This window comes from Campylobacter gastrosuis (genome assembly GCF_030249845.1).
Taxonomy (GTDB): domain Bacteria; phylum Campylobacterota; class Campylobacteria; order Campylobacterales; family Campylobacteraceae; genus Campylobacter_A; species Campylobacter_A gastrosuis.
In genome coordinates, this window is the sequence record NZ_JANURM010000015.1 from 1 (window position 1) to 41,943 (window position 41,943).

At 36.6% G+C, this 41,943-nt stretch carries 42 protein-coding genes and 1 tRNA gene; 29 read left to right on the top strand and 14 right to left on the bottom strand.

The window, feature by feature from the left end:
- From NYG85_RS09245 to NYG85_RS09260, 4 genes are all read right to left on the bottom strand, one after another.
- Positions 1-1,523: cache domain-containing protein (locus NYG85_RS09245; RefSeq protein ID WP_284938228.1), on the bottom strand; the 1,523-nt coding region annotated here is incomplete at its 3' end.
- 95 nt (positions 1,524-1,618) lie between these two features.
- Positions 1,619-2,791, bottom strand: a complete 1,173-nt coding sequence (locus NYG85_RS09250) for a replication-associated recombination protein A (protein ID WP_284938230.1) — start codon at positions 2,789-2,791, stop codon at positions 1,619-1,621.
- Positions 2,792-2,823: 32 nt separating this feature from the next.
- Positions 2,824-3,915: a hypothetical protein gene (locus tag NYG85_RS09255; protein WP_284938232.1), complete on the bottom strand. Its 1,092-nt coding sequence runs from the start codon at positions 3,913-3,915 to the stop codon at positions 2,824-2,826.
- 52 nt (positions 3,916-3,967) lie between these two features.
- On the bottom strand, positions 3,968-4,381 hold the full coding sequence (locus tag NYG85_RS09260; RefSeq protein ID WP_284938233.1) for a helix-turn-helix domain-containing protein: 414 nt from the start codon (positions 4,379-4,381) through the stop codon (positions 3,968-3,970).
- A 113-nt stretch (positions 4,382-4,494) separates the two neighbouring features.
- Between NYG85_RS09260 and NYG85_RS09265 the strand changes: the two genes are divergently transcribed.
- The 4 genes from NYG85_RS09265 to NYG85_RS09280 are packed head-to-tail and all read left to right on the top strand — an operon-like array spanning position 4,495 to position 7,053.
- A complete protein-coding gene (locus NYG85_RS09265; RefSeq protein WP_284938234.1) occupies positions 4,495-5,073 on the top strand; it encodes a TerD family protein in 579 nt (192 codons plus the stop codon).
- Between the two features lie 9 nt (positions 5,074-5,082).
- Positions 5,083-5,685 carry a TerD family protein gene (locus NYG85_RS09270; protein ID WP_284938235.1) on the top strand — a complete coding sequence of 201 codons (603 nt, stop codon included), beginning with the start codon at positions 5,083-5,085 and terminating at the stop codon, positions 5,683-5,685.
- An 8-nt stretch (positions 5,686-5,693) separates the two neighbouring features.
- The gene (locus tag NYG85_RS09275; protein ID WP_284938237.1) at positions 5,694-6,056 is read left to right on the top strand and encodes a stress protein, tellurium resistance protein TerZ; all 363 of its coding nucleotides are present in this window, start codon (positions 5,694-5,696) and stop codon (positions 6,054-6,056) included.
- A gap of 10 nt (positions 6,057-6,066) precedes the next feature.
- A complete protein-coding gene (locus NYG85_RS09280; RefSeq protein ID WP_284938238.1) occupies positions 6,067-7,053 on the top strand; it encodes a TerC/Alx family metal homeostasis membrane protein in 987 nt (328 codons plus the stop codon).
- Between the two features lie 189 nt (positions 7,054-7,242).
- On the opposite strand, the gene NYG85_RS09285 is transcribed toward NYG85_RS09280, so the two are convergent.
- Positions 7,243-7,710, bottom strand: a complete 468-nt coding sequence (locus tag NYG85_RS09285; protein ID WP_284938240.1) for a GNAT family N-acetyltransferase — start codon at positions 7,708-7,710, stop codon at positions 7,243-7,245.
- A 63-nt stretch (positions 7,711-7,773) separates the two neighbouring features.
- On the bottom strand, positions 7,774-8,076 hold the full coding sequence (locus NYG85_RS09290; protein ID WP_284938241.1) for a ComEA family DNA-binding protein: 303 nt from the start codon (positions 8,074-8,076) through the stop codon (positions 7,774-7,776).
- Between the two features lie 159 nt (positions 8,077-8,235).
- On the opposite strand from NYG85_RS09290, the gene rpmI reads away from it, so the two are divergent.
- The gene (rpmI, locus tag NYG85_RS09295) at positions 8,236-8,427 is read left to right on the top strand and encodes a 50S ribosomal protein L35 (RefSeq protein WP_284938243.1); all 192 of its coding nucleotides are present in this window, start codon (positions 8,236-8,238) and stop codon (positions 8,425-8,427) included.
- Between the two features lie 86 nt (positions 8,428-8,513).
- The gene (gene rplT / locus NYG85_RS09300) at positions 8,514-8,870 is read left to right on the top strand and encodes a 50S ribosomal protein L20 (RefSeq protein WP_034969941.1); all 357 of its coding nucleotides are present in this window, start codon (positions 8,514-8,516) and stop codon (positions 8,868-8,870) included.
- A gap of 20 nt (positions 8,871-8,890) precedes the next feature.
- Here rplT and NYG85_RS09305 read toward each other — a convergent pair whose 3' ends face one another.
- Positions 8,891-9,097 (bottom strand): hypothetical protein, encoded by a 207-nt coding sequence (locus NYG85_RS09305; protein WP_284938244.1) that lies wholly within the window; start codon positions 9,095-9,097, stop codon positions 8,891-8,893.
- A 233-nt stretch (positions 9,098-9,330) separates the two neighbouring features.
- On the opposite strand from NYG85_RS09305, the gene caiT reads away from it, so the two are divergent.
- The 9 genes from caiT to NYG85_RS09350 all read left to right on the top strand — a co-directional run bounded on the left by caiT (position 9,331) and on the right by NYG85_RS09350 (position 18,810).
- Entirely contained in the window at positions 9,331-10,845 is a 1,515-nt protein-coding gene (caiT, locus tag NYG85_RS09310; RefSeq protein ID WP_284938245.1) for an L-carnitine/gamma-butyrobetaine antiporter, read from the top strand.
- Positions 10,846-10,868: 23 nt separating this feature from the next.
- Positions 10,869-12,002 (top strand): crotonobetainyl-CoA dehydrogenase, encoded by a 1,134-nt coding sequence (caiA, locus tag NYG85_RS09315; RefSeq protein WP_284938246.1) that lies wholly within the window; start codon positions 10,869-10,871, stop codon positions 12,000-12,002.
- A 157-nt stretch (positions 12,003-12,159) separates the two neighbouring features.
- Positions 12,160-13,371 (top strand): L-carnitine CoA-transferase, encoded by a 1,212-nt coding sequence (caiB, locus tag NYG85_RS09320; RefSeq protein WP_284938247.1) that lies wholly within the window; start codon positions 12,160-12,162, stop codon positions 13,369-13,371.
- Between the two features lies 1 nt (position 13,372).
- Complete coding sequence (locus tag NYG85_RS09325; RefSeq protein ID WP_284938248.1) at positions 13,373-14,902, top strand: AMP-binding protein; 1,530 nt, start codon at positions 13,373-13,375, stop codon at positions 14,900-14,902.
- Positions 14,903-14,905: 3 nt separating this feature from the next.
- The gene (locus tag NYG85_RS09330) at positions 14,906-16,177 is read left to right on the top strand and encodes an FAD-dependent oxidoreductase (protein ID WP_284938249.1); all 1,272 of its coding nucleotides are present in this window, start codon (positions 14,906-14,908) and stop codon (positions 16,175-16,177) included.
- A complete protein-coding gene (locus NYG85_RS09335) occupies positions 16,174-16,458 on the top strand; it encodes a 4Fe-4S dicluster domain-containing protein (protein WP_284938250.1) in 285 nt (94 codons plus the stop codon). The genes NYG85_RS09330 and NYG85_RS09335 overlap by 4 nt, the downstream gene beginning before the upstream one ends.
- A 19-nt stretch (positions 16,459-16,477) precedes the next feature.
- The gene (locus NYG85_RS09340) at positions 16,478-17,629 is read left to right on the top strand and encodes an Opr family porin (protein WP_284938251.1); all 1,152 of its coding nucleotides are present in this window, start codon (positions 16,478-16,480) and stop codon (positions 17,627-17,629) included.
- 79 nt (positions 17,630-17,708) lie between these two features.
- On the top strand, positions 17,709-18,443 hold the full coding sequence (locus NYG85_RS09345) for a TetR/AcrR family transcriptional regulator (protein WP_284938252.1): 735 nt from the start codon (positions 17,709-17,711) through the stop codon (positions 18,441-18,443).
- 211 nt (positions 18,444-18,654) lie between these two features.
- The gene (locus NYG85_RS09350) at positions 18,655-18,810 is read left to right on the top strand and encodes a hypothetical protein (protein WP_284938253.1); all 156 of its coding nucleotides are present in this window, start codon (positions 18,655-18,657) and stop codon (positions 18,808-18,810) included.
- Between the two features lie 112 nt (positions 18,811-18,922).
- Here the strand turns inward: NYG85_RS09350 and tpx are convergent, their stop codons facing one another.
- Positions 18,923-19,438: a thiol peroxidase gene (gene tpx, locus NYG85_RS09355; RefSeq protein ID WP_284938255.1), complete on the bottom strand. Its 516-nt coding sequence runs from the start codon at positions 19,436-19,438 to the stop codon at positions 18,923-18,925.
- A gap of 51 nt (positions 19,439-19,489) precedes the next feature.
- Positions 19,490-20,473: a phosphoribosylformylglycinamidine cyclo-ligase gene (gene purM, locus NYG85_RS09360; protein WP_284938257.1), complete on the bottom strand. Its 984-nt coding sequence runs from the start codon at positions 20,471-20,473 to the stop codon at positions 19,490-19,492.
- 72 nt (positions 20,474-20,545) lie between these two features.
- On the opposite strand from purM, the gene coaE reads away from it, so the two are divergent.
- Entirely contained in the window at positions 20,546-21,133 is a 588-nt protein-coding gene (coaE, locus tag NYG85_RS09365; protein WP_284938258.1) for a dephospho-CoA kinase, read from the top strand.
- Here the strand turns inward: coaE and gpmI are convergent.
- Positions 21,125-22,591, bottom strand: a complete 1,467-nt coding sequence (gene gpmI, locus NYG85_RS09370) for a 2,3-bisphosphoglycerate-independent phosphoglycerate mutase (RefSeq protein WP_284938259.1) — start codon at positions 22,589-22,591, stop codon at positions 21,125-21,127. The genes coaE and gpmI overlap by 9 nt on opposite strands.
- Before the next feature lie 73 nt (positions 22,592-22,664).
- On the opposite strand from gpmI, the gene mraY reads away from it, so the two are divergent.
- The 7 genes from mraY (at position 22,665) to NYG85_RS09405 (ending at position 30,524) form a co-directional block, all read left to right on the top strand.
- A complete protein-coding gene (gene mraY, locus NYG85_RS09375; protein WP_284938261.1) occupies positions 22,665-23,732 on the top strand; it encodes a phospho-N-acetylmuramoyl-pentapeptide-transferase in 1,068 nt (355 codons plus the stop codon).
- A gap of 27 nt (positions 23,733-23,759) precedes the next feature.
- Positions 23,760-24,953, top strand: coding sequence for a UDP-N-acetylmuramoyl-L-alanine--D-glutamate ligase (gene murD, locus NYG85_RS09380; protein ID WP_284938262.1), 1,194 nt, complete (start codon positions 23,760-23,762; stop codon positions 24,951-24,953).
- 62 nt (positions 24,954-25,015) lie between these two features.
- Positions 25,016-25,091, top strand: a tRNA-Phe gene (locus NYG85_RS09385).
- 300 nt (positions 25,092-25,391) lie between these two features.
- Positions 25,392-26,387 carry a phosphoadenosine phosphosulfate reductase domain-containing protein gene (locus tag NYG85_RS09390; RefSeq protein ID WP_284938263.1) on the top strand — a complete coding sequence of 332 codons (996 nt, stop codon included), beginning with the start codon at positions 25,392-25,394 and terminating at the stop codon, positions 26,385-26,387.
- A 127-nt stretch (positions 26,388-26,514) separates the two neighbouring features.
- On the top strand, positions 26,515-27,033 hold the full coding sequence (locus NYG85_RS09395) for an adenine nucleotide alpha hydrolase family protein (RefSeq protein ID WP_284938264.1): 519 nt from the start codon (positions 26,515-26,517) through the stop codon (positions 27,031-27,033).
- Positions 27,020-29,008 carry a hypothetical protein gene (locus tag NYG85_RS09400; protein WP_284938265.1) on the top strand — a complete coding sequence of 663 codons (1,989 nt, stop codon included), beginning with the start codon at positions 27,020-27,022 and terminating at the stop codon, positions 29,006-29,008. The genes NYG85_RS09395 and NYG85_RS09400 overlap by 14 nt, the downstream gene beginning before the upstream one ends.
- A gap of 1 nt (position 29,009) precedes the next feature.
- Positions 29,010-30,524, top strand: coding sequence for an FtsK/SpoIIIE domain-containing protein (locus tag NYG85_RS09405; protein WP_284938266.1), 1,515 nt, complete (start codon positions 29,010-29,012; stop codon positions 30,522-30,524).
- Positions 30,525-30,747: 223 nt separating this feature from the next.
- Here NYG85_RS09405 and NYG85_RS09410 read toward each other — a convergent pair whose 3' ends face one another.
- The gene (locus NYG85_RS09410; protein ID WP_169752699.1) at positions 30,748-31,392 is read right to left on the bottom strand and encodes a ferritin family protein; all 645 of its coding nucleotides are present in this window, start codon (positions 31,390-31,392) and stop codon (positions 30,748-30,750) included.
- 130 nt (positions 31,393-31,522) lie between these two features.
- Here NYG85_RS09410 and NYG85_RS09415 point away from each other — a divergent pair, with 130 nt between their 5' ends.
- Positions 31,523-32,362, top strand: a complete 840-nt coding sequence (locus NYG85_RS09415; protein ID WP_284938268.1) for an MBL fold metallo-hydrolase — start codon at positions 31,523-31,525, stop codon at positions 32,360-32,362.
- Between the two features lies 1 nt (position 32,363).
- On the opposite strand, the gene NYG85_RS09420 is transcribed toward NYG85_RS09415, so the two are convergent.
- A complete protein-coding gene (locus NYG85_RS09420; protein WP_284938269.1) occupies positions 32,364-33,281 on the bottom strand; it encodes an RluA family pseudouridine synthase in 918 nt (305 codons plus the stop codon).
- A gap of 76 nt (positions 33,282-33,357) precedes the next feature.
- Between NYG85_RS09420 and purB the strand changes: the two genes are divergently transcribed.
- The 5 genes from purB (at position 33,358) to NYG85_RS09445 (ending at position 40,568) form a co-directional block, all read left to right on the top strand.
- On the top strand, positions 33,358-34,689 hold the full coding sequence (gene purB / locus NYG85_RS09425; protein ID WP_284938270.1) for an adenylosuccinate lyase: 1,332 nt from the start codon (positions 33,358-33,360) through the stop codon (positions 34,687-34,689).
- Position 34,690: 1 nt separating this feature from the next.
- The gene (locus tag NYG85_RS09430; protein WP_284938271.1) at positions 34,691-35,206 is read left to right on the top strand and encodes a KwaA family protein; all 516 of its coding nucleotides are present in this window, start codon (positions 34,691-34,693) and stop codon (positions 35,204-35,206) included.
- Complete coding sequence (locus NYG85_RS09435; RefSeq protein WP_284938272.1) at positions 35,199-36,005, top strand: hypothetical protein; 807 nt, start codon at positions 35,199-35,201, stop codon at positions 36,003-36,005. The genes NYG85_RS09430 and NYG85_RS09435 overlap by 8 nt, the downstream gene beginning before the upstream one ends.
- Entirely contained in the window at positions 35,965-38,112 is a 2,148-nt protein-coding gene (locus NYG85_RS09440; protein WP_284938273.1) for a pentapeptide repeat-containing protein, read from the top strand. The genes NYG85_RS09435 and NYG85_RS09440 overlap by 41 nt, the downstream gene beginning before the upstream one ends.
- A gap of 83 nt (positions 38,113-38,195) precedes the next feature.
- A complete protein-coding gene (locus tag NYG85_RS09445) occupies positions 38,196-40,568 on the top strand; it encodes a ribonucleoside-diphosphate reductase subunit alpha (protein WP_284938274.1) in 2,373 nt (790 codons plus the stop codon).
- A 57-nt stretch (positions 40,569-40,625) separates the two neighbouring features.
- On the opposite strand, the gene NYG85_RS09450 is transcribed toward NYG85_RS09445, so the two are convergent.
- Complete coding sequence (locus NYG85_RS09450) at positions 40,626-41,534, bottom strand: bile acid:sodium symporter family protein (protein ID WP_284938275.1); 909 nt, start codon at positions 41,532-41,534, stop codon at positions 40,626-40,628.
- A 7-nt stretch (positions 41,535-41,541) separates the two neighbouring features.
- The gene (locus NYG85_RS09455; protein ID WP_284938276.1) at positions 41,542-41,760 is read right to left on the bottom strand and encodes a M24 family metallopeptidase; all 219 of its coding nucleotides are present in this window, start codon (positions 41,758-41,760) and stop codon (positions 41,542-41,544) included.
- Positions 41,761-41,943: the final 183 nt, after the last annotated feature.

Below are 41,943 nucleotides of genomic sequence, written 5' to 3' on the forward strand. Positions count from 1 at the left end.
GAGCTTGACATTTGCTCCACTGCTGCTGCACTTTCTTGAAGTGAATTTGCTTGTGAATTTGCACCATCGGTTAGCTCTTTCATACTATCATTTAGGATTTTTGCCTTTTGCTCTAAAATTTCAGCCTGATTTAGGTTATCGCTTAGCATTTTTGCCACTTCTTTACCCATATTTTGCACGCCTAAAATCATATCTTTTAACTCGCCCTCAGCGCCCTTTGGCATTTGCAGAGTCGCCGTGTAGTCGTTTTTGGTGTAGGAATTTAGCACATTTACGACGTCCATTAGATTTTTTGAGATTGAGTTAAAAAACGTGTTTAAAAGCTCTTTTAGCTGGGCTAGGGCTGGGTTGTTTGGGTCTGATGAGATTTTGACGCCAAGGTTGCCCTTTATCATTAAATTTGCGGCGTTGTTTAGCTCTGAAATCATCGTGTTATCAAGCTTGACGCCCTGCGTAACCTTGTCAATATTTAGGTTGATATTGTCGCTCATTTGCGAAAATTCGTCGTTTGTGTGAAGCTCTAATTTGCTTGGAGCCTTGGCTTCGTGGGTTACGAATGCGAAAACTTCGTTTAGTTTTGTTTGGATTATGCCAATTGGGCGGAGCGATTTTTTAAGCAAGAAAAACACAAACGCGCACAAAATCACGATAAATAGCACGGCAAGTGAAAGCTGGGTCTTTAAAAGTGGCATTGTGTTTGATGAGAATGTGTTTGCACCAAGCGCCGTAACGATAAGCCAACCTTGCTCGTTTGCAGGGATTATTTTTGCAAAAACATTCTCGCCACGTGTGTTTGTGTATGAGATTAGCCCGTTTTCATCAAAGTCTTTTTTGTTATATTTCTCTATGAGTTGTTGCGTTGCTGGGACGATTTTACCGACATTGTCTTGGTTTTCGTGGATTAGAATTTTACCATCTTTATTCATTATATAAACGTAGCCGTATTTGGTTTTGCCGATTGATAAAATTTTATCGCTTAGCTCCTTAACAAAGGCATTTACGCCCACTCCGCCTATAAATGCACTGTCATTTGCGATAGGCGCCGCAAACGCCACGACTAGCTCATTTTTACTAACAGGCATATATGGTTCGCTATAAACTGGCTTGTTGTGGGCTTTGACTAGCTCATACCAGTCGCGTTTTCGCGGGTCGTAGCCATCTTTTGGCATTTGGTGCTTGCCGTTTGAGCGATACATCGCACCGTCAGCTTCGTATCCAGCGTAAATAAGATCTATCGTATCAGCTGACCAAGCCTTTGAGCTTTTTAATTTTTGCTCTATTTCATAAGCGTCTCTTTCTTGGTTTGAGAGCGATTTGGCAATTTTTTCCGCTAGGCTTAAACGATCGTTAAAAAACGAATCTAGCGTGATTTTGACGTCTTGCAAGATCTTGTCTTGCGTTTGGCTAACTAGCTCCACGACCTTATCTTGCGAGGTGTAGTAGCTAACAGCCGACATAGCCGAAAACGACACGACTAGGGCGATGATGAGCATTAGGGCGATTTTGTTTGTGATTGATCTCATTCTTATCCTTTTTAAAAAAATTCTGTAATTATAAAATTTTATTTTAAAAAAAGAGTTGATTTAAAATAACATTTCTATGAGTTTTTTACAAAAAGTTACTTTTTTATTTTATCCACCCACTCATCAAGCGTTTTTTCAAAGCCAATTTGTTTGCTTTCATAAAATTTGAGCGGTTTTTCTAGGTATTTTTGCCCCACAAAGCCGCCAAAATCGTGCGGATATTTGTAGAATTTTTTCTCTGGCGAATTGTTGATTAGATATTTTGGAATTTCAAGCTTTGGCTCGGTTTTAACGTAACTTATCGCCTTATTTATTGCCTCGTAGCTTGAATTTGACTTTGGTGAACTGGCTAGATAAACCACGCATTGAGATAGGATTATCCTAGCTTCTGGAAAGCCGATTTTACCGACTGAAACGAGCGTATTCGTGGCTAGATTTAGCGCATTTGGGTTGGCATTACCCACATCTTCACTTGCAAAAATCACAAGCCTTCTAGCGATAAAATCAGCACTCTCGCCCGCTTCAATCAGCCTTGCAAGATAGTAAAGAGAGGCGTTAATATCCGTGCCACGAAGGCTTTTAATGAGTGCCGAGGCTAGCTCATAATGCGTATCATCGCTACTTATGCCCTCACTTACGGCGTTTGCTCTTAAAATTTTAAGGTTTTCTAGCGTAATATTCGTGTCAATTGCAAGCGCAAATTCAAGCAAATTTAAAAAGCTTCTGGCATCTCCGCCACTGCTTTTAAAAAGATACTCTTTTGCGTCATCTTCAATGCTAAATTTCACATTTTTTTGCACGTTTAAGAGCAGTTTTTCAAAATCGGCGGAATTTAAGGGCTTAAACTCAAAGAGCATTGACCTGCTTCTAATGCCTGAACTTAGCGTAAAAAAGGGATTTTCGGTGCTTGCTCCGATGATGATGGCAGCGTAGTTCTCCATCGGCACGAGCAGGGCTTCTTGTTGCGTTTTGCTAAGGCGATGAATCTCGTCAATGAAAAAAAGTGGCTTATTTAGGGCATTTTTGTAGTTGTTTAGGATTTTTCTAAACTCATCAACCTTTAAATTCCCGCCGTCAAACTCGTAAAAATCATAGCTCATCGCCCTAGCCACCGCACGTGCAAAGCTAGTTTTACCGCACCCAGCAAGTCCGTAAAATATGCTGTGTGGGATTTTGTTATTTTGCACGAATTTTTTAAAAACAGCGACGACTTCGCTTTGACCGCAAATCTCATCAAGTGTTTTTGGACGAAAATTTAGAGCGAACATTTAAGACCTTTTTTAGGGCGATTATATCAAATTTATTTTGTAAGCTCATCTAAATTTTTTTGGACAAGCTCGTTTAAATTTATGGCGTTTATGTGGGCATTTTGCTCTAAAAGCACCTTTTGATAAAGCCTTGTAAAGTTGGTTTTTGTGAAATTTTTAGCTAGCTCGTTTGAAAGCTCCTTAAATCTTGGATGAAAGTCGCTATTAGCCGTGTTTGTGCCAAAACAAATGAGCCTGTCAATGCGTCCGTAAAGGTTTCTTTGCGATTTTAGCTCGGCGAAATTTTCGTTTAAAAACTCGCTATTTTGCATTTTGTTAAACAGCAAATTAGCCCCAGCTTCGCCCCTATTTATGGCGTTTGAGATTGCATTTAAGCGGTAGCTGTAAAGCTTTTTGTAAGCCTTTTCTAGCTCATTTTTTAACGCCTCTTTGTTTGTTCTGTTTTCATCGTATGTCTTTTTTAAGGCGTTGATATTGGCGTTAAACGAACGCTCTGCCACTCTTAATTCTGGATTTACAGGTAAAATTTCAGCTCCACTACATATAAAACTAGCTATAATTTCAGCCAAAGCGTCGTTTAAACTGGTGCTATTTTGCCCTAAAATTTGGCGTTTTGGGTTAAAATTTTTGCTGGTAAAATACTCCAAACTCTGTTTTATTCTCTCATCTTTTAGCTCTTTTGTTTGTTTAATATGAATTTGCTGTTCGTTTAAAAATGCGTCGTAATAATCGCTAAGTGCTTCTTTTAAAATTGCTTCATTTTTTGGATTTTTTTGGTATTGACTGATTGCATTTTTTATCTTTTCTCGCTCTTTGTTATTAGAATTGTCAAGCTTCATAAAAGGCAAATCTTTGCCAAATTTTACCGAATTTAGCCACTTTTGTATAGTTTTATCCCTTTGGGCTATGTATGAGTTTAGTTTTTGCTCTTTTCTTAAAATCACGCTTTCATAACTCTTATTTAGCGTGTTTAAAAGTGCATTTTTGTTCGTTTCGTTTGGATTTTGTTTATAGATTGCTATGGCTTTTTTGGTGCTTTCTGAAAGTGGTGGGTGTTCATTTTCTGTTTGAAAAGCATTTAAATTTATAGCCAAAACCAGCACAAAAAGTAGTAATTTTTTCATATTTTATCCTTTAAAATTTTTGCAATTTTAAGGACTTTTTGTTAATTAAAAGTTAGATTTGCCTAATTATCAAGTTTAGTTTTTCTACGTTTTGCTTGTTTTGTTCTAGCGAAATTTTTAAAATTTCAAGGCTTTTTGGGGATAGATATTCAAGAAGTTCTATAATATTTTTATATTTGAAATTTAGCTCATCGTTGCTAAAAATGCGGTTTAAAATCTTATCATTTTGCTTTGTATTGTTTGAAAATAGCTCTTGTTCAAATACGCCAAGCGCGTCTGCAATAAACGGGAGCATATCGGCTTTAATCTCTATGTTGCCGTTTAGATAGGCGTATATGCTTGATTCTGTCGGAGTTTCGCCAGTTTTTGACGCTCTCATATCTAGGTTTATAAGACGCTTTGCAAGCTCTCTTTTGCTGATATTTTTCTCTTTTAAAATTTCGTTTATTCTATCTACTACTCTCATTTTTTAGCTTTTTATAGTTTTGGTAGAATTATATGTATAAAAATTATTGATTAAATATAAATTAAGTATTGATAATCTATAATTTCATAAATTTTATACCGCAAAGGAGAAAAATGTCAGTAGATCTTTTAAGAGGGGCAAGAGTTTCATTAAGTAAAGGGGCTCCTGGTCTTAGTAAAATCTTAGTTGGATTAGGCTGGGATGCAAATAGTAGCGATAGCGGTACAAGTTTTGACCTTGATGCATCGGCATTTTTACTTGACCAAAATGAGAAGGTTTTAGATGAAAAGAATTTTGTTTTCTTTAATAACCTATCAAGCAAAGATGGCTCTGTAATACACACTGGGGATAATTTAACTGGTAATGGAGATGGCGATGATGAGACAATTAAAGTTGATTTAACAAAAGTTTCATCGGATGTAAAAGAGATAGTATTTGTTGTAACAATATACGAAGCCAAATCAAGAAAACAAAATTTTGGCATGGTTAGAAATGCATTTATAAGATTGGTTGATGAAAACAGCCAAAAAGAGATAGCTAGATACGACCTTGAAGAGGACTTTTCTACTGAAACAGCAATACTTTTTGGCAGATTATATTTAAAGGATGGCGGTTGGAATTTTAATGCTGTTGGGACTGGTTTTAATGACGGACTCGCAGGTTTTTGTAACAAATATGGCATTAATATTTAAGGATAAAAAATGTCAATTAGTTTGGTAAAAGGGCAAAAAATATCTTTAAAAAAAGATGATGGGTCTTGTCTTAATAGTTTTTGTGCTGGTGTTAATTGGGGTGCAATTACTGAAAAAGGCTTTTTTAGAGATAGCATAAAACCGGTTGATTTGGATTTAAGTCTTGTTTTGTGTGATAAAAATAAACAAATTATAGATATTGTATATTTTGGCAAAAAAGAAGCACCAGGCGTATTTCATAGCGGAGATGACTTAACTGGCGATACTAGCGGAGATGATGGGCTTGATAATGAGATAATTAGCATAGATTTATCAAGAGTGTCACAAAATGTAGAACAAATGGTATTTGTTTTAAATTCATACAATATTATTGAATTTGACAAAATACCATTTGTCAGCATAAGACTATATGAGGGCACACCAAAAAGAGTAAATCGTGTTTTTGCTATGTTTAATTTAACAAACGATCACTCTTTTGCTTATAAATTTTCAGTGATTTTAGCAAAGCTTTATAAAAAAGATGGAAATTGGAAATTTTCAGCAATTGGCGAACCATCAAGAGATGCTAGGTTAGAAGAGATTTTGCAAAATTCTATTGCCAAATTTTTATAGGAATAAATATGCACAAATTAATTATATTACCAGCCATTGCTTTTATTTTGTCGTTTTGCAACCAAACATATAAAATTCCACCTACATCTTCAACCAGTGGTTATGTGCCTGTTATAAGCGATAAACAAATGAAAGAGTGTGTAAAGATATATAATAAAATTGAACGGCTAGGGCAGTATCTAAATACTGCCTATGTCAATCAATACTCTTTAAATGAAGTAAATACTTACAACAATAATTTACAAAGTTATAACAAAATGGTTGATTGGTATAACTTAAATTGTGCTGACAAACAGTCAAAATCTGCTTGTGAAGCAGCAAAGAAACTAAATCAAGAAAATGGATTGCCATATCAAGAGTGTGGCTATTAAAGGATATTTTATGCAACATTTCACTTTTTATACCGATATATTTATAGTCTTTATTTTACTTGCTATTGTGGCGTTTGGTGTGGATATTTTTGCACACCGTAAAGATGAAAAAATTAAGCTTAAATCAGCCATATTATGGTCATTTTTTTATTTTTTTATTGCACTTATTTTTGGTTTTTATGTCTATTATTCACAAGGCAAAGATATGGCTTCGCTATATTTTACAGGATACGCTCTTGAAAAAGCCCTTAGTGTTGATAATCTTTTTGTTATGATGGCTATATTTGCTTGGTTTAAAATTCCAGAAATTTATCGCCACAGAGTGCTTTACTATGGAATTTTAGGTGCAATTGTTTTTCGTTTAATATTTGTTGCCATTGGCTCTGGATTGTTGCTTTTAAGCGTTTGGGTTGAAATTTTATTTGCACTTATAGTTGCCTATACTGGCTATGTTATGCTTACAAAAGATGAAAACAATGCTGATATAGAGGATTATTCTAACCATTTTGCATATAAAATGGTATATAAAATTTTCCCAGTTTTTCCGAAGCTTGTGGGGCATAATTTTTTTGTGTCAAAAGATGAAGTGGATAAAAATTTTAGCATCAAAAATAGCATACTACCAATTGCTACGCCATTATTTTTATGTCTTTGTGTGATAGAGATAAGCGATGTTATGTTTGCTTTTGATAGTGTCCCTGCTATAATTGCTGTATCTCGTGAGCCACTTATTGTTTATTCGGCTATGATATTTGCCATACTTGGGCTTAGATCGCTATATTTTGTGCTTGAAGCTTTAAAGGGTTATTTGGTGCATCTAGAAAAAGCAGTTATTATATTGCTATTTTTTATATCATTTAAATTAGCTTTAAGCTCAACCAATCACATATTTCATCACGGATATGAGATTTCAGCTACAAATAGTCTGTATGTGGTCTTAATTGTATTGTTGTTTGGTGTTTTATCTAGCTTTATTTTTAAGCCAAAAACCACGTAAATGTATTTTTGGCATTACAAAATTTGTTTTTTGCTTTAAATTATGTTAAAAGTATCATTATTTTGGTGTGAAATTTGATTTAAATTTTAACACACACTCATCATTTATGATTTTGCAAACTTTATTTTTTCTAAGCTAAGCACGGCACCTAGTCTAGCTATCGTGTCGCTAGGCACTTTGCGTATATCATTATTTTATCAGCTCCTTAATCTCATCTTTTGTCATTCTAAATTTTATCCAGCCGTTTTGGCGTTTTGCGCCTAGATTTTCATAAAATTTAATGCTTGGCTCATTCCAGTCAAGGCACTCCCATTCAAGTCGCCCAAGCCCTTCATTCTCGCAAATTTTAGCTAGTTCTTTGATGAAATTTAGCCCTATGCCACGCCCACGAAACTCCTTTTTGACATACAAATCTTCAAGATAAATTCCAGAACGCCCTAAAAACGTTGAAAACGAGTAGAAAAACAGCGCGTAGCCAACAACCTTTTCATCGCTAACGGCAACTAAAACGTGAGCCAATTCACGCTTAAAAATATGCGAGATAAAGACATTTTCATCAATATCCACCGCCTCGCTTAAATTCTCATACTCCGCTAACTCTTTAATCAGAGCGATTATCGCCTTTGCATCATCAATTGTCGCTTTTCGTATCTGCATTTTTGCTCCTATGAATTATTTAAAAGGTTTAATACAAATAAACCTTTTAAAATCCATTTTTCATTATTTCGTAGCATTTTTATCGGCTTTTTTTGCCTTTTTTGTAGCGGTTTTTACTTCGGTTTTGCCATTTATTGTAAGCTCGTTTTTGATTTTTTCAAAATTTGCATTGCCGATGCCTTTTACGTTTTTTAGCTCATCAAGGCTTTTAAATTCGTTTGTTTTACGATATTCAATTATTGCATTTGCCTTCGTTTCGCCAATACCCTTAACGCTCATTAGCTCATCTTTTGTAGCTGTGTTGATATTTACAGCCGCAAACAAAGCACTGGCTAAAACAAATCCGGTAAATAAAAATTTTCTCATTTTAGATCCTTTTACGTGAAATTCGCACGATTTTATAAAAGTAGAGTTAATTAAAAATAAATGTTTGATAAATTTTAACGACTTAAAAATCTTTAAAGAAAATTTTGAGTATAATCCCCAACTTACGTCTATTTCGTAAAATACCAAAAAAGGATTAGTATGCCCAAAATGAAGACCGTTCGCGGCGCTACTAAACGTTTTAAAGTGGGTAAAAATAAGATTAAAAGAGGCTCTGCTTTTAGAAGCCACATTTTAACCAAAAAATCTCGCAATAGAAAAAGAGATTTAAGAACCGCTAAATACGTTGATAGCACGAATGTTGCAAGCGTTAAAGCAATGCTTGGAATTTAATTTAGTTTTTGACAAAAGTCATTCAAACTCCCCCGAATTTAGGGGCAAGATCCGCCTAGCGGACGCCGATTTGTGAAAGGATAAATATGGCAAGAGTAAAAACGGGCGTAGTTAGAAGAAGACGCCATAAAAAGGTTTTAAAACTTGCACGTGGTTTTTATAGTGCAAGACATAAACATTTTAGAAAAGCAAAAGAACAGCTTGAAAGAAGCTTAGTCTATGCATACCGCGACAGACGCCAGAAAAAACGCGATTTCCGCCGTTTATGGATAGTGCGTATAAATGCGGCTTGCAGACTAAATGACATAAGCTACTCACGCTTTATCGCTGGTCTTAAAAAGGCTGGTATTGAGCTTGATAGAAAAATTTTAGCTGACTTAGCTATGAATGACGCGAACGCATTTGCGGCACTTGCAAAATCTGCAAAAGACTCTTTAAAATAATCTTAGCCCCATTTTGGGGCTTATCTTTTTAAAATTTCATCAAGTTTTTCTAAAAATATCAAAACTTTCTCATCATCATAAAAACAATCAAACTCACTTGCTCTAAGCTCATCTGTTGCATTTGGATATAGTTCGTAAGATATGTTAAAAACGGCTTGTCCGTAGCGAATGTGCGGATTTTGCTTGATATGTTTTTGTGCTAGGGATTTTATTTTATTTAGGCTCAAAATTTGCTCCTTTGTGCGAAATTTCTGTTATTGTAATCAGATTGTGCTTAATAAAATAAATTTAGTTTTTACGCAATGCTTATTTAAAAATAAAATATAAAAATTATATTTTTTTCATAAAAAATTCTTGACAAGTTATCAAAAATTAATATATAATCACGATTATAAAAAATATTTAGGTTATAAAAAAACTTAGATTATTTGAAATAAAATTCCCTACAAAGGAGCAAAAAATGTCGGTAAAAAAGGTTGGGATTGAGCCAAAGGTATTCTTTCCTTCGCTTATTGCGGTTGCGATTTTAAGCTATCTAGTCGTTCGTGATTTAGACGCTGCAAATCGCGTAATAAACGCCACTTTCTCGTATGTTACGAATTCTTGGGGTTGGGCGTTTGAGTGGTATATGGTGATTATGGTTATTGGCTGGTTTTGGCTAGTTTTTGGTCCGATGAAGGATAAAAAACTAGGCGATGAGGACGATAAGCCAGAGTTTAGCACGATTAGCTGGATATTTATGATGTTTGCATCTTGCACATCGGCGGCTGTTTTATACTGGGGCAGTTTAGAAATTTACTACTACGTTACGTATCCGCCGTTTGGTTTTGAGCCACTTAGCACTCAGGCAAAAGAGCTTGGACTTGCGTATAGCCTCTTTCACTGGGGACCGCTACCTTGGGCGACTTATAGTTTGCTTTCTGTTGCATTTGGATACTTTTTATTTGTTAAAAAGATAAATGTCGTTCGCCCTAGTGGCACGATTGAGGCAGCAGTTGGCGAGAAGCTTGCAAAAGGTTGGCTTGGCACACTTATAGATAATGTCTATATCGTAGCCTTAATCCTTGCTATGGGCACTAGTCTTGGACTTGCTACTCCGCTTGTGACAGAGTGCATTGAGTGGCTTTTTGGGATTAAAAGGACATTAGAGCTTGATACGATGATTATTACTTGCTGGGTCGTATTTAACGCCATTTGCGTTGCTTTTGGACTAAATAAAGGCATAAAAATCGCAAGTGATGTAAGAAGCTATCTTATGATAGTTATGCTTGGTTGGGTGTTTATTGTTGGTGCATCAACATTTACTATAAACTATTTTACCGATAGCGTTGGTGTGATGTTTAGCTATCTTGGCAGAATGTTATTTTATACAGATGCTATTGGCAAAGGTGGCTTTCCACAAGGCTGGACGGTGTTTTACTGGGCTTGGTGGGTTGTTTATGGTATTCAAATGTGTATCTTCTTAGCAAGAATTTCACGTGGCAGAAGCGTTAGAGAGCTTTGTGTTGGTATGGTTGCTGGGCTAACGGCTACGACTTGGATACTTTGGACGATTTTAGGCTCAAATACAATGGACGTTATGATAAGCGGCGTTGTGAATATGCAAGAGATTGTTAAAAATCAAGGTATGGCAAGGGCGATTATAGAGACTTGGGCAGCACTGCCACTCTCTACGATTACGATTTGGGGATTTTTTATTTTGTGCTTTATTGCCACCATTACGCTTATAAATGCTTGTTCTTACACGCTTGCGATGAGCACTTGCAAAGAGGCATCAGGCTATGATGAGCCACCACTTTGGGTTAGGGTCGGCTGGTCTGTTTTGGTTGGTATCATTGGCGTTACACTTCTTGCACTTGGTGGATTAAAGCCTATACAAACAGCAATTATCGCTGGTGGTTGTCCGCTATTTTTTGTCAATATCTTGATTTTAATATCATTTTTTAAAGATGCCAAAAAGAGCAATTGGTATTAATTAAAAATTTTAAGGAGAATAATATGGATTTTAATTTAACAGATGAGCAGGAGCTATTTGTATCTGCTGTAAGAGAGCTTATGCAAAGAGAGAACTGGGAGGCGTATTTTGCAAAGTGTGATGACGCACACGAGTATCCGATAAAATGGGTCAAAGCACTTGCAGAGCTTGGCGTAGATACTATGCTTTTGCCAGAAGAGCAAGGCGGAATGGGTGCTAGTTTTATTACATTAACAGCCATTTGGGAGGAGTTAGGCAGGTGCGGGGCACCTACATATGTGCTTTATCAGTTGCCAGGATTTAGCACCATTTTAAGATATGGCACACAAGAGCAAATAGATAAAATTTTTGCATATCGTGGCACTGGCGAGCAGATGTTTAACTCTGCAATTACTGAGCCAAGTGCAGGTTCAGATGTTGGCAGTTTAAAAACAACATATACAAAAAAAGATGGCAAAGTTTATCTAAATGGGCAAAAGTGCTTTATCACTTCAAGTGCCAAAACTCCGTATCTAATCGTAATGGCAAGAGATAGCCAAAGCGAAAAGCCAGTATTTACTGAGTGGTTTGTGGATATGAAAAAGCCGGGCATTAAGCTAACAGAGCTTAATAAGCTTGGTCTTAGAATGGATAGTTGTTGTGAGATTGTTTTTGATAACGTTGAGCTTGATGAAAAGGATATGTTTGGCACAGAAGGAAACGGCTTTAATAGAGTTAAAGAGGAATTTGACGCCGAGAGATTTTTAGTGGCTTGCACAAATTACGGCATTGCATATTGCGCCTTTGAGGACGCCGCAAAATATGCAAACGAGCGTGTGCAATTTGGCGAAACGATCGGCAGAACTCAGCTAATCCAAGAGAAATTTGCCCATATGGCAATGAAGCTAAACGCTATGAAATATATGGTTTATAGCACGGCTTTTAAAATGGATAGAGGCGAAAATGTAACAGGCGAAAGCGCTATGTGTAAGTATTATTGTGCAAATACCGCTTTTGAAGTGGTAGATGAGGCTATGCAGGTGCTTGGAGGTATTGGTGTAACTGGTCATAGAGTTAGTAGATTTTGGCGTGATTTAAGGGTTGATAGGCTTTCAGGTGGCTCTGATGAGATGCAAATTTTAACTCTTGGTCGCGCAGTGCTTAAAAAATATAGATAGAAATTATGAACGTTTAAAGATTGGGCGGAAGTATCGCAAAGTTAGGCGAGGCGGTTTAAAATTTTATGAAGGGAGTTACCGCTTTGGTAATGACCGAATAAAATTTTAAACCAACAAAGCATAACAAAGCGAGACAACGCCTTTTGAAAGGATTAAAATGAAATTTAACACTCCTAAATTTGGTCCGTTAAACGGAGTAAAAGTAGTTTTTTCAGCAATGGAAATCGCAGGTCCATTTTCAGCTCAAATGCTTGCAGAGTGGGGTGCAGAGGTTATTTGGATAGAAAACTCAAAATATCCAGACACCATAAGAGTTCAGCAAAACTACAAAGAGCTAAGCCGTAGAAATTTATACGCACTCTCGCTAAATATTTTTAGCGATGAGGGCAAAGAGATTTTTTACAAACTCATAAAAGAAGCAGATATTTTTATTGAAGCTAGCAAAGGTCCAGCATTTGCTAAAAAGGGCATAACAGATGAGGTTTTATGGTCGCATAATCCAAAATTAGTCATCGCTCATCTCTCTGGATTTGGTCAGGTTGGCGATCCTAATTATACGAGTTTAGCTGCTTATAACACCATAGCACAGGCATTTAGCGGATATTTAATCCAAAATGGCGACACAAACCAGCCAATGCCAGCCTTTCCATACACTGCTGATTATATGTGTGGACTTAGCGTTACTAGCTCGGTTTTAGCAGCACTTTATAACGCACAAAAGACAGGCAAGGGCGAGAGTATAGATGTTGCAATGTATGAAGTAATGTTAAGAGTTGGGCAATATTATATGATGGACTACCTAAATGGTGGCGAGATGTGTCCTAGAATGATAAAGGGCAAAGATCCGCTATATGCTGGTTGTGGGCTTTACTCTTGCAAGGACGGCTATATTGTATTTGAGATAGTTGGTGGCGAGCAGGTTAAAAAGATGTTTGAGCTAATTGGTATATCTAGTCTTTATGGCAGTGATGATGTGCCTGTTGGCACACAGCTAATTAGCCGTAAAATGCAGGTAAATGACGCATTTGAAACAGCTTTGGATAAATTCTTTGGCGAGAAAAACATTGATGAGGCGTTAGAAATTCTAGCTAGTTTAAATGTCGCTGGTGCAAAGGTGCTTGAAGTAAGCGAACTTCAAAGCAATCCACAATACATAGCAAGACAGAGCTTTACAACGTGGCAAAACAATAAAGGCAAGGAATTTACAGGCCCAAATATAATGCCTAAATTTAAAAACAACCCTTGCAAAATCTGGCGTGCAATGCCAGAATATGGCGAAGACACGGCAGATATTATGGCTCATCTTGGATACACACAAGATGAAATTTCAAAGCTAAATGAAGCAAAAATCATAAAAACAAGAGGCTAAAATGGATATGATAGGCGATTTGACACTTGGTGCGTATTTTGATGAGTTAGCTGCCACACACGGCAATAAAACAGCCATAATCCACGAAGACGCAGAGGGTAAAATTTCAAGCCTATCATATAAAATTTTAAACGAAAAGATAAATCAAAGTGCAAATTTTTTAGTATCTCTTGGCGTTAAGAGTGGCGATAGGGTAGCCATTCATATGTTAAATAGCATTGAGTATGTTATAAATTTTTTTGCAGTAGCAAAAATAGGTGCAATCATCGTGCCTATAAATGCAAATTTTATCCACGCCGACGCTCTTTTTATCGTTAAAAAAACCAAGCCAGTTTTAATCTTAACACAGGCAAAATTTATGCAAATTTACGCCTTAATTAATAAAACACGCAAGATTAAATTCTTAGACATCAACAGCCATAAAACCGAGCTAGAAAATCAAAGCACGATTTATGAAACGCCAAAATTTTCAAATCTAAATTTAGCCCAAATCATCTTTACCTCAGGCACTTCATCAACTCCAAAAGGCGTGATGATAACGCACTATAATCTAATCTTTGCTGGATTTTACAGCTCGTGGCAGATAAGCTTAAACAAAGATGACAGATATCTAACAGCTATGCCACTTTGGCACATAGACGCACAATGCACAGCGATGATGCCTACATTTTCTCGTGGTGCTACGTTTATTTTGTTAGAGCGTTACTCAGCACATAAATTTTGGGAGCAAGTCATAAAACACAAAGCGACAATAACAGAAACTATTCCAAAGATGATTTGCACGTTAATGGCTCAAAGAGTAGCGTTAAATGAGAAAAATCACAGCCTAAAACAGATGCTTTTTTATCTAAATTTAAATGATAAAGATATGCAAAATTTCATAGATAGATTTAATATCCCAAGCATTTTAGTATCTTATGGTATGAGCGAAACAATTGTTGGGTTAATTGGCGATAGACCAAGCGAAAGGCGTAAATTTCCATCAATTGGCAGGGTTGGATTTTGCTATGAAGCAAAGATTATTGATAAAAATGGCAACGAATTAAATGCAAACGAAAAGGGCGAAATTTACATAAAAGGCGAGATAGGCAAGAGCATTTTTAAAGGCTATTACAAAGATAAAATTTCTACAAAAAAGGTCTTAAACAAAAAAGGTTGGCTTCACACTGGCGACATTGGATATTACGATGAGCAGGGCTATTTTTATTTTGTTGATAGGGGGATTAATCTTATAAAAATATCTGGCGAAAACGTTTCAAGCATTGAGGTTGAAGATTGCATTTCTAGGCTTAGTGGCGTTTTTGAAGTAGCAGTCATTGGTGTGCCAGACTGCTTTAATAACGAGCTTATTAAGGCCTGTGTCGTGCTAAAAGAGGGTTTTGCTCTTAGCGCTGATGAGATAAGAGAGTTTTGCTCTAAACATTTAGCAAAATTTAAAGTGCCAAGCATAGTTGAGTTTTATGAGAATTTGCCAAAAACTTGCACTGGCAAAGTTAGAAAAAACATTTTAAAAAATGAGCATAAAGGATAAAAAGTGGAAGAAAAATTTGATGTTATTATCGTTGGCGGTGGCATTGCTGGTTGTGTGGCTGGATATTTACTGGCAAAAAATGGTCTTGAAGTACTTTTGATTGAGCGTGGCAGTGCAATTGGTGTAAAAAACACAAGTGGTGGTAGAATTTACGCACACAGCATTGAGCCGATTTTTGAAAATTTCGCACAAATTGCACCGATTGAGCGTGCAATAACTAGCGAGCGATTATCTTTTATGACAGATAAAACAAACACAACAATAAACTACACATCAGAGTTAAGCCAAAACAAAAACGAGCTATCTTACTCGGTTTTAAGGGTAAAATTTGACGCTTGGCTTGGCAAAATGGCAGAAGAGGCTGGGGTAAATATAATTAATGGCATTAGAGTTGATGATTTAATTACAAAAGATGCCAAAATTTGCGGTGTTAAATCAGGCGATGACGAGATGTTTAGCGATGTTGTTATCTTAGCAGATGGTGCAAATTCTACGTTGTGCCAAAAGTATGGTTTAGGTTATACGCTAAATCCACACACCTGTGCAGTCGGCGTAAAAGAGATAATTGAACTTGGCGAAGACAGAGTAAATGATATATTTAACGTAAACGAGAATGAGGGCGTTGCGTGGCTATTTGCAGGGGGCGTGTCAGATAGAAAAATGGGCGGCGGCTTTTTATATACCAATAAAAGCTCAATCTCACTTGGAGTAGTCTTTGGACTTCATAGCACACCAAACACAAATGTGCCACAACTTCTTGAAAATTTTAAATCCCACCCAGCAATAAAACCACTCATAAAAAACGGCAAAACCACCGAATACTCAGCTCACATTGTGCCTGAGGGCGGACTTGGTGCTATTAAAAAGATTAGTGATAAGGGCGTGGTTGTAGTTGGCGATAGTGCCGGATTTTGTCTAAATGTCGGATACTCAGTTCGTGGTATGGATTTAGCAGTTAAGAGTGCAGAGCTTGCAGTAAAGGCGATCATAAATGCAAAACAAAGAGGCGATTTTAACGATTTAAGCGAATATGACAGACTTTTAAAAGATAGCTTTGTTTTAAAAGATTTGACACTTTATAAAAATTTACCACACTTTTTGCAAAACGAGCGAATATTTAACGAATATCCAGAGATGATAAATGGCATTTTCAGGGATTTATTTACGATAAATGGTGCAAGTGTGCCACTAAAAAATAAAGTCTTAGCACGCCTTAAAAGCGTAGGCTATCTAAATTTAGCAAAAGATCTATTTACGGGGGTAAAATCAATATGAAAGTTGTAAATGTAGATGAAAAATTGGGTTTGAATAAATTCTTTGTTGATGAGAGCAATGCTCACATAAAGTTAAACGAAAATGTAAATTTAGATGAGTTTAAAAAGCTATCACTTGTTTGTCCTGCTGGGCTTTATAAGATTGATGAAAAAAGCAATATAATCTTTGATTATGCTGGTTGTTTAGAATGCGGGACTTGTAGGGTGCTTTGTGAAGGCACGATTATTAAAAAATGGGAGTATCCAAACGGCACTTTTGGTGTTGAATACCGAGAGGGCTAGAAATTTAAAAGGAGATTTTATGAGAAGTAGTTTGGTTTTAGCACTTGTGCTATGTGGGGTGGCTAGTGGACAGACACTTGAAGAGGCGTTTAAAAACGGCAAGGCAAGTGGCGACATTTCAGCCTATTATGAGAGTAGGCACGTGGATAGTGGCAAAAAGTCGGTTTATTATAACGACACAGCGTGGGCAGTCGGCTCGGTTGGCTTAAACTATCAAACAGATGATTTTAGAAATTTCAAATTTGGTGTTGGATTTAGAGGTGCCGCGCCATTTTATGAAAAGGATAAAAACTACGACACCGGACACGGCAAGGGCGACTCAACAGAGCGATTTTATGAGCATAACAGAGCCGTTGTTTCAAATTTATACCTTCAATATAACGCCTACGATACGCTCATAAAAGTTGGTCGCCAAAATATGAGCTTTGACTGGGTGAGTAAGTTAAACGATGGCGTTAGCATCATAAATAACTCATTTGCAAATTTAACCCTTGATGCATTTTACACAAAATCACGTGGCAAAGCCCAAGTAAATGAGATGATAAAAATCAAAAAAATCAACGAAAACAGGGGCTTGTTTGGAGCTGGTGCTAGTTATAAATTTGATTCTGGTTTTGGCATTAGGGCTTATGCTATGTATGCAGATGAGCTGTTTTTTGGTAGCGGAGCAAAAATTTTATACGATAAAAATTTAAGCGATGATTTGAGCTTTGGTGGATTTTTACACTACGCAAAAAGTAGCGAGAAAAACGCCGATGATGGATTGGCTTTTGAAGCACTTAGCTACGTGAAATTTAGCGACATAAAGCTCTCATTAGGCTACGCACAAAGTGGCAAGAAAAATGGCTGGGGTAGCTTTAACATAGCTGGCGATAAAATCGTGCAGTTTGAAGAGGGCGACGTGATGTATGAAAGAGACGCTAAAACCTACTACGCTATGGTCTCTACAAAGATACAAAAGCTAGATATTTCAGCGATTTACGGCACGACAAGCTATAAAATCAAAGGTGGCGATAACACAAAATACACCCAAGATGAGGTTAGTCTTTGGCTAAACTATCCGATTTTAAAGGATTTAAGCGTTTTTGCCACATTTGATAAGACCTTTAAGGCACAGCCTTACTATCCAAGCCTAACTCAACTTAGCCTAGGGCTATCATACAGCTTTTAAATTTAGGGGCGTTTTGCCCCTTTTTAATTTAGATTTAGCCTAATTAAACTACAATTAATAAAAATTTTTAGGCAAGAATATGAACAAAGAAGATAGATTAAAACTAAAACAATCACGAATTATGAAGTATTTTATTGAGGCAACAAATCAAATCATACAAAAAGATGGCATAAGTGCCGTAAATATCAGAAACGCCTCAGCCATAGCTGGTTATTCAAGTGCCACGCTTTATAATTACTTTGATAACCTAACTCATCTTATCTTTTTAGCTACATTTAACCAGCTTGAAGAATACAACAAAGCCCTAGCAAACTGCATAGCAACGTGTAAAAATTCACTTGAAGTTTATATGCAGGTTTGTAAATGCTTTTGCGATTACGCCTATAAAAAACCAGAAATTTACGAGCTTTTATTTTTCTCACGAAACGACAACAAATTTGATGATTATATCAAACAATACTACGAACTATACCCTGAAAAAGAGTATAAAGGTCTGCCAAATTTCTTAGATAAAATGCTTCATTCAAACAACCTTCATCAACGAAGTTTTTTAATGCTTTTAAACTGCATAGAAGATGGCTTTTTAGATGAGCTAAATGCCAATGATTTTAACGATATCTGTCTTCGTTTTAATAAGACAATTTTGCAAGACGTCAAAGAGAGAATTTTAGAGCCAAAAGAGGCAACAGCAATGACGCTTAGATACTATTATCAGCTCTTTCGTTGCTATACAAACGAGCAAGGCATAAAAATTTTAGATGACTGCTACGAAAAAATCGTCTCACAAATGGGGGGGGGTAGCAAGGCTTTTTAAAGATTTAACAAAAAGGGTTAAAAATGATAAATAACATAAAGGGATTTAATATGAGAAAAAATTTTTAATTTTATTTATTGCTTCGCTTGGTTTTGGCGATGAATTAGAAAATTTAATACAAAGTTGCGACAACGGCGATAGTAGAGCTTGTGTTAAGGTTGGAGAGTATTTTTGTTTACAAAGCAATATAAATTTCAGCGATGAAAAGGCTTTGGTTTTTCATAAAAAGGCTTGTGATTTAAATGATAGCGAAGGTTGCTTGTTGGTTGCTGTTGCTAATCAAAAAAGTAATCCAAAAATAGCAAAGAGATTTTTTAAAAAGTCTTGTGAATTAGGAAATGAAGTAGCTTGTCTTAAAGCAAAATAGGCTGTTTAAAGCCACGCAAAAACTCTGATAAATTAGTGTTTTTAATACCAAATAAAGCACTATGTTTTAGCGAAAATTAAATTTAAAGCCACAGACACGCTGTGGCAAATTTTTAAGCTAGGCTTTTTACTACTTCAAGTGCTTTGTCGTAATTTGGCTCGTTTGTGATCTCGCTCACATACTCGGCGTATGCGATTTTACCGCTTTTATCAACGATTATCGTGCCACGACTTAAAAGGCGAAGCTCTTCAATTACAAAGCCATATTTTGTGCCAAAGTCAAGGTCTTTGTGATCTGAGGCAGTTACGGCATTTTCTATGCCCTTATCGCCACAAAATCTGCCTAATGCAAACGGCAAATCGGCTGAAATTGTAAGTAGCTGGACATCTTTTGAAAATGATGCTGCTTCGTGGTTAAATTTACCAAGTTGCATAGCACAAACTGGCGTATCAACCGACGGAAATACGGCGATTACGACTACTTTACCTGCAAAATCGCTAAGTTTTACTGGGCTTAAATCTGTTTTTAAAGCCGTAAAATCAGGAGCTTTATCGCCTACTTTGACCTTATCGCCAAGGATTGTTAGTGGGTTACCTGCGAATGTAACTTCGTTTGTTCTTTTTGTCATTTTTTCTCCTTTAAAAAAGTTAATATTAGCAAAAAATTCTTAAATAACTTTTTATACGATTTTTACGCCACTACCGCTTACGACCTCGCCGATGACGTAGCCGTCGCTGTTTTCTAGCACAAAATCCACATTTTCTTTTGACACGACAAGCACCAAGCCAACACCCATATTAAACGTCCTATAAAGCTCAGCCTCATCAACGACGCCGTTAAAAATTTCATAAATTTTTGGCGTTTTTATGGCTGATTTGTTGATTTTTGCGCCTAAATTTTCGCCAAAAACGCGTGGCAAGTTTTCAACCAAACCACCGCCAGTGATGTGAGCTAGGGCATTTATCTTATCTTTTAAATGCAAAAACTCATCAACGTAAATTCTAGTTGGCTCTAAAAGTAGCTCTATTAGCGATTTTTCGCCCATTTTATCATCAAATTTTAGCCCCTTTTTCTCAACCACTTTTCGTGCTAGCGAGTAGCCGTTTGAGTGAAGTCCGCTTGAAGGCAGTGCCACCAAAATATCGCCTTGTTTTACAAATTTCGTGCGGTCAATCTCATCAATTTCAGCCATACCCACAGCAAATCCAGCCAAATCAAAATCCTTGCCCTCATACATTGAAGGCATTTCAGCCGTTTCGCCACCAATTAAGGCGCATTTTGCTCTCACGCAACCCTGCGCAATGCCCTTAACTACGACCTCGGCGGATTTTATATCAAGCTTTGCCGTTGCGTAATAATCAAGAAAAAACAGCGGAGTTGCAAAGTTGCAAATCAAGTCATTTACGCACATTGCGACCAAATCAATGCCGACGTTTTCAAGGCGATTTGCGTCAATTGCAAGTCTTAGCTTTGTCCCAACGCCGTCAGTCGCGCCCAAAATCGCTGGATTTTTATATCCGCTTGGCAGTCTAATCGCCCCTGAAAACGAGCCGATCCCGCCTAAAACAAGTGGCGTAAAGGTTGATTTTACGTGCGGTTTTATCGCATTTACAAACTCATTTCCAGCGTCAATATCAACGCCCGCGTCTTTGTAGGTTATCATTTTTGCCCCTTAGAATTTTTGGGAATTTTAGCCTAAATCTGCTAAAATCTCAGTAAAAATTTAGGGCAAAATATGTCAAATTTTAAAAACGCCTACGTGGTAACTGGCTCAATTGGTAGCGGTAAAAGCACCTTTGTAAAGCTTCTAAAAGAGCGTGGATTTAGCGTGATTGACGCTGATTTAATCGCCCACGAACAGCTTGAAATTTCACAAAACGAGCTGGTTTTACACTTTGGGAGTGAAATTTTAAATGAAAAAAAAGTGGATAGAAAAAAGCTAGGCAGTATCGTTTTTAACGACAAAAATGAGCTAAAATGGCTTGAAAATTTGCTTCACCCAAAGATAAAAAGCGAGATACAAAGGCAGTGTGAAATTTATGAAAGCCACGCAAAGCCCTATTTTGTGGATATACCGCTATTTTTTGAAAAGCAAGAAAATTACGATTTTAATAAAATCATCGTCGTTTATGCACCCAAAAATTTGCTAATCTCACGCGTGATGAGCCGAAATTTACTTGATTTTAGCACGGCAAAAAGTAGGGTTGAGTTGCAAATGGATATTGAAAAAAAGCGCGAAATGGCTAGTTTTGTGATTGACAATAGCCTTGATATTTCGCACTTAGAACAAGAGGTGGATAAATTTTTAGCCACCTTAAAATAGTGGCTCATCCATCTCTTTTGGAATTTCAAGTCCCATTATTTTTAGTACCGATGAAGCCACATTTGCTAGTCCCAAGCCACTTTTTAACTCGCTGACATTTTGTGCTAAAACAAAGCAAAATACGTCAAAAGTCGTGTGATTTGTAAGCATTTCGCCGTTTTCATCGCGCATAGCTTCGCAGTTGCCGTGGTCGCTAGTTTGCACGTAGGCATAGCCGTTTTCTTGTGCTGATTTTATGATTTTAGCTAGGCATAAATCCACCGCTTCAACAGCTTTAACCGAGGCGTCAAAATCGCCAGTGTGTCCGACCATATCGCCGTTTGCAAAATTTACTACGATAAAATCAAAGCCAGAATTTATAGCGTTTAAAACGGCACTGCAAACTTCGTCCGCGCTCATTTGTGGCATTTTATCGTATGTGGCGACCTTTGGGCTAGGCACTAAAAGCCTAGTTTCATTCTCCACCATATCCTCAACGCCGCCATTAAAGAAAAAGGTAACGTGTGCGTATTTTTCGGTTTCAGCGGTGTGAAACTGCGTTTTTCTCGCATTTGCGATGACGCTAGCTAGCGTGTTTTTTAACTCATCTTTTTTAATTAAAATTGGGTGCTTAAATTTAGCGTCATACTCAGTCATCGTGATGATATTTTTTAGCACAAATGAGCGATTAAACGCACTAAAATCATCATCGCCAAAAGCCGATGTTAGCTCTCTTGCTCTGTCGTTTCTAAAATTTATAAACACCACGCCGTCATCAGATTTTATGCCCTTAAAATCGCCAAATGTAGCAGGTTTTATAAACTCATCAAACTCGCCCTTTTCATAGCTTTGTTTTATATACTCGCTTGGAGTTATGCTAAGTGGTTCTAACGCCCCAAAATACGCATCGTAAGCCTGTTTTACTCTCTCCCAACGATTATCTCTATCCATAGCGTAAAAGCGGCCGCAAACGCTTGAAATTTTTAGCTCTTTTTCGCCGTTTTTTACAAACTCAAAGGCTGATTTGGGCGGCACATCTCTGCCGTCAGTGATGATGTGAGCGTGAGCGTTGCAACCTGCATTTTTTGCTAAATCAAAAAGTGCGTGAAAGTGGCTTAAATGCGAATGCACACCGCCGTCTGAGTAAAGTCCGATTATGTGGATATTTTTGCATTTTTTAAATAAATTTTGTAAATTTTCATCACGCAAAAAGTCGCCATTTTCTATCGCTTTATCAATTTTGACTAAATTTTGATACAAAATTCGCCCAGCACCAATGGTCATATGTCCGACCTCTGAGTTGCCCATTTGCCCGTCTGGTAGCCCCACGGCAAGTCCAGAGGTTTTTAGCAAAGTGTGCGGTGCGTTTTTAAACAGCCAGTCGTAAGTCGGCTTTTTTGCCGCTGCAAATGCGTTGAAATTTTCGCTTTTATTGTAACCTATGCCATCAGTGATGACAAGTATGGTTTTTTGCCCCATTTTTGCTCCAAATTTATGAAATTTTTAGTGGCATTATACTAAAATCAACCTTTTTTAAAATAAAGGCAAAATTTTGTTTTACTATCTTTATGAAATCATAAATTTAAACTTTTTTCAGTATCTCACGGTTCGCGCTGGTATCGCATTTTTCATCGCATTTTTCATTGCAATTTATGCTATGCCAAAATTTATCGCTTGGGCAAAGGCAAAAAACGCAAGTCAGCCAATCTACGAACTAGCCCCAAAAACGCACCAAGAAAAGGGCAAAACGCCTACAATGGGCGGCCTTGTCTTTGTAAGCACGGCAGTTTTGGCAAGCATTCTTTGTGCTAGACTTGATAACGCCTACGTGCTTATCTCGCTTTTAACGCTTCTTGGGTTTTGTGGGATTGGTTTTTTTGATGATTATTCAAAGATTGTTGGGCGAAAAAATCACGCTGGACTTAGCCCAAAGGCAAAAATGACTTTGCTCTTAACGCTCTCATTTATCGTGTGCGGACTTCTTTATTTTTGCACTGATTTAGGTGGTGCATTTTACGTGCCGTTTTATAAATTTTCACTCTTTGATATGGGGATTTTTAGCGTGTTTTTTTGGGTTTTGGTGCTTGTAGCAACCTCAAATTCTGTAAATTTAACGGACGGACTTGACGGACTTGTAGCAGTGCCAAGCATTTTTTCGCTAATCACACTTGGCGTTTTTGCCTATCTTAGCGGTCACGCCGTGTTTAGCTCGTATCTTTACCTGCCAAAGGTTGCAAATTTGGGCGAGGTCATCATCGTAGCTTCGGCGATGATTGGCGGATTGCTCGGATTTTTGTGGTATAACTGCTATCCAGCGCAGGTTTTTATGGGCGATAGTGGCAGTCTTAGTATTGGCGGATTTATCGGACTTATGGGTGTTATGAGTAAAAATGAGGTACTTTTGATTTTGGTCGGTTTTGTATTTGTGATTGAAACTTTAAGCGTGATTTTGCAAACCACAAGCTACAAATACCGAAACAAAAAGCGGATATTTTTAATGGCACCGATTCATCATCACTTTGAGATGAAAGGCTGGGCGGAGAATAAGATAATCATTAGATTTTGGATTATTGCGTTGCTTGCAAATTTGGTTGCGTTAATAGCGTTAAAGCTTCGCTAAAATACCGCTAAGATTTAAAGGACTTATATGAAAAAAAGCTTATTTGGCTACGGTGGCACGACAAAAGCGATAGCAAAAAGCGGCGGTTGGGATATTTATGATGATAAATTTGAGCAAATCTCGCGCGATGAGTTTGGCAATGCACTCCTACCTGTTAGCGAGTTTAACCCCGCAAAAAGCGAGCTTGAAATCACAAGTCCCGGCATCGCCCCAAGTCACGAGCTTATTAAAAAGGCTAGAAATTTAATCAGCGAATACGACTATTTTGCGGATATTACGCCATTTTGCGTTTGGATTAGTGGCACAAATGGCAAGACGACCACCACAAAGATGACCCAGCACCTGCTTGAAGGCTACTGCTCGGTTATGGGCGGTAATGTCGGCATCCCACTTGCAAATTTGGATAAAAACGCCAAAATTTGGGTGTTAGAGACTAGCTCATTTACGATGCACTACACAAAGACCGCAAAGCCTGATATTTACGTGCTTTTGCCTATCACGCCAGATCATCTTAGCTGGCACGGCGATTTTAGCGAGTATGAAAAGGCAAAGCTAAAACCGCTAAGCGTGATGAGCGAAAATAGCGTGGCGATTTTGCCAAAAATTTACGCTAAGACCTCAACTCTTGCGCACGTTATAGCTTATGAAAATGAGGCTGATTTAGCTAAATTTTGCGGTGTAAAAATTGATGAGATAGCCTTTAAAACGCCGTTTTTAATGGACGCGCTTTTGGCTTTGGCGGTGCAGAAAATTTTGCTTGATAGGTGCGATGTGGCAGGGCTTAACGGCTTTGTGATTGAGCCAAATAAACTTGAAGAATTTAGCGATAAAATGGGGCGAGTGTGGGTAAATGACACGAAGGCGACAAATATTGACGCAGCGATTCAGGCGATAAAACGATATGCCAATAAACCGCTTCACCTCATTTTAGGCGGCGATGATAAGGGTGTGGATTTAAGCCCAGTTTTTGGGGCTTTAAGCGGACTTGACGTTAGAATTTATACGATTGGCTCAAATGCTAAGAAGCTATTTGATATGAGCAAATCGCTTGGCTTTGAGTGCGTTAAATGCGACTTTTTAGAGGTGGCGGTAAGCGAGATCGCAAAGGTTTTAAAACAAGGCGAAATCGCGCTTTTAAGCCCGGCTTGTGCTAGTCTTGATCAGTTTAAAAGTTACGCCGAGCGTGGGGATAAATTTAAAGAATTTGTTGCAAATTTATAAAATATTTGTAATTTAAGCTAAAAATTATATTTTTAAATGTATAATCACTTTTCTTTTTAGGTGGTTGGATAGCTCAGTCGGTAGAGCAGCAGACTGAAAATCTGCGTGTCGGCAGTTCGATTCTGCCTCTAACCACCATTCTCTTTCAGCTTTTAAATTGCTCTTAATTCTAAATAAATTAAGTCATTAAATACCAAATCTTTAAAATTTAAAGAAGTTAAAAATTTACAACTCTTTGCAAACAAAATTTTACACCACAAAATAATCGCCGATTTTAAAAGAAATTTTAGCTAGGGTGCTAGGTAAAAATGCAAACAATCACGACTAATCCGCAAATGACGCATAAAATAAAATTTATTTAATGCAAATTTAAAAATAATAAAATTTTAAGTGTCTTTTTATTAAAATCGTGCTTCATTTTTAAACAAAGAGTAATTAATGCCAAAACAAGATATTTTTAGAAACGCAAATGCCCTAAATCACGAGAGCGTGAGCGATTCTAGTTTGGCTGTAAATTCTCTTAAAAACACAAATGCCGTGATTATAGACATCAGGTCGCGCGCTGCGTATTTGGCTAATCATATTGCAAATTCAGTAAATCTAACCACAAAAGATGAGATAGAAAATTTCATCAAACAAAATCCAAAAAGCGAATATATTTTGTGCTGTTCTAGCTCAAAACGTGCTGAAAATTTCGCAAAAGAGATAGCAAATCCGAGAGTAAAATTCTACCTTGGCACAATCCTAGATGCAAAAGATAGTGGAGCCCAGTTTCTTTCTAGCGATGATAGATTTATAAATTTACTAAATCAAACAAGGGCTGAAATTTTAGATAAATACAAGCGATACAAACGTGCGTGGATTGTTACTTTTAGCGGTGGCAAGGACTCAACTTGCGTTTTACAGCTTATGTATGAGATGATTTTAAAAATGCCAAAAGATGAGCTAAATCCGACCTATGCGATACTTTCAGATACTTTGGTTGAAGCACCAAATGTAAAAAAATACTTTGAAAATTTGGTAAATGCCATAAATTTAGATGCAAAAAATAGAAATTTGCCGTTTGAAATTCTCATTGCAAAGCCATCTTCAAACGATGAATTTTGGGTAAATCTAATCGGGAAGGGCTATCCAAGCCCTACAAGGACGTTTAGGTGGTGCACCGAACGCCTTAAAATAAATCCGATGAAATCAATCGTAAAAGAGATAACAAACAAGCACGGCAGTGCGATAATGACGCTTGGCGTTAGAAAAAGCGAGAGTCAAAATCGCAAACAAAGTATAGAAAAACGCACGCTAAGCGAAGATGGATTTAACAAACACGATGACTACGAAAACGTCCTAATCTACTCTCCGATAAAAGAGTGGCTTACAGATGACGTTTGGAGCTACTTAACCACTCATACCCCCCCCTTGGGGCATAAGCCACGATAGGCTTTTTTCACTCTATACACAAGCTAGTGGCGATGAGTGCCAGTTTATAATTGATAAAAATCAAAGCAGTTGTGGTGGCAGCCGATTTGGTTGCTGGGTTTGCACACTCGTTAATGAAGATAAATCAATGCAAGGCTTTATTAAAAGCGGAGAAAACAGCTTAAAACCACTAAACGATTTTAGAAATTTCATCAAAGACGCCAGAGAAAACACAGCATTAAGAAGCGATTTTAAAAAAGATGGCAGTTTTAAAAGAGGTCCATTTACAAGCAGTGCTAGAAAAGAGATTTTAAAACGCCTTTTAAAGGCTGAATTAGAGCATAAAAATAGCGGTGGCAGCGAGCTTATAAGCGATGAGCAGTTAATTATGATAGCACAAATTTGGGAGCGAGAATTTGATAGCGAAAATTCGTGCATAAAAATAGCAAAGGAGTTTGGCAGAATGCAAAATTTTAACACAGATGAGCCAGTTTTACAAGACATTGATTTACTTGATAAAGCCGATACTAGCGGTATTATCGCAAAGAGAATAATCTTAGAGGTCATTAGAAAAACAAGCATAAAAGATAAAGATATTTACGATATTGTCAGTAAAAATTTAGAAGATGAAACATCAAAAATAGGAGATAAAGTTGATATTTTATAAAAAAATAACAATTTGCAATCTTTTTGCCTATTACGAAACTCAAAGCGTAAATTTTACGCAAGAAGATGGCAAGCCAGTGTATCTATTGTTTGGCGAAAACGGCTTTGGTAAGACAAGCTTTATAAGAAGCGTGAAGCTACTTTTTGCCGGTAGCGGTCTTTTAAGCGATAATGCTAGCGTCCCAAGCGTTATTTTAGATATTGTAAATAACAAAGGCAGGGGTAGCTTTACTCCAAAACAGCTACTCTTAGGCAAGGGCGATGACTGGCGGGGCGTGTTTAACTCTAATGCAGTTAGGGCTAATCAAAATAACTTTTTTGTTGAAATTTTACTTGATGATAACGGCAAAGAGATACGAATAAGGCGTGAGTGGTCAAGATATCCAGAGCTAAAAGAGAGATTAACCTATCAAAAAGAGAGCGAAATTTTACACGATAATCAAGCAAAAGATGAGATAGAACAAATCCTGCCACTTAACTTCTTGCAGTTTTTTGTCTTTGATGGTGAGGAGATTGTCAATATGGCTGATGAGATGAGTGCTGAACTAAAAGATAAAATTCAAAGCATTCTAAACATCTCGGTGCTTGATAGGATAATAAAACAACTAAACAACAAAGAGAGAAATTTAATCACACAAAGCAATATCGCAAGCAGCGAAAAATCAAGGCTAATTCACCTACAAGGCGAGCTTGGCAGTGCAAAAGAGGAGCTTGAAAATACAAATTTTAATATAGATTTACTTCGCAAAGATATAAAACAAAACAGCGAAATTTTATTAGAAAAGTCAAACCAGCGAGATTTAAATATCAAAAACAGCTCAAAAGAGCACGAACGCCTAATCCTGCTTAAACAACAAGCAAACGACGATTTAGACCGATTTAAAAAAGAAATTTCAGAATATGGTGGCGAAATTTTATTCTTAGGAGTTGATGAGATTTATGCAGAAATTTTTAGCGAGCTAGAAAAAAGCATTAGTCAAAATGCCTTTAACAAAGATGATTTAACAAAATTAGCAAATTTTAGCACAGAAATTTTGCACCACAAATTAGCACTTAAATGCGATAAATACGACTTAAACGATGCAATTAAAGAGGCGTTTTTAGAATTTATAAAAAACGACAGCAAAATTTTTAAAGGCATAAACAAAGATGCCACGATAAATCAATACCAAAGTGCTTGTAACGGCGCTTTAAAGCTAATACAAGCCCTAAAAAACGCAAAAGAAGCAAGGACGCAAATTAAAGAAGCAATGGATAATCTAAACAATTATAACGCCGACACCGCTCATCAAGAAAGAATAAACCAACTCTCACAAGAGATTGAAGCCTTAGAGCAAGAAAAGCTAAGTTTAAATGAGAATTTAAAGCAAAAATCACAGCTAAAAATAGAGCTTGAAAACAAAATTTCAAATTGTGAGATTGAAATTACCGACTTAAAAGACAAGGTTTGGCGAGATGAGCGAGTAAAAAAGGAGCTTGAAATTTTGTTAAAAACAAAAGAGCAGATTAACAACTACAAGCAAGGCAGAATACAAAGAACGAGCAAACGTTTAAAAAACGAGGTGCTAAAAAACTACAAAAGCCTTCTGCCAAACGACAATGTAGCCGATGTTAGGATTGAAAATTTTGCAGTAAAGCTTGTTAATTTAGATGGCGAAATTATCGCAATAGCAAATCAGAGTGCAGGTCAAAAGCAAATCGCTGCCATTAGCATTTTTTGGGCACTTTCACGCCTTAGCGATAAAAAACTACCACTAATCATAGACACCCCAATTGGTCGTTTAGATGCTATTAACCGCAAAAATTTAATACAAAAATATTACACAGATGCATCAAATCAGGTTATTGTTTTGCCAACTAGCACGGAATTTGGACAAAGAGAGCTTAGTTTTATGGATAATAAAATCGCTGGTGTTTATGAGATAACAAATCAAGAATCAACAAGAAGTCACGCAAAAATAGTTAAAAAGGATTAAAATGCTAGGTAAAATTTACACAAAACCGGGCGAAGAGCAGTTTATCGCAAATGTAATTAAAAATTCTCTGCAAATAGACCTGCCAAAATATGTCATCTTACGCCTTGCAATAAATAAATCAATCCGCCTTGAATACAAAAGCCTAGATAACCCCTGCTACTCAAACTATATCCCTTATGATGGCTCTATTAGCGGGGCTGAATACAATATGACACAAGTTATCGGCGAGGGCAAAGGACTAAAAGACTACACCTCTTTGCTTCGTGCATTTTTTATGTTTAGGCACAAAGATGAGAATTTAGATTTTAGCGATGATAGCGTATTTACAAGCACGATTGATAAATATATCCACAGGGGACTTTACGAGCTAAGTAATCTTTATAAAAGCAAGGATGACTTTTATCAGTTTTTATTAGATGAATTTTTAAACTTCAAAAGTCAAAATTTCACGCAAGAGAGCGTAGAAGCAAATAGAATTGATAAGAGCAGATTAACGCAGTATTTTAAAACAAACGCCATAAACGCAGAAATTTTATCCATAAACGAAGCGTTAAGGCACGATGTTTTTAAAATCCACCTAGCAAGTGAGAGTGATTTTAGAAACCTAAACTCTAAAATTTCAAGCTTTAAGCGAGAATTTGGACTTTATGCAAACGCAATGTTTAATGAAAGAGTGGGCGAGGCGATGAGTTTTAATCTATTTTTGCCAAAGCCACCTTCAAACTGGACAATTCTGGGTGCTAGCGAATTTAGAGCTGATTTAGCTAAAAATAATAAAAAAATGATAATCGTAAGCTATCTTGGGCGAGATATAAATAATGAGCCGTTTTTCTTTGATTTATCAGAGTGTCCGCACCTTTTAATCGGCGGTGCAAGTGGTAGCGGTAAATCCGTGCTTTTACACACCATAATCACATCAACTGCTAAGCTAAATCAAGACGCGGAATTTATAATAATTGACCCAAAGGGCGGTGCTGAATTTAGCGTTTATGACGGACTTATTAAGCTAAGCAAGATAGCACAAAATAAGGTTACGACAGATATTTTAAATTTTGAAAATGTGATTGGCGGGATAATTGATGAAATGGAGCTAAGATACAAAGAGCTTGCAAAATTTGGGGCTAGTAAAAACTCTGAGCTAACAAATCCATTTAATAATATTGTAGTCATCATTGATGAGGCGGCTGATGCGTTTATGAATTTAGAAAATATGCAAAATAGCGTGGTCTTAATCGCTCAAAAGGCAAGAGCGGTTGGCATTTTTGTGATACTTGCTACACAAACGCCAAACTCAAATATCTTTAAACAAGAGCTAAGAGCAAATTTTTCATCAAGAATAGCGCTAAAAGCACAAAATGCAAGTGGCTCAAAAATCATAATAGATGAAACTGGGGCTGAAAATTTGCTAGGCAAGGGCGATATGTTAGCCAAAGTCCCACCGCTTTTAAGCGATAAAATTCTGCTTTTTTCGCCGTATTTAAATAAAGAAAGTATAAAAGAGTTGCTAAAATTTTAACTGCCAAAAATGCGGTTTGCTAGCCGTAATACTGGCAAACAACGCCACGCAGTTCATCAAAAGCGACGCAAATCAAACGCAAAGTAGCGATTTGCCACAGCCTAGACACTTGAAATTTTAGAAATAAACCCTTTTCTATCTCGCTTTTTTCACGCTTTATATCAACCTAAACGCCTGAAATTTTAGAAACAAACCGCCAAAACGGCGGTTTATCTTAACAAAATTACCCCAAAAATTCCTTTTTAAAGTATTCTTGTCCGGCTTTACACAAAGGACAGGCGTTTGGTGCTTTTTTACCACGATGGACGTGTCCGCAGACCTCGCAAACCCAAATCTCCTCATCATCGCTACTAAAAAATCCCTCCTCTTGCAGTATGCGTTTTAGCTCCAAATACTCACGCTCGTGCTCAACCTCAACCTTACCAATGGCGTTAAATAGTCTTTCAATATCCCTTAACCCCTCCTCTTTTGCAATAGCTGCAAACTCAGGATACATTATCTCGTGCTCATATCTTTCGCCCTGTGCCGCTGCGATTAGGTTTGCGTCCATTTTGTCAATCGGATCATTTATCAGCTCGTGATAGCGTTTAAACTCCGCTCTTGCGTGCCACTTTTCATTCTCAGCCGCCTCGTAAAAGTGTCTTGCGATAGCGTGATAACCAGCCTCTTTTGCGATATCTGCGTAAAGTTCGTATTTATTTCTAGCTTGACTTTCTCCTGCAAACGCTTTCATTAAATTTATAGCCGTTAAATTTTCAGTTACGCAAGTCATCGGCTCACCACAGCAACTTAACGTCCCACCGCCGACATTTTGCACCTCAACTTCATTGCCACATTTTTGGCATTTATACGTTTCGTATTTTCTCATTTTTACTCCTTAATTGATAAAATGAAATTATAACAGAGTATTATTAAAAAAACATATATTTTGATAATGTAAGTTTGCTTTGAATAAATTTTAGTTACAATCTGCTAAAATTTAAAATAAAAGGATAAAAATGAAAATTTCTAAAATTGCAATGGCTACTTTAATGCTTTTTGGCGTGGCAAATGCCTTTGAATATCAGCATATTCGTAACGCAACTGCTAAGATAAACTACGCAGGGACGACGTTTTTAGTTGATCCGTATCTAGCCGACAAGGGTGCTTACAAAGGCTTTGATGGGACGATAAATAGCGATAAACGCAATCCACTAATTGATATGACACTCTCAAAAGATGAGATTTTAAAAGGCGTTAATGCCGTCATCGTAACGCATACGCACGATGACCACTGGGACGAGGTGGCTTCTAAATTTATAGATAAAAATATGCCTATTTTTGTCCAAAACGCAGGGGATGCCAAAATTATTCGCTCACAAGGCTTTAAAGACGTTAGAGTAATGGGCGTGAAAACTGATTTTAACGGCGTAAAACTAAGTCGTATCAAAGGCGGTCAGCACGGCACCGACCAAATGTATGCTACGCCTTTTTTTGCTGAAATTCTAGGTGATGCGATGGGAGTTGTATTTAGCGCACAAAATGAAAAGCCACTATATATCGTAGGCGATACCATTTGGGTAAAAGCGGTTGAAAATGCAGTTGATGAATTTAAGCCAAGCGTGATTGTGCTAAATACTGGCTATGCTAAACTTGAAGGCTCTAACGACGGGATTATTATGGGGACTGATGACGTAGTAAAAATGAGTAAATACGCACCAAATGCAAATCTTATCACTGTGCATATGGACGCTGTAAATCACACGACTATTAGCTCTGATGATATGAGAAATTTTGTAAAAACAAATAAAATTCAAAATGTCGCCGTGCCAAAAGAGGGCGAAATTTTAAAATACTAAATTAAAATAAAAAGTTCTGATTTTTCAGGACTTTTTTAATTTCATCTTTAAAATCCATTTTGCTCTTAAATTCATATTTTTGTCCGTCAAATTCAAACGAAATTTCATCAGCGTGAAGTAAAAGTCTATCCGCACCAGTTAGATTTATCCGCTCACTTTGGCTTAGTTTATCATCTAAAATTTTAGTGATTTGCTCTTTGTTTAGCCCATAAAGCGGTTCGCCTAAAATTTTATGCCCCACGTGAAACAAATGCAGCCTAATTTGGTGCTGTCTGCCTGTTATCGGATAGCAGCGAAGCAGTGTGGCGTTAGAAAAACGCTCCAAAACCTTAAACTCAGTTACGGCTTTTTTGCCATTTTCACAAATTTTCATACGAGTTTTTATGTCACCATAATCATCTGCCAAGTCCATAGCCAAATCAACGCAAAATTCATCTAAAAGAACCCTACCAAAAACCACGGCGAGATAGCTTTTTTTCACGCTTCGGCTCTGGAAAATTTGCTTTAATTTAACCTGTGAAATTTTGTTTTTAGCCACCACGATAAGTCCGCTAGTTTCTCTATCAAGCCTGTGAGCCACAGCCGCCTCTCGCCCAAAAAGCGACCAAATTTCATCATTTAATGAATATTCACAATGTCTGCCGTTTGGGTGGCTTAGCACACCGCTTGGCTTATCAAAGACCGCAAAGTCGCTAAACTCATAAATCGGCTTTAAGCCACGTGGGCGGCACTCGTAATCAATAAGGCTTACCACGCCCTTTAAAACAGCATTTTTCTCGCTTACTAAAACGCCGTTACAATGAAGTCTTGCCCTATCTATCAAACGCTGAGCCGTTCTCATATCGTAGCCATTTTTTAGCAAAATTTCATAGGCTTTTTCGCCGTTTGCGGTTGTGATTTTTTTATCTACGTAGGGCAAAAAATTCCTTTTTTATTAAAATTAAAGAGCCGATTTTATATAATTTGGGCTTTAAATTTTGTAAAAAAGGCAGATTATGGTAGAGCGATATTCACGTAAGATTATGAGTGAAAAATGGACGCAACAGGCAAAATATGATGCGTGGCTAAAAGTGGAGCTAGCTGCGGTTAGAGCGTGGAATAAGCTTGGTTTTATTAGCGATGAGGACTGCAAAAAAATCTGCCAAAACGCAAAATTTGACGTGGCTAGGATTGATGAGATTGAGCTTACGACAAAGCACGATGTGATCGCATTTTTAACGAGCGTGAGCGAGAGCCTTGGCGATGAGAGCAGGTTCGTGCATTTTGGTATGACTAGTTCAGATTGCATTGATACGGCGGTGGCGCTTCAAATTCGTGATAGCTTGGAGCTTCTTGAAGCTGATATTGCCGAGCTTTTAAAAGCGATAAAATCACGCGCATTTGAGCATAAAAACACGCTAATGGTCGGACGATCGCATGGAATTCACGGAGAGCCGATAACTTTTGGGCTGGTTTTAGCCATTTGGTATGATGAGATTGTTCGTGCCTTAGAGCTTTTAAAACACGCAAAAAAGGTCATTTCGGTTGGTAAAATTTCAGGCGCAATGGGTAATTTCGCCCACGCTCCGCTTGACCTTGAAGAGCTAACCTGTGCCGAGCTAGGACTTAGTCCAGCCCCAGCGTCAAATCAGGTAATCCAGCGCGACCGCTACGCGCAGGTGATGAGCGCGATTGCGATTTTGGCTTCAAGCTGTGAAAAGATCGCCGTCGCCATTCGCCACTACCAACGCACCGAAGTTTATGAGTGCGAGGAGTATTTTAGCCCCGGTCAAAAGGGCAGCTCGGCTATGCCACACAAGCGAAATCCAGTGCTAAGCGAGAATGTAACCGGGCTTTGTAGAATGCTTAGAAGCTACGCGCTCCCAGCGATGGAGAACGTGGCGCTCTGGCACGAAAGGGACATCAGCCACAGCTCGGTTGAGCGTTTTATCCTGCCTGATGCGTTTATCACGGCTGATTTTATGCTCGCTCGCCTTACGAATTTGGTTAAAAATTTAGTCGTTTATCCAGAAAATATGATGAAAAATCTAAACCTAACTGGCGGTTTGGTCTTTTCTCAACGTGTGCTTTTAGAGCTACCAAAACGTGAAATTTCACGCGAAAACGCCTATAAAATCGTGCAAAGAAATGCGATGAAAGTTTGGGCTGATTTGGGGCAGAATAAGCCGGTTTTAAACGAAAACGGCGAGAGTTTGTTTTTACAAAATTTACTAGCTGACGCCGAGCTTAGAGAGAGCCTTGATGAGGGCGAGATTAGGGCGTGTTTTGACTACTCATACTACACAAAAAACGTGGATAGAATTTTTAAAAGGGTGTTTGAAAAGTAAAATGAATTTACTTATAAAAATAGCAACTCAACTTTATATATTTACGGCAGTTTCACCGATCGTTATCATATTTTTAATAAAAAAAGAGTCCTGTTTTTGTGCATTTAGCCTATTTGTGTTTGCTTTTGTTTATTCAAATTTGTTTTTAAATTGTTGCCTTAAAAAATTTGGAGATGAGAGCGTTGAATGCGATTTTGTAGAAATTGCCGAACCCAAGTTTATACCTATTTACATTGCATATTTTGTTGTGGCTTTGAGTGTAAATAATGATAACATATTGCTTTTTTGGATAATTTTTTTAGGCATTTTTATATTGATTCAAGGATGTAAATTTAGTTTTTTTAATCCATTTGTGCTTTTAAAATTTAACTTTTATGAAGCAAATGCAAAGAACAATACCGGAGCTAATTATCGTTTGTTTTTAATATCTAAACGCAATATTAAAAATATAGATAAAATATCAAATTTAATCAGACTTAATAATTTTACATTTTTACAAAAGGATGAAAATGAGTAAAAAATCAGTTTTTGGTAATAGTAAAAATAAAATTTTCAAGATTTTAGAAGATAATTTAAAAAATATTTGGGATTATGATATAGAGTTAAAGCCTATTGATTTTTTGCAGGAAAAAGGAAATTATAAACTAGAAGATGATGAGATATTTTTTATCAAATTAAATAATGAAGAAAGTAAAAAAATTAAAGACTTATTTAATACAACTAATGCTGATAACATAGATAAAAAATCTCTTTTAAATATAAAATATCTTTTTGTTATTGATAAAAAAAATATATATTTTCAACGTATTTTTAAAGCAAATCTTATCAGTAAACCATTTTTGGCTTTTTCAAATGATATAGCAAAATTGCACAAAAACGAGACTATTTTGGTTGTTCAAAACCGAACAGAAGTTGTATTTAAAAACGATGAAATATATTTTTTAAAATTTAGTGATTTAACGGCTATTTTTGGCTTTTTAGCCCACTATTATAGAGAAGCCACTAACGATGATATGAATGCTTTTAAAGCCTGCGAAAAAATGGATATAAATACTGATTTAAATTCAGAAACATTGCCAAAAACCACTCTGAGAAAAGTTGCTCAAATAGTAGATAGTATTGATGATTTAGAAAAAAATTTTAATACATATAAAAAATATTCTATAAAATACACTGATATTTTTAAAAATAATAAGATAAAAATTTACGATAAAAACGATATTGAGACTTTACATAATGTAATATTTCAAAAATACTATGAAACGGATATAAGTAGTGAAAAGCGTCTTGCAAGTTCCTTTAAAAAAATCAAATGATTTTGAATTAGCCAACAAAAAACTAAAAGAAATTTTTGGCGAAAATAACGTTAGCGACAACATATCGGTTAGTATTAGTGGAATAGTACAAACACACATCATATATAAAGTTTGTAAAATTGATCCTATAAATAATGAAGATTTAAGAAAAATTTTAAAAGAACACAATATAAAATTTCAGGAATGTAAAATAAATTCTTTATTTGTCAATGATTTTAAAAATATAACTTTTGAAAAATGCAAGATTAATGTTTTTGAATCAATGATGCCCGAAGGTAATAAAAAAGAGAGATTGGAGTTTATAGATTGTAAATTTACTAGAAAATTTGAGCTCGGATCAACAAACTTTAAAAATATAAATTTTAAAAAGTGTGCCTTTAAAGATTTTTATATCAATGGGGCAAAATTTGCAACTTTTAACTTTCAAGATTGTAAAATCTTTGGTAATTTCATGGTAAAAAATTGTATTTTTAGAAATTCAAATTTTAAAAGTAATATTTTTTATAATAATACAGATTTTTCAAACTCCATATTTACAAATAAGACCTATTTTAACAATTCAGAGTTTAGAAATTTTACCGATTTTCACGAGAGCAATTTTAAAAATATAGCATCGTTTTATGGGGTTTATTTTTATAAAACACCAAATTTTAGTAGTGTTAATTTTGATAAAAATCCAATTTTAATAAATACGAGTTTTAAAGCAAATAGCTTTGATGATATTAAAATAGACTGCAACAATCAAGCCGAAACTATACACAACAAATTAAAAAATATTAATAAAAACAAACAGGCAAAAGATGATATTTTTAATAAAACATACTCAGATTTTAGAAATTCATTTTCCATATTAAAAACTACGCTAATTAATAGCGGAAATGTAATAGATTCAAAAAATCATCATAAAGCAGAATTATATTGTAAAGAAATGGAGCTATTATACGATCTACACAAAGAAAAAAATGTAAATTTTACAAAATGGATTAACTATATATCTTTAAAAATTTATCGCACAACAAGTGATCATCATACTAATTTAAGCAAAATTTTTCATTTTATGCTTTTAATGATTACAAGTTATGGTACATTTTTATTCATCATAAATAAACTTAATAATTATATAATAAACAATAATATGGAAAATATGTTGTTTATTTTTGTATGTTTTTTAGCGATAATTCCAATTTATATATGTCTAAAAAATATTAAAAATATTAGTGATACTAGTATTTGGATAATTTTTGTTTTATGTACACTATTTATTATATATAGTTTTATTTTTCAACAATATTCAGTGTTTGGTGTTATTGTCTATTTTGTAATCTTATATATCTTTCTTGTTGGCTATACTACTAAAAATAAATTTATATCTTTTGCAACCGGTTGCTTTACATATTTTGTTCCAATATTTGTTTTATTTAATTATCCAAGTCTTATAAACCCAACACTAAATTTATTCAATAAAGAAAATATAGAAAATAACGAATTACTAAAACAAATAAATAGTCTAGATTACGATATTTTATCACATTTAACAAGGCTGTCGTTTAGGGATTATGATATTAGTGTCAGTAGCTATTTTTCTGAAAATATTATAGTAAATCAAAAAGAAATCATAATATCAAACAAAGATGTTCTTAACGATATTTTTAAATTTCTAGTAAAAATAGATAAAAAAGACAAGCAATACGCCCTTTTACAAAACATAGATGATGAAAATAAACTAAAAACTATTTTAGAAGATCATACTAATAGACAAGTTGCATTGGATTTAATATATGCAGCAAATAAAGAATATACACGAAAAACTTATGATATGGAATTTAAAGATGGTTTTAGACTGTTTTTGCATTTAGCTACAAAACAAGAAATTAAAAAAGAAATTAATTTAATTACTAATATTCTCATGCAAAATAAAAACGAAATACAAAAATTAAAAACAATCATAGACAAACAAGAGATATATTTTAAGATTTATAAAGCCATAACACTAGATACGATGAATACTCAAATCTACAAATCCACGTATATTTTATATGTTATTATTATGATTTTATGCTTATATTCAATAACAAAAACAGCCCGCAAGAACTCCATTACAACATAAATAATTTGCACACAAAATCCTAAGCTATTTAAAACCATTAAAAAGGTAAAATCTCAAAATTAAAATTTACAGAAAGCACAAATATGAAAGTAGTAAAACGTAACGGACGCACAGAAGAGCTGGACGTCTCAAAAATCAAAAAATACACGAGTGAAGCGGTGCTTGGGCTTGATAACGTAAGCCTTAGCGAGCTTGAAGTTGATGCGAAAATCCAATTTAGAGATATGATTACGACCGAAGAAATTCAGCAAACGCTAATCAAAACGGCAGTTGAAAAGATTGACATTGACCGCCCGAACTGGACGTTTGTCGCCGCACGGCTGTTTTTATACGACCTTTATCACAAGGTTACTGGTTTTAGCGGTTATAACCACCTTCGCGAGTATCTCATAAAGGGCGAAAAAGCCGGTCGCATCGTGCCGGGGCTTAAAGAAAAATACGACCTTGATGACCTAAATAGCTACATTAAGCCAGAGCGTGATTTGCAGTTTGCCTATCTTGGCATTAAGACCCTGTATGACCGCTATTTGATAAAGGATAAAGAGGGCAAGCCGATAGAACTGCCTCAGCATATGTTTATGGCAATTGCGATGTTTTTGGCTCAAAACGAGCTTGATAGCCAAGGCTGGGCTAAGAAATTTTACGATCTAATCAGCAAATTTGAAGTAATGCTAGCCACGCCGACGCTCTCAAACGCAAGGACGCCGCGCCACCAGCTAAGCTCGTGCTACATCGGCTCTACGCCAGATAATATTGAAGGTATTTTTGATAGCTACAAAGAGATGGCTTTGCTGTCAAAATTTGGCGGCGGTATCGGTTGGGATTGGAGCAAGGTTCGCGCTATGGGCGGCAGCATTGACGGGCATAAAAACGCCGCTGGCGGTATCATACCATTTTTAAAAGTTACAAACGATATCGCAGTTGCCGTCGATCAGCTTGGCACGAGAAAGGGCGCTATCGCCGTTTATGTCGAGCCTTGGCATATGGACGTGAGCGACTTTTTGGATTTGCGTAAAAACTCAGGCGAAGAAAGACGTCGCGCGCACGAGCTATTTCCAGCGCTTTGGATAAATGACCTGTTTATGAAGCGAATTGCCGCAAATGAAAAATGGACGCTTTTTGACCCAGCGCAAGTAAGCGATTTAACCGACCTTTACGGCGATGAGTTTGAAAAACGCTACATTGAATACGAAAATGATGACACAATACAAAAAAATACAATGCTTGCAAAAGAGCTTTGGAAAAAGGTGCTAACAAGCTATTTTGAAACTGGTATGCCGTTTCTTGGCTTTAAAGATAACGCAAACAAGGCAAATCCAAACGATCACGCCGGCATAATTAGAAGCTCAAATTTATGCACCGAAATTTTTCAAAACACACAGCCAAACTACTATCAAATCAAGGTTACCTTTGAGAGCGGTAAAATCAGCCTTTATGACGAAGAGGACGATGTTTTAGTTGATAGCGGGATAACAAAAAAGGCTAAAAAACTCTCAGCCCTTGATAGCATAAAAGATGATCAAATTTTCATCGTAGAAAAAGAGCCGATCGCCGGGCAAACGGCAGTTTGCAACCTTGCAAGTATAAATTTAAGTAAAATTAGCACGCCAGAAGATATCGCAAGAGTAGTGCCGATAGCCGTTAGAATGCTTGATAACGTGATTGATCTAAATTTCTACCCGCACAAAAAGGTAAAGGATACGAACCTACAAACTCGCGCGATAGGACTTGGCGTAATGGGCGAGGCGCAAATGCTTGCCGCAAAGCAGGTAAAATGGGGCAGTTACGAGCATTTGGCGTTAATTGATAGCGTAATGGAGAATATCAGCTACCACACGATTTACGCTAGTTCAAATTTAAGCGTTGAAAAGGGCAGATACCCTAGCTTTGAAGGCTCAAAGTGGAGCCAAGGCATAATGCCAATAGACGTCGCGAACGAAAACGCAAAAGCGCTGGTAAATCGCGGCGGGCTATTTGATGAAAACACCTGCGACTGGGACAAGCTAAGGGCGAAAGTAAAAACCGATGGTATGCGAAACGGCTACCTAATGGCGATCGCGCCAACTTCAAGCATAAGCATACTTGTCGGCACAACCCAGACCATTGAGCCGGTCTATAAACGCAAGTGGTTTGAGCATAATTTAAGCGGTATGATCCCAAATGTCGTGCCAAATTTAAGCCCTGATACGTGGCAGTTTTATACACCAGCTTACGAGCTTGACCAAAGGGTGCTAATCCGCGCTGGCGCTATCCGCCAAAAGTGGATAGATCAGGGACAAAGCCTAAATATCTTTATGAGCCTTGATAAGGCAAGCGGCGGATATTTAAATGAAATTTACACCCTTGCTTGGAGCTTAGGGCTAAAATCAACCTACTATCTACGCTCAGAAAGCCCAGATAGCGAAAAGGTAAATAACGTCGCCGACCGCTCGATAGAATGCGAAGGGTGTCAGTAAATTTTAGGGAGAAATCCCTAGAATTTATCAAATTTTACAAGTGCGATTTGTTTAAAATCACAGCTTTAAATTCTCATCTCTCACACACCACCCAGCAAAAATCGCACCTGAAATGTTGTGCCAAATACTAAAAATCGCACCAGCAAGTGCCGAAACTGGCGTAAAATACTTCATCGCCAAAGCCACGCTAAGTCCCGAGTTTTGCATACCGACCTCAATTGCAATCGTCCTAGCCGTCTTCTTATCAAAGCCAAACGCCCTAGCCCCAAAATATCCGCTTAGCATACCAAGCACGTTATGCACAGCTACCGCACAAGCCACGATTACGCCCACATCGGCAAAATTCTTAGCATTAACCGCCACGATTACGCCGATTATAAAGATAATGGCTGCCATTGAAATTGCGGGCAAAAACGGCTTAAATGAGTTTATAAATTTATTAAAAAATGTATTTAAACAAGCACCCACCACAAGTGGTAAGAGCGTGATTTTAACCAAATCAAAAAGCATTGACGCCACCGGCAAATCAACCCTAGCACCCACATAAAACCACATTAAAACAGGCATTAGCAAGGTTGAAACCAGCGTAGAGATAAGCGTCATACTCACGGACAACGCCACGTCGCCCTTTGCAAGGTAGGTTATCACGTTTGACGCCGTCCCACCAGCACTCGTCCCAACAAGCATCATACCAATGGTGAGCGCCTCGTTAAAGCCAAAAATTTTTGAAACAAGAAGTGCAAAAAGTGGCATAAGCACAAACTGGGTCGCCACGCCAAAAACAACTGCGTATTTTTTACCCCAAACAGCGCGAAATTCGCTTAAATTTAGAGTAAGCCCCATACCAAGCATTATCGCCATTAAACAAGGCATAATAAACCCCTTAAAAGGCACAAAAAACTCGCTAAAACTATAACAAAACAGCGAAAAAATCACTGCTACAAACGGAAATAAAAGTGCTTTCATTGCAAAATTATAATGCTAATGAAAAGTTTCGCGACGAGAATTTTTGGTGCATTTTTTGTTGAATTTTTATTTTTGATAATATCATCTCTTCGCAAATTTTATCAATTTCAAGCAAATTCATCACCGGTTTTATCACGCTCTGCACGTAATCAAGGGTCTTTGCGACGATTATATTTGCCTCTCTTAGCTTTTGTATCTCTTGTGGGCGTTTTAGTGTTATTGCCATAAATTTATCCTGATTTTTTGCAAACTTATATCAAAATTTTGCTTTTATTTTGTTGATAACTACCCAAAATCAAGCACCTTTTGTGCCTTTTTTAGCTGTGATTTTTGTAAAATCAGGTGCGAGTAGGTATTATTTACGTGATTTAGGCTTGAATGCCCAAGTGCATTTGCAATAAATTGTGGC

What these genes read in the sequence shown, in the direction of transcription:
- NYG85_RS09265 (WP_284938234.1), top strand. Translation starts at nt 4,495, where the DNA reads ATGTCAGTAGATCTTTTAAGAGGGGCAAGAGTTTCATTAAGTAAAGGG.
- NYG85_RS09395 (WP_284938264.1), top strand. Translation starts at nt 26,515, where the DNA reads ATGCAAGGCTTTATTAAAAGCGGAGAAAACAGCTTAAAACCACTAAAC.
- NYG85_RS09345 (WP_284938252.1), top strand. Translation starts at nt 17,709, where the DNA reads ATGAACAAAGAAGATAGATTAAAACTAAAACAATCACGAATTATGAAG.
- NYG85_RS09410 (WP_169752699.1), bottom strand. Translation starts at nt 31,392, where the DNA reads ATGAGAAAATACGAAACGTATAAATGCCAAAAATGTGGCAATGAAGTT.
- NYG85_RS09450 (WP_284938275.1), bottom strand. Translation starts at nt 41,534, where the DNA reads ATGAAAGCACTTTTATTTCCGTTTGTAGCAGTGATTTTTTCGCTGTTT.
- tpx (WP_284938255.1), bottom strand. Translation starts at nt 19,438, where the DNA reads ATGACAAAAAGAACAAACGAAGTTACATTCGCAGGTAACCCACTAACA.
- purB (WP_284938270.1), top strand. Translation starts at nt 33,358, where the DNA reads ATGGTAGAGCGATATTCACGTAAGATTATGAGTGAAAAATGGACGCAA.
- NYG85_RS09445 (WP_284938274.1), top strand. Translation starts at nt 38,196, where the DNA reads ATGAAAGTAGTAAAACGTAACGGACGCACAGAAGAGCTGGACGTCTCA.
- NYG85_RS09415 (WP_284938268.1), top strand. Translation starts at nt 31,523, where the DNA reads ATGAAAATTTCTAAAATTGCAATGGCTACTTTAATGCTTTTTGGCGTG.
- NYG85_RS09250 (WP_284938230.1), bottom strand. Translation starts at nt 2,791, where the DNA reads ATGTTCGCTCTAAATTTTCGTCCAAAAACACTTGATGAGATTTGCGGT.
- NYG85_RS09435 (WP_284938272.1), top strand. Translation starts at nt 35,199, where the DNA reads ATGAGTAAAAAATCAGTTTTTGGTAATAGTAAAAATAAAATTTTCAAG.
- NYG85_RS09430 (WP_284938271.1), top strand. Translation starts at nt 34,691, where the DNA reads ATGAATTTACTTATAAAAATAGCAACTCAACTTTATATATTTACGGCA.
- coaE (WP_284938258.1), top strand. Translation starts at nt 20,546, where the DNA reads ATGTCAAATTTTAAAAACGCCTACGTGGTAACTGGCTCAATTGGTAGC.
- gpmI (WP_284938259.1), bottom strand. Translation starts at nt 22,591, where the DNA reads ATGGGGCAAAAAACCATACTTGTCATCACTGATGGCATAGGTTACAAT.
- NYG85_RS09285 (WP_284938240.1), bottom strand. Translation starts at nt 7,710, where the DNA reads ATGCAGATACGAAAAGCGACAATTGATGATGCAAAGGCGATAATCGCT.
- NYG85_RS09325 (WP_284938248.1), top strand. Translation starts at nt 13,373, where the DNA reads ATGGATATGATAGGCGATTTGACACTTGGTGCGTATTTTGATGAGTTA.
- caiB (WP_284938247.1), top strand. Translation starts at nt 12,160, where the DNA reads ATGAAATTTAACACTCCTAAATTTGGTCCGTTAAACGGAGTAAAAGTA.
- caiT (WP_284938245.1), top strand. Translation starts at nt 9,331, where the DNA reads ATGTCGGTAAAAAAGGTTGGGATTGAGCCAAAGGTATTCTTTCCTTCG.
- NYG85_RS09270 (WP_284938235.1), top strand. Translation starts at nt 5,083, where the DNA reads ATGTCAATTAGTTTGGTAAAAGGGCAAAAAATATCTTTAAAAAAAGAT.
- NYG85_RS09405 (WP_284938266.1), top strand. Translation starts at nt 29,010, where the DNA reads ATGCTAGGTAAAATTTACACAAAACCGGGCGAAGAGCAGTTTATCGCA.
- caiA (WP_284938246.1), top strand. Translation starts at nt 10,869, where the DNA reads ATGGATTTTAATTTAACAGATGAGCAGGAGCTATTTGTATCTGCTGTA.
- NYG85_RS09260 (WP_284938233.1), bottom strand. Translation starts at nt 4,381, where the DNA reads ATGAGAGTAGTAGATAGAATAAACGAAATTTTAAAAGAGAAAAATATC.
- NYG85_RS09340 (WP_284938251.1), top strand. Translation starts at nt 16,478, where the DNA reads ATGAGAAGTAGTTTGGTTTTAGCACTTGTGCTATGTGGGGTGGCTAGT.
- NYG85_RS09280 (WP_284938238.1), top strand. Translation starts at nt 6,067, where the DNA reads ATGCAACATTTCACTTTTTATACCGATATATTTATAGTCTTTATTTTA.
- NYG85_RS09455 (WP_284938276.1), bottom strand. Translation starts at nt 41,760, where the DNA reads ATGGCAATAACACTAAAACGCCCACAAGAGATACAAAAGCTAAGAGAG.
- NYG85_RS09275 (WP_284938237.1), top strand. Translation starts at nt 5,694, where the DNA reads ATGCACAAATTAATTATATTACCAGCCATTGCTTTTATTTTGTCGTTT.
- purM (WP_284938257.1), bottom strand. Translation starts at nt 20,473, where the DNA reads ATGATAACCTACAAAGACGCGGGCGTTGATATTGACGCTGGAAATGAG.
- rpmI (WP_284938243.1), top strand. Translation starts at nt 8,236, where the DNA reads ATGCCCAAAATGAAGACCGTTCGCGGCGCTACTAAACGTTTTAAAGTG.
- murD (WP_284938262.1), top strand. Translation starts at nt 23,760, where the DNA reads ATGAAAAAAAGCTTATTTGGCTACGGTGGCACGACAAAAGCGATAGCA.
- rplT (WP_034969941.1), top strand. Translation starts at nt 8,514, where the DNA reads ATGGCAAGAGTAAAAACGGGCGTAGTTAGAAGAAGACGCCATAAAAAG.
- NYG85_RS09390 (WP_284938263.1), top strand. Translation starts at nt 25,392, where the DNA reads ATGCCAAAACAAGATATTTTTAGAAACGCAAATGCCCTAAATCACGAG.
- NYG85_RS09290 (WP_284938241.1), bottom strand. Translation starts at nt 8,076, where the DNA reads ATGAGAAAATTTTTATTTACCGGATTTGTTTTAGCCAGTGCTTTGTTT.
- NYG85_RS09255 (WP_284938232.1), bottom strand. Translation starts at nt 3,915, where the DNA reads ATGAAAAAATTACTACTTTTTGTGCTGGTTTTGGCTATAAATTTAAAT.
- NYG85_RS09335 (WP_284938250.1), top strand. Translation starts at nt 16,174, where the DNA reads ATGAAAGTTGTAAATGTAGATGAAAAATTGGGTTTGAATAAATTCTTT.